We start from the raw sequence: 55376 nt of genomic DNA, 5'->3' as shown, positions 1-55376 counted from the left end.
TGCCGGGCGAGCGGGCCGTGCTCATCCCGCCCGGAACCCGCCACCAGGTGCGGATGCTGGACGTGCGCACGTCCAGCCTGTACATCGAGCCGGAGGCGGTGCCGTGGTGGCCGCACTCCTGCCGGGTGGTCGAGGTGGCGCCGCTGCTGCGCGAACTGCTCCTCGCCGCCGCCGACCTCGACGCCGGTTACACGGCGCGCGACCGCGACAGCGCGCTCATCGCGCTGATCCTCTGCGAGCTGGCGACGCTCACCGAGGTGCCCCTGCACATCGTCCTGCCGCACGAGGCCCCCTTCGACGAGCTGTGCCGCAGCTATCTGGCCGGCCCGGACATCGCGGTGACGAACGCCGTGTGGGCACGGGCCGCCTCGATGAGCGAACGCGCCTTCACACGCCGCTTCCGGCAGCTGACGGGCCTGAGTCCCGCAGCCTGGCGGGCCAGAGCCAGACTGCTCGCCGCCATCCCGCTACTGCGCCACAAGCCCGTCACGCAGGTGTCGGCGCTGCTCGGCTACGCCTCCCCGGCCGCGTTCTCGTACGCCTTCTCCCGCGCCTTCTCCGTACCCCCCTCGTCGATGAAAAACTGAACGACAGCCAGCCCCATCGAACGCCGCCAACACCCGCCCACATCCGTAACGACGGCCTACCGCCCGCCCCGAGGACGGTGTGCCCTGGTCAACTGTGAGTCCCCGATTCGAGGGTGGTGGTCGTGTCGGACAGCGGGTCGATGACGGTGTCGGCGATCCAGCGGGCGACGCCGGCCGGGTAGGGCGCGTCCAGACCGAGCACGATGTGGTTGAACCCGCCTTTGAGGGCTGCGCGGATGGTGCGGCGGGTGCCGTCGGGCCGGTCGTACGAGACGGGCAGGACGATGGATCGAGTGATCTCGGCCGGGTTCCGGCCGATCTCCTCGCACAGCCGGTCCAGCGTGGCGTTGCGCTCGACGGCCTTGTCGATGCTGCCGCCGGGCATGTTCCACCGGTCCGCGTGCCTGGCGGCCACGCGCAGCGTCGGGGTGGCCTGGCCGCCGATCAGGATCGGCGGGTAGGGGTGCTGGAGGGGTTTGGGACTGCAGAACGCGCCCGTCAACTGGTGGTAGTCGCCCTGGAAGTCGAACGGCGCGGTCTCGGTCCATAGTCTGCGGATGATCGTGCACGCTTCGGCGAGGCTCCCGACCGCGTGGGCGGCATCGTGGAAGGGCAGACCGTGAGCCGCGTACTCGCGCCGGGCCAGCGGCACGTCGGGGCGGGAGCCCGCGCCGATGCCGAATTCGAGCCGGCCGCCGGAGACGGCATCGACGGTGGCGGCGATCTTGGCCAGCATGGCCGGTGGCCGGAACCTGTTGCTGGTGACCATCACTCCGAGTCGCAACCGCTCGGTTTGGGCCGCGAGTGCGGACAGCAGTGTCCAGCCCTCGAAGGTGGGTCCGTTCGGGTCGCCACCGAGCGGCATGAGGTGGTCGAACAGCCAGGCGTGCTCGATCTGTTCGATGCCGTCCGCTTCACGCCAGACCCGCAGGATGTCGTCGTAGGCGACCTGCGCCGGGGCCGTCATGATTCCGAAACTGGGCGTGCCGGTCGGCACGGGGGTGCTGGTCACTTCGATTCGACGCTCCCCAGCGGGGCATCGGCCGCGGCCAGTGCCCGACGGGCGGCGGGCCACGCGCCCTGGTCGAGGCCCAGCGCCGTACGCAGATAAGCCAGAGTGGCCTGCTGTACCAGCGCGATACGCTCGGGGCTTTCGTCGGTGGTGCGGGTGTCGTTGGCTCCCTGGATGCCGCCGAGTCCGTGTTCCGCCCCGAACAGGGTCAGCAGATCGGTGGCACCCGGACTGAGCCGGTAGCCGTCGGTGAACCAGTCCGGACCCCGTACCGTCAGCGGGGACTGGTCGTGATCGCCGGCGACCATGAGGCTGGGCGTCTTCAGCTCGGTGAAATCAGGGCTCATGAACGGGAAATACCGGGTGGCGAGCGGGCTCAGGTCGGCGCCGCCGGTGCCGGGCAGGCACAGCAGCACGGCGGCACTGACCCGCGGGTCGGCCATGCTCTCGCCGGGAAGGCCGTCGGCGCCTACGACCCGTGCCCCCGCGAGGGTGCTGGCGGTCTGTGCGCCCCAGGAATGTCCGGCAACCGCGATGCGGTCGTGGTCGACGCGGCCGGCCAACGCGGGCACCGCGGCTTCGATCGTGTCGAGCTGGTCGAGGACGGCGGTGAGGTCGGCGGTGCGGATGCGCCAGATGAGCGGGGAGCGCGGGTCCTCGGGGGCGAGGCCGAGGGAGTCGAGATGGGTGGGCTGGACGACCACGAACCCGCGGGCGGCCCAGTAGCCGACCAGCGGTACGTAGTCGTCCATGGTCAGGCTCATGCCATGGGAGAAGACGACGACGGGGAGGTTTTCGCCGGTTGTCGGCGCCGTGATCCGTACCTGCAGGTCTTGACCGCGGTCGGGAGCGGCCAGCGAGACCGGGTTGACCGATATGACCGGGGTGGTGAAGCCGTTGCCGACGTCGGCGGAGGTGTTGTCGCTCACGAGACGAATGCCTTTCTCGGACGGGCCCAGTGGGCCCCTGCTGCGCGGCGTCTGGCAAAATGAAAATCCGGAGCGCCGCTCCGGATTACGATACGGAGCGGCGCTCCGCTTTGCAAGCAGGAGGTGTGCACGATGTCCACGGCCGACACGCCGTCAGCATCCGCAGGACGTAAGCGAGCCGACGTACGCCGCAACGAGCAGAAGCTCCTGGACGCGGCCGCGGCCGTGTTCGTCCGCCTGGGGATCGACGCTCCCGTCCGGGAGATCGCCGCGGAGTCGGGCCTCGGCATGGGCACGATCTACCGCCACTTCCCCACACGGGCAGAGCTGGTGGTGGCCGTCTTCCGGCATCAGGTCGACGCGCTCGCCGCCGCCATCGACACGGCGCCGACCGCCGACACGCCGTACGAGGCCCTGCGGCAGTGGGTCCACCGATTCGCCGACTTCCTGGTCACCAAACACGGCCTCGCCGAGGCGCTGCACTCGGACCAAGCGGGATTCGAGAGCCTGCACAACGAGTTCGTCGAGCGCCTGATGCCCGTGCTCGACCAGCTGCTGAAGGCGTCCGCCGCCGCTGGATACACGCGCTCCGACGTCCGGGCCTACGACTTCATGCTCGCCATCGGCAACCTGTGCATCGGAGTGGAGAACTTCCCCGACTACCAGGCCCGCCGCATGATCGACCTGCTCCTCGCCGGCCTTGCCCAGACCGCCCCGGCAGCGACCGGCGAGGAACCGGAACAGCGCCGGCGTTGATGCTGGTGGCCCGGAGCGGGGAATGCGGAGGCGCACCGGCTCCCTGACGAGCGCGGTCGGCGTGGGCGCGGTCGTGGTCGCGGTCGCGGTCGCGGTCGCGGTCGTGGTCGCGGTCGCAGAGGGTGCGGGTGAAGTGGCGGCCGTGCCGTGTCGTGTCGTCGCAGGTGCAAACTGGCCGACGGCGAGGGGAGCCGGGGGCTTGTGCGGCACGGGGTCAGGTCCGTGCCGCACAAGCGGTCAGTGGCTGCCGGCTGCCAGCTTGCTCCGGCGGGTGTGGTCGGCTCCGGTGCGCAGGACGCGGGCGCCCACGGTGGTGGTCACGCACAGCAGGGTCAGCAGCACGAAGGCGTGGTCGAGGGCGACGAGGTGGGTCAGCCAGCCGATCACGGCGGGGCCGGCGAGCATGCCGACGTAGCCGAGTCCGGCGACGCGGGAGACGTTCGCGCCGGCGGCCGCGGGGTCGGCGTGCCCGGCCGCACTGAACAGCTGCGGGACGCAGCCCGACAGGCCCAGCCCGAACAGTGCCCAGCCGGTGAACGCGGCCCACATCCAGGGGCCCAGGGCGACGAGTGTGATGCCGACGGCGGCGGTGGCCGCGCCGTAGCACAGGATCGCCATGGAGCCGAACCGGGCGACGAAGCGGTCCGCGAGCAGCCGGCCGAGGGTCATGGCCGCGGCGAAGGTGCCGTACGCGAAGGCTGCCGTGCCGGCGGATGCACCGAGGATGTCCTTGAGGTGCAGGGCGCTCCAGTCGTTGGCGGCGCCCTCGCACAGCATGACCATCAGCGCCAGGGCGGCCAGTAGCCAGACCCGCCCCCTGGTGCCGCGGTGCCTGGCGGCCGGTGCCGCGTCGGGCCCGGTAGCGGAGCCGGAGTCGGCGGCGGGACCCTCGGCGGCGGGGCTCTTGGTGGCGGGCAGCAGGGCGCGTGCCGAGGCCAGGGCGGTCACGACGCCCACGGCTCCCATGGCGGCCATGCCCGCGGCAGGGTTCAGGCCCGCGCCGGCCGCGCCCGCACCGACGAGCGAGGCGAGGACGCCGCCGACGGAGAACGTGGCGTGGAAGCCGGACATGACGGGCCGCCCGTACGCCTTCTCCACGTGCACGGCGTGGGCGTTCATGCTCACGTCCAGGCAGCCGTTGCAGAACCCGAAGACCAGCAGCGCACCGGCCAGCGTCCACGGATCGTGGGCGAGACCGGGCAGGACCAGGACCGCGCCGCACAGGATGCCGCTGGCGGGGACCACGACGCGGGAACCCAGGCGGTCGGTCAGGGGGCCGGCCACCTGCATACCGGTGAAGGCTCCGAGCCCGAGCAGCACCAGCAGGCCGCCGAGGGTGGCGTGGCTGATGCCCACACGGTCCTCGACGGCGGGGATGTGCACCACCCACGTGCCCATCAAGGTGCCGCACAGGACGAAGTAGACGTAGGTCGCCACACGGGCGGCTCGAAGCGAACGTTCCATGCCGCCCACCGTAACGAACACCAGTCGTGTTCGAAAGGCGCTGTAATGAACGAACAGCTTGTTTGCTTCCTGGTGGTGTTCAATCGCCGTATGAGCAACGCAGACCGGCACGGATTGATCGCCAAGGTCGTCAGGGACTCCGGCGGCGCCACGGTCCAGGAACTCGCCGAGCTGACCGGCGCCTCGGAGATGACCATCCGCCGTGACCTCGACACCCTCGCCGCCCAGGGTGTTCTCGAACGCGTCCGCGGCGGGGCACGCACCCTGCTGCTCCGCGGCGAGGAACCGCCCTTCGCGCTGCGCGCCCACGAGGCCATCGACGCCAAACGCCGGATCGCGGCCGAGGTGTCCGCACTCATCGCCGACGGCGAGAGCGTCCTGCTGGACAGCGGCACGACCTGCCTGGAGGTCGCCCGCCTCCTGCGCGAGCGGCCCGTCACCGTGATGCCGCTGTCCCTCCAGGCCATCCACCTGCTCGGCGAGACACCCGGCCCGGCGACGCTGGTCGTGCCCGGCGGGCAACCCCGCGCCGCCGAGGGAGCCCTCACCGGCCCCCTCACCCTCGCCTCTCTGGCCGCCCTGCGCTTCGACACCGCCGTCATCGGCTGCTGCGGACTGAGCGCGGCCGACGGCCTGACCGCCTACGACCTCGACGACGCCGCGGTGAAGAAGGCGGGCATCGCCTCGGCCCGCCGCACCATCGTCGCCACCGACGGCGCCAAACTCGGCCGCACCGCCTACGCCCACGTCGGCCCCGCCACCCTCCTGCACACCCTCGTCACCGACACCACCGCACCCGCCGAAGAGGTCACCGCACTCGAAGGCGCGGGCACCACCGTCAAGACCATCTGACCGGTCCGCCACGCGGGCCCACCGCCGTGCTGCTCTGTTGGACGGCTCGCGCCGCGCGGACTCGCTGGACATGAACGACTGCGCCGCGAGCGGCTCGCGCATCCGGGCCCTCAAAGACAGCCGTTGGGGCAACGGGCAACTCTCATGCTTCGGCACGATCCGCCGGGTCGCCGTGCAGCGCTCTCTCGGCGGTTTGCTCCCAAAGCCACTTGAAATCGAGGGCCGCCGATGACCAGGTCCTGGCCGCCCCGGCGCATCGTCCGTCGTCTGCTTGCCCTGTGTGCTGCCGAGCCACGCGAGCGGGCCAGCCGTCTCCGCATCAGCCGCCGCGTTGCCAGGACTCCGTATGCGCAGGTCACCCGGCGATATTTCGGGTGAACCCAATGGGCGACTATGGGAGTCTCCGTGTATGTCGATTGTTGACGTGTCCCCTGCGGTGTCCATCGCGTACGAGAGTTTCGGCGACCCTGGAGACCCGCCAGTCCTGCTGGTGATGGGTTTCGGCGCGCAGATGCTCGCCTGGCACGAGGACTTTTGTCGAGCGCTGGCAGACCGCGGCCGTTACGTGATCCGGTACGACAACCGGGACTGCGGGCGGTCCACCAAGTTCGACGACCATCCTGTGGACATGGGCAAGTTCATCACCGCGGTCAGCTCGGGAGACATTCCCGCCGCCCTCGCCATGGTTCCCTATCGGCTTCTCGACATGGCGGGCGACGGCCTCGGCCTGCTCACCGCGCTCGGTATCGAACGCGCCCACGTGGTCGGTGCCTCGATGGGAGGGATGATCGCCCAGGTGATGGCCCTCTCCTGCCCGGAGCGGGTACTGACCTTGACGTCGATGATGTCCTCGACGGGCGAGAGCGAATACGGCCAGTCCAGCCCGGAGGCCGAGGCGGTGCTGTTCAGTCCGAAGCCCGCGGACCGCGAGGGATACGTCGCGGCGGCGGAGCGGGAACTGGTGTGGGCCTCCAAGCGATACGGCAACGCCGCGGTGCTGCGTGAGCTGGCCGCCGCGAGCTACGACCGCGCCTACTATCCGGAGGGAATCGGGCGGCAGCTGGGCGCGATGATCCTCAGCGGTTCCCGTGCGGATGCACTGCGTGAGCTGCGGGTCCCGACGCTGGTGATTCACGGCCTGGACGACACGCTGATCGACCCCAGTGGCGGGAAACGTACCGCGGAACTGGTGCCCGGCGCCGAACTCCTGCTGGTCCCCGACATGGGCCACGATCGCCCGCGTGAACTCTGGCCCGAGCTCGTCGATGCCGTGGTGACCCATACCGGTTGACCAAGCATGCTCGGAGCAGCATCGAGGGGAGATGGGCTGCTCCGGTACTGGTGCTGGCGTCGAGTACGCAGGTCCGTCCCAGATCATGGGCGCGGCCAGAGTCGAATCGAGACGAGCCCGTGGGCCGGCCGCCCCTGCTGCCACGGCTCCGGCGGTTGCCCCCGCTGGTTCTGCGGTTCGGGGATCGTGTGCTTGATCTGGCGCCGTCGCAGGTATCGGCGATTGCGGCGCGAGTCATCACACCCTCTCCCCGCGCCGCTCCTGCGAACGGGACTGGGCGACGATCTCGTGTTCGATGTCGGACACATCGCGTGGCGTGTTGAGGGGCCGCCACGGATCGTCCACCGGGTAACCCATCAGTTGCTGCGTCCGGATCAGCCGGGGGAAGGTCGACGTCTCATGGTCGCCTTCGTCCGGGAGCATCCGCCGCACCCGGGGATCGAAGACGAAGACACCGCCGTTGACGCGCAGCGGCGCGGGCGCCCGCGAGGCGAGGGCGGTCACCCGGCCCAGTTCGTCACAGTCGACCCTGCCTCTGGGCAGCCAGGGGCGGGCAAGAGCGACCGTGGCCAGCAGGCCGTGCCGATGGTGGTGGGCGAACATCGCGGTGAGCGGGAACCGGGTCCAGATGTCCCCGTACACCGCCAGCCACGGCTGGTCGGGCCAGGCCAGCGCAGCGGCGGCCAGCTTCAGCCCCCCGCCCCGGCCCAGGGGCCGCCTTTCGACCACCACGTCCGTGCGAACGGGCAGGCGGCAGGCGAGAAGGTAGTCGCTGATCGCCTGTGCCTGGTGGCCTGCGGAGACGACAACCCGCTCCACGCCCGACTCGGCGAGCCAGTCGAGCTGATGCCGCAGGATCGGTGTGCCGTGCACCTCGACCATGGCTTTCGGTCTGGTCAGCGTGAGCGGCTGCATCCTGCTCCCTACGCCGCCGGCCAGGATCACCGCCTGAGGCACGGCGCTCAGGTCGATGCCGTCCCCATCCACATCATCCGTAAGTAGCGACACGGATACGAAGCGTACGGCAGGGGGCGGGCTCCCTCCCAGCAGGGTCCTTCCGAACGCCGCGACAGGCCAGCGCCGTTGAGGGCGCTCAGGCGAGTCGGAGCAGTCGTGTGGCGGTCTGGGCCGGAGCCTCGTCGCTGGTGTAGATCGTCCGTGTCGCGACCAGTTCGGTGCCGGGGTCGTCGAGCCAGTGGGCGAGGAAGTCGTGTCCGTCGATGATCCAGGATCGGCCTTTGTCCGCCGTGCAGCGTCGCCGTAGGACAGCTAGTGAGCTCTCGCGGTGGGCGGAGGGCAGGACGCGGACCACCTCACGGCAGCGAGCCAATGCGGTGCGAACCGTGGCCAGGTGCCGGCGGCCGGTGTAGCTCGCTGCTTGTCACGGGCAGCCCCGCCACCAACTGGTCGCCGTGAGGGGCGGCTACCACGAATCATCCGACTTCCGGCCTCGGCGGCGAGCCGTCAACGCCCCTCACCTCATCGTCCTCGTCCGCGCCGGCGCCCGCTTCGAGCGCGGTCACCTCGTCGAACGCGATGAGGTGACCGCCGCGTGAGCCGACGTGCGCCCGCACAGGCACCTTGGGTCGGTTGCACGCGCGGTGACGTGACCGTGGTGGAAGACTTCCGGCATGGACATGGGGCGTGAGTCGCGGCGGGAAAAGGACGCGATGACGGTGGAGATCGTCTTCGCCCTGATGACCGCCGCCGTGCTGGCCGGGATGATCTTTGCTGTCGCCTGGACTCTTGCCCTGGTCCTCGGTCTCTCCGGTTCGGCGGCGAAGGGCGTGGTGGTAGGCGGTGCCCTGCTCGGCGCGGTGGCCGGAGTGCTTCGTCTGGTGCGGGTGCTGCTTCGATTCGACGGTCAGCGCCGAATGGGCCGCTGACCGCGCGCTTGCCCGCCTCGATGCAGCCTCGAAGGACGGTCGTCCAGGCCCCCTGTTCCGGCACTGACGGGTAGTCATACCCGTGGCCGACCACACCTTCCACCTTCACCCACACCCCTGCCGACGGCCAGCGTGTCATGGGGCGGCGGGGTTGTCTCGAAGGCATCCTGTGGGCACTGGTGATCGCCGGGGCAGCCGATGAGAAGGGTCCGGTGATGCGGGTGTCGTCGCAGAGCGTTACGGTCGTTGCTCTCCTGGCGGATCCGGACGCGCCGACGGAGATCGCGCGGCACATGGCTCGGACACTTCCCGCTCGGCTCGCCAGGAAGGCGGGCCAGGGGCGGCGGTTCGATGTGCGGGTGGTCAGTGAGCCCTTCACCGCGGGGACCGAGGACCTGTCCACGTTGATGTGCCGGATCAGGGACCGCGGGCGTGCGGAGAACTGGGACATCGTCGTGGCCCTCACCGACCTTCCGCTGCACACACACGGGAACAAGCTCGTATTGGACCTGAGTCATGAAGACGGCTTGGCGTTGCTGTCCCTCCCTCCGCTGGGGGGCCTGCGTCTTCAGACGAGAGCCATGCGGGCGGTGGAGGAAACCGTGCTCAGCTTGGCGGGTCCGCGAGCCACCGGGGCCGGGGAAACTCCGCGGCGTCAGCCGCTGGGACGTTTCGTCAGTCGCCTCGCCCCTGTTCATCCGGGCCCGATCGGTGCGGAGGAGGCCGCTGATGTCCGGTACGTCGTCAGCGGGCCGCGCGGTTACCTGAGGGTGCTCGGCGGTATGGTCCGCGCCAACCGGCCGTGGCGGTTGGTGCCGGGTCTGTCGAAAGCCCTGGCGGCCGCACTCGCCACGGGAGCCATCGCCACCGTGAACTCCACCATCTGGAGCCTGTCCGGGGCCCTGAGCACTGTGCGCCTCGTGATCGCCATGGTGGGATCCGTCGCGCTGATGATCAGCTGGCTGATCGTGGATGCGCACCTGTGGCATCGACCGACGGACGCCTCGCCGGAGGAGAAGAAGAGGACGAGCCTCTACAACGCCTCGACGGTCATGACCGTGGGTCTCGGGGTGGTCGTCTGCTACGGAGGCTTGATCGTCGTCAATCTGGTGTCGGCGCTGTTCATTCTCAACGACCGCGTGTTCGCTTCCATGACGCGAACCCCGCTGCACGCCAGGGAGTACTGGACACTGGCCTGGCTCGTCACCTCGATCGCCACCGTGGGCGGGGCGCTGGGGTCCGGCTTCGAGAGCGCGGAGGCGATCCGGGCAGCCGCCTTCTCCAAGCGCGAACAGGAACGTCGGGACATGCTCCACGACGACAACGGGGACCAGCCCACGAAGTGAACCGATACCGGGGTCGATGCCGGTGCCGGTGCCGGTGCCGGTGAACGAGGCATCGCCTGAGCGGCCCGATCGATCGGTGCGTGGCTGTTTCGCGCCGACAGACGACGGGGACCCGCACGGTACGTCGCCGGAGCGCCGCATCTCTGCCTGACGGGCCGGCGGCGATACCACCGTTTCCACCCGATCCGGGTGAGCGGCCCGTAGAGGCGTGCCAGGCCACAACCCCGTCCTGCAGCGTACGGGAGTCGGGCTTCTGTGCCCTCTCGTCATCGCCGTGCTGCGGTCATGACGCGACATCAAGGGAAGTAATCATGAAAGCAGCTGTATACGAAGGACCGCGCACGGTCACGGTGAAGGACGTACCGGACGCGAAGATCGAGCACCCCTGCGACATCATCGTCAAGATAACCACCACCAACATCTGCGGTTCGGACCTGCACATGTACGAGGGCCGCACCTCCTTCGAGTCCGGCCGCACCCTGGGGCACGAGAACCTGGGCCAGGTCGTGGAGGTCGGCTCGGCCGTCCGCAAGGTGCAGGTGGGCGAGTACGTGGTCCTGCCCTTCAACATCGCCTGTGGCTTCTGCAAGCAGTGCGAGCGGGGTCTGACCAACTACTGCCTGACCATGCAACCGCAACCTGATCTCGCCGGAGCCGCCTACGGATTCGCCGACATGGGCCCCTACCAGGGTGGCCAGGCGGAACTGCTGCGGGTGCCCTACGGCGACTTCAACGCGCTGCGTCTGGGGGAGGACGCCGCCGAGCGGCAGTCCGACTACGTGATGCTCGCGGACATCTTCCCCACCGGCTACCACGCCACCGAGATGGCCCACGTCAAACCGGGCGACCAGACCATCGTCTTCGGGGCCGGTCCCGTCGGGCTGATGGCGACCTACTCCGCCCTCCTCAAGGGCGCAGGGCGCGTCTGGACGGCCGACCACCAGCCCGACCGGCTGCGCAAGGCGGAGGAGATCGGGGCCATACCGATCAACACCGCCGAGCAGGACCCGGCGGAGGTCGTCAAGGAGGCCACCCTCGGCCTGGGCGCCGACAACGGCTGTGAATGCGTCGGTTACCAGGCGCACGACCCCCAGGGTCACGAGGACGCCAGCCTGACCCTCAACGGCCTGATCGACACGGTCAGGTTCACCGGCGACATCGGTGTGGTGGGCGTCTTCCTGCCCGAGGACCCCGGCGGCGCGAAGGCCCAGGGCGAGCTGGAAGCTCACGGCAAGGTGCCGATCGACTTCGGCATGATGTGGTTCAAGGGCCAGCACATGGGAACCGGGCAGGCGCCGGTGAAGAGGTACAACCGGGCGCTGCGGGACCTGATCGCCGGCGGGAAGGCGAAGCCGAGCTTCGTCGTCTCCCATGAACTCGGCCTGGACGAAGCCCCCACCGCCTACGAGCACTTCGACGCGCGTGACGAGGGCTGGACGAAGGTCGTCCTGCATCCCGACGGACACGGCAACGGCCACAAGCGGTAAGAGATCCTGGTCCGCCGTCCGTCCGCTTCACCGGGACAGGTCAGCCGGCAAACGGCGCGAGGCCCGGCAGGGCGGACGGCGGACCCGGCCGACGGCGGACCCGCCAAGCCCGTGGCGCGGCACGTCTCGCGTGTGCGCTGCGGCCGAGCGGCAGCCCTCGCCAGCCTCTCACTGAAGGGATGAGCGCGATGACACACGAACTGCGCGGCCGGAAGGTCGCGATCCTGGCGGCCGACGGCGTCGAGCGCGTCGAGCTCGAACAACCGCGTGGCGCCCTGCACGGCGCCGGGGCGGAGACAGAGGTCCTCTCCATCCATCCCGGAGAAATCCAGGCCCGCCAGTGGGACCTGAACCCCGCAGGGACCTTCCCCGTCGACCGGCTCGTCTCGGACGCCTCCGCCGGCGACTACGACGCCCTGCTGCTGCCCGGCGGCACCATGAACCCGGACCAACTCCGCGTCGACAAGGACGCCGTCGGCTTCGTCAGGGCCTTCGTGGACTCGGGGAAGCCCGTGGCCACGATCTGCCACGGCCCGTGGACCCTGGTGGAGGCCGATGTCGTGCGCGGACGCCGACTCACCTCGTGGCCGAGCATCCGCACGGATCTGCGTCACGCGGGAGCCGAGGTCGTCGACGAGGAGGTCGTCATCGACGGCCAGTTCACGTCCAGCCGCTCCCCCGCGGACCTGCCGGCCTTCTGCTCCGCCATCGTCGAGCAGTTCGCCCGGGCCGGCCACCCGGTCTCCGGCGCCTGACCGGGCAGCGAGAGCGGTTCGAAGGCATCGGTGACGAGTTCGGCCCCCAGGTGATCGGCTGTCGACCGGCCCGGCGGACGACGGGAGCCGGCGTCGAGGGCGGTGGCCTGGTCAATGTCCGCCGGCGCACGCCTCCGCCTCCGCCAGGTACCGCGCCACCGGCCCCAGGGTCAGCATCCCGCTGGCCCCGCCTGCCTGTTCGGTGCGGGCGTCGCGCAGGGCCGTCGCCGCGCGGGCGGCGATGGGGCGCTCGCCGAGGCGGGCGGCGGCGTGGGCGGTCAGGCACCAGAGTGCTTCCTGCATGTGGTCGGGTGGCGGTTCGGGCGCCATGGTCAGGGCCGTACGGGCCTCTTCGTCACGGTGCTGGGCGAGCAGCACCAAGGGGCGCGCCCAGGGGCGGTACGGGCCCCAGTCGAGGGCGGGATCGGTGGGCGCGGGACGTCCGTGCAGGAGGCGCAGGCCCAGGAGGGCGAGGGCGAACAGGCCGCGGTGCAGACCCGGCATGCCCGCGGTCTCGGCGAGGGCGTGTTCGGCGGCGCGGTAGTGCGCCGCGGCCGTGGCGGCGGTCGGCCCGCCCGGTTCGGTGCTGCGCGCGGCCGTGACGCGGGCCCGGAACCAGTCGGTGAGCACGGGGACGTCGGAGGCTTCGGTGCTGACGGCGAGCTGCTCGGCGGCCTCGGCGTGTGCGGCCGCGGTGTCGAGGTCGCCGAGGGCTGAGGCGGACTGGAGGCGGATGAGGCGGCCGAGCACGACGAAATCCGGCAGGTCGTGGCGGGTGGCCAGATCGAGGATCTCCGCGCCGATCGCGTCCCGTGCCGCCGCGCGTCCGGGCCGGGTGAAGGACTGGAGGAACACGCCGTTGAGGGCGAACGCCAGCAGGGCCGGATCGCCCAGGTCCCGAGCGAGCGCCTCGGCCTCGCGTGCCGCCTGCCCGGCGCGCCTCTGCTCGATGGCGGACAGATCGGCGCTGCGGCTTTCGACCGCCACGGTGGCCAGCAGGCGGGCGCGCAGTTCGGGAGGGCCGCCGGTGCCGAGCGCGGTGAGTGTGCGTTCGGCCGCCGCGACGACGGCGCGGGACTGCTCGGGGTCGTCGGCCCGGCTCCACAGGGCGGGCACGTCGTAGGCGCCGATGACGCGGGCGGTCAGGGTGGTGTCTCCGGTGCGCTCCGCCGCCTGGACGGCGGCGAGGCGGTCGCGTCGCGAGTGGATGAGGGCGTCACCACCCGCCAGGGCGAGAGTCCGGGCCAGTTCGACGGTGGTGCGCGGGCCGAGTCGTACGCCTGCGGTCCACACGGAGGCCGTGGGCTGGAGGGTCGCGGCTCCGCGGAGGATGTCCGTCTCCAGGCGCCGGAGGTCGGCGCCGGGGTCGAGCCCGAGCCGGTCCACGAGCATGGTGCGGGCGCGGCGCAGGGTGGCCAGTGCGTCCGCCTGGCGGCCGGCCCGGTACAGCGCGCGGGCCAGCAGCCCCCAGGCCGGTTCACGCCAGGGGTGTTCGGTGACGTGGGCGCCGAGTTCGGCGACCAGCTCGGCTCCGGAACCGGAGTCGAGCAGCAGACGGGCGCGCAGTTCCACCCCCTCCAGCCTCAGCTCCTCCAGTCGGGCCCGTTCGCGCTGGGCCCACGCGGAGCCGGTCACGTCGGCGTAGGCCGGGCCGCGCCAGGTCGCGAGGGCCGCGTCGAGGTCGGTCAGCGCGTCGGGGGTGCGCCGGGCGCGGGCCAGGGCGTCCTCGAACCGGTGGACGTCCACGCTGTCGCGCGGCAGGCGCAGCGCGTAGCCGGGTCCTTCCGTGACGAGGACGCGCGGCGGGGTGCGGGGCGGCCGGCCGGGTTCGACGGCGCGGCGCAGCGCGGCGACGAACGTACGCAACGCGCCCACGGCCCGCACCGGGGGCTCGGCCCACAGGTCCGCCACGAGGGTGTCGGTGGCGACCATCCGTCCCCCGGCGGCGACAAGCCGGGCGAGGACCTCGCGGTGGCGGGGTCCGCCCAGGTCGACCGGGGTGCCGTCGTCGTGCAGAGCCCGGACGGCACCGAGGACGTCGATTCGCATGCCCTCCATCTTCCGTGCCGCGGGCCCGCGGCGTCGAAGCGTACTGATCGGCTGCTGATCGCCGTCGCCCACGCTGACTCCGTCACTGCCCGGACCAAGGCGTTCGCCGGTCCCCCGACCCCAGGAACGGACCCTTCATGACTCTCACCATCCCCGGTTTCGACTACGTCCGTCTGCCCGGCGCCGGCGGAGTGGAGCTGGCGGCGGCCGTCGGCGGCCAGGGCAGCCCGGTCGTGCTGCTGCACGGCTTCCCCCAGACCCACCTGATGTGGCGGCACGTCGCCGAGCGGCTCGCCGGCGAGCACACGGTGATCTGCCCCGACCTGCGCGGCTACGGCGCCAGTGACAAACCGGCGGCCACCGGCCCCGAGGTGTACTCCAAGCGCACCATGGCCGCCGATGTCGTCGCCCTGGCGGCGGCGCTCGGCCATGAGCGCATCGCCCTGGTCGGCCACGACCGGGGCGCCCTGGTCGCGTTCCGGGCGGGGCTGGACCATCCCGAGACGCTCACGCACCTGGGCATCCTCGACGTCGTACCGACCCTGGACATGTGGAACGTCCTGCACGGCGTCCCGGCGGCGGTCGGCTACCACCTGTTCCTCATGGCGCAGCCGCCGGGCCTGCCGGAGACGATGATCACCAACAGCGCGGACGCGTTCTTCGGTTCCTTCCTCGACGCCTGGTCCGGTGATCCGGCCGCCGTGCCGGAACCGGTCCGGTCCGCGTACGTGCGGGCCAGTGCCGCGGCCGTGCCGTCGATCGTCGCGGACTACCGGGCCTCGGCGGGCATCGACGTCACACACGACCAGGCGGACCAGGACGCCGGCTCCCAGCTGGCGATGCCCGTGACGGTCGTCCAGCAGGACTGGGGCGCCCGACTGGGCTACGACGCCGCGTCGGTCTGGCACGCCTGGGCGCCGGATCTGGACCACCGGCTGACCACTGCGGGGCACTTCATGGCCGAGGAGGCGCCCGACGAGATCACGGAGGTGATCCGCGACCTGCTGCTCCGCTGAGCCCTGGCCGGGACCACGGACGAGAACCCCGAGGCGCAGCCTTCGTTCAGGTCGCCTGCGCGGCCAGCCCGCGCAGGGCCCGTACGGCAGGTGATCCGGGGTCGGCCGTCATCAGGACGACCTCCTGGTCGTCCTCGGGCACGAGCAGGACGTCGCAGTTCAACCGCAGCGCACCGGCCTCCGGATGGTCCAGGGTCTTGGTGCGGTGTCCGGGGGCGTGGACCGGACGCGTCTCCCAGATCTGCCGGAACTCCTCGCTGCCGGCGTGCAGTTCGGCCAGCAGCGCGGCCAGCCGCGGGTCATGCGGGTAGCGGTCCGCGGCCCGGCGCAGCCGCGCCACCGCGATGTGCCCGAATTCCTCGGCGCTGGAGCTCTCGTACGTCCGTCCCTGGCCCAGGAAGCGGCGGCGGGCCAGGTTCGTCGTCCCGCCTCCGGGGTCGGTGCCGAGCAGTGCGCGGGCCAGGGGGTTCCAGGCGACGACGTCGTAGGCCGCGTCCGTGACGATGGCACCGGTGTCCGGCAGCCGCTCCAGCATCCGGGCCACGTGCGGGCGCACCCGCCGCTCGGCGCTGATGCCGGGCGGCGCGGTCGAACCCGCCAGCCGGAACAGATGGCTGCGCTCGGCCGGCGTGAGCCGCAGCGCGCGGGCCAGCGCGTCCAGGATCCGGGCGGATGGCCGCGGCCCCCTGGCCTGCTCCAGCCGCGTGTAGTAGTCGACCGACATGTGGGCGAGTTCCGCCACCTCTTCGCGGCGCAGGCCCGGTGTGCGGCGGTCGGTGCCCGTCGCCGCCAGGCCGATCTCCTGCGGACGCAGGGCCGCCCGGCGATCCCGCAGGTAGTGGGCCAGCTCTTGCCGCGCCATGTCGCCTCCTCCCCCGCCTGATCTCCTGCCTGGTACAGGCTGTCCCTGGCAGGGCGCCCACGACCAGGGAAGCGTGGTTGCCATGAACGAACGCACAGCTCTGGTCACCGGTGCCAACAAGGGCATCGGAAAGCATATCGCCCGGCTCCTCGCGGCCGAGGGTTTCACCGTGTACGTGGGCTCCCGCGACCCCGAGCGCGGGCAGCGGGCCGTCGAGGAGATCGGGGCCGGGGCCCGCCTGCTGGTCCTCGACGTGACGGATCCCGACGGCATCGGACAGGCCGCGGCTCAGGTGGACCGCTTGGACGTGCTGGTCAACAACGCCGGCATCTCGCCGTCACTCGCCTCGCCGACCGACACCGGCGTCGAGGAGTACCGGCGCACCTACGAGACCAATGTGTTCGGGGTGGTGGCGGTGACCAATGCCTTCCTGCCCGTCCTGCGCCGGTCGCCGCGCCCGCGCGTCGTCAACGTCTCCAGTGGCACGGCGTCGCTGGCCTGGAGCACCGCCCCCAACCCCCAGTTCAGTCCGGGAAGCGGCGCCGCCGCCTACCGGTCGTCCAAGGCCGCCCTCAACGCGCTCACCGTCCTCTACGCCCAGGCGCTGGCCGAGGACGGCTTCAAGGTCAACGCGCTCGCCCCCGGCCTGCGGGCCACCGATCTCAATGCCCGGGCCGCCGCGGCGGGCGGCGACCCGGCCGAGGCCGCACGGGGTGCGCTCCGCCTGGCGCTGCTGCCGGACGACGGCCCCACCGGCGGCTTCTTCTCCTGGGACGGAACACCCGTGCCCTGGTGATCGGTCAGGGGCGGCCTCTCGTGGCAGCGGGCGAGCTCGTGCGCGGACCGCTGCTCCCGGGGGCTGCCTGGTTCAGTGCTGGAGGGTGGCGAGCCAGTCGGTCAGCAGGCGGTTGATCTCGTCGGGGCGCTCCTGCTGGATCCAGTGGCCGCAGCCGTCCAGGAGGTGGGAGGCCGAGAGGCCGGGGAGGGTGGTGGGGTAGGCGTCGATGGCGTCGGACATCCAGGTGGTGGAGGCGTCCAGCGCGCCTCCGGCGAACAGGGACGGCTGCTTGATCGGGGCTCCGCGGTAGGGGGCGAGGTCTTCCCAGTCGCGGTCCATGGTGCGGTAGCGGTTGAGGGCGCCGGTGATCCCCGTGCGCTCGAACTCCCCGGCGTAGACGTCGAGGTCGTCCTGGCTCAGCCAGGCCGGGAGGACTGCCGTGGGGAAGCGGTCGCGCAGCCGGCCGCCGCCGCGGGTGACGAAGTGCGGGTCGGGCTCGTCACAGGTGGGCATGGTGTCGGCGGACAGGGCTGCGTAGAAGCCCGCGAGCCAGCCCCTGACGTCGGGCTCGATCTCCGCCTCGGCTCGGCCGGGCTCCTGGAAGTAGGAGACGTAGAACTCCTGCTCGGGGCCGCCGAGCCGGCCGAAGACGTCGGTGGGGCGGGGGCCGCCGGGCGGCGCGTAGGGGACGCTCAGCAGGCCGACGGCGCGGAAGACCTCGGGGTGGAGCAGGGCGGAGGTGGCGGCGATCTGGGAGCCCCAGTCGTGGCCGACGACCACCGCGGACTCCTCGCCGAGCGCGCGCACCACCGCGACGTTGTCCGCGACGAGTTCGGTCAGCCGGTAGGCGTCCGCGGCGGCGGGCTTGGAGGAACGGCCGTAGCCGCGCACGTCGATCGCCACCGCCCGGTAGCCGGCCGCGGCGAGGACGGGCAGCTGATGGCGCCAGGAGTGCCAGGACTCCGGGAAACCGTGCACGAGCAGCACCAGCGGCCCGCTGCCCTGTTCGACCAGGTGGAGGCGTCCGGCCGGGGCGTCGACGGTGCGATGGCGGGCTTCGGCGGTCGGCTCGGGACGCATGGGGCTTCTCCTCGGTTCGCGGTGGCGCGGCTGCCCATCGATCATGCGGCGCGGCACCGGTCCGGCGCGATCAGCCTTGCCATACTGGCAACCTTGCAGGACGAAGAGGTGGAGGGGCGCGGCGGACAAGGAGCGTGCGGTGGCGATCGACGACGTGGAGGGCGCCCTGGCCGCGATGGGGCCCCGCTTGCGGGCCGTGCGCGACCGCCACGGGGCGACCCTCGCCGGTGTCAGCCGCGCGACCGGCATCTCGACCAGCGTGCTGTCCCGGATCGAGACCGGCCGGCGCAGGCCCACCCTGGAGATGCTGCTGCGGCTGTCGAAGGAGTACGGCGTCTCGCTGGACGAGCTGGCCGGCACGGCCCCCGCCCCCGCGGCCCAACCACCCGCTGCGGCGCCGCTGAGCTTCGGCGACGGCAAGGCGGTGCTGCCCCTGACCCGTTACGTCGGCGGCCTGCACGCCCACAAGCACGTCCTGCCCGCCCTCGACGGCACGCCCACGCGGCCACGCCAGGTCTCCCATGACGGGTACGAGTGGCTGTGTGTCCTGTACGGACGGCTGTGGCTGGCACTCGGCGACCACGACCTCGTCCTGACCGCCGGGGACGTCGCCGAGTTCGACACCCGTACCCCGCACGGGGTGGTGAACTCCGGTCCCAGCGGTCCGGTCGAGTACCTGATCATGTTCGGACCGCAGGGCGAGCGCCAGCGGCTGCGCACCCGGCTGGCCGTTCCTCGCGAGACCGGTGACCGGAAAAGCCGCTGAGTGAGCGGCTGTGACAAGCCAGGTGCCTTGCTCATACGAGGGCACGGTTCGGCCAAGTAGCAAGCCGCCGACGGTCGTTGCGCCGTCAGGCGGTCGTCGCGGCGGCCACCAGCATGTCCTGGGAGGCCTGCCACAGGCGGGCCGCGTTCCGAGGGTCCACGGCGTGGGCGGCCACGCCCCGGCGCACACCGGGCGAGTGCGGGCCGGCCTCGTTGCAGTCCTCGAAGTACCGGCCGGTCACGCCCTCGACCAGGGGGGAGGCCGCGAGGAGCACCGAGGTTGCCGCGCCCTGCTCGATGGTCTTCCAGGACACGTCGGTGCTGGTGGGGTCGAAGGAAGCCGGGCCGTTGGAGATGTCCCCGAGGTGGCGGCCGAGCCGGGTGCTGGTGATGCGGCCCGGATTGAGGGCGTTGACGGCGATCAGGTCGGACGCCCAGCGGCGGGCCGCCTCGACCGCGAACAGGACGTTGGCGGTCTTGGACTGGCTGTAGGCCGCCCACGGGTCGTAGGGGCGCTGCTCGAAGTTGATGTCGTCGAAGAGGACGTCGCCGTTGACGTGGCCGACCGAGCTGACGGCGACCACGCGTGCGCCACGGGCTGCTGACAGGGCGCCGTGCAGGCCGGTCGCGAGAGCGAAGTGGCCGAGGTGGTTGGTGGCGAACTGCATTTCCCAGCCCTCCTTCGTCCGCTGGAGCGGCGACGCCATCACGCCGGCGTTGAGGACCAGGATGTGCAGCGGCCCTCGCCATGCCGCCACGAAGGCGCGCACCGAGGACTGGTCGGCGAGGTCGAGCAGCGCGGCGCGCACCGTTCCCGGACCACTCGCCGGGGCGATCTCCTCGGCGGTCTGTTCGCCCGCCGCCAGGTCACGGACGCCGATGGTCACCTCGGCGCCGGCGGCGGCCAGGACACGCGCGGTCTCGCGCCCGATGCCGGAGCCTGCTCCGGTGACGATGGCGCGCCGGCCCCTGAGGTCGATACCGGCGAGCACCTCGGCGGCGGTCGTCTGCGCGCCGAACGGGGTCGTGACGAGGTGGTCGTTCATGCGGCTCTCCCGGAAGGCCGGTGGAATGGGGGATCGAGTGCACGGCCGATGGCGCGGAGGCAGGGGGGCGTCGTAGGCTCTATCCGGAACTGGTTCCGGTTCGGTTCCGAGAGTAAGCGGAACTGGTTCCGCTTGCAAGCCTGCCAGGAAGGGAGCCGGGAATGACCGGCCGCGAGGGGGACGCAGTACGGCCCCGCAGGGCCCTGCGCGCCGACGCGCAGCGCAACGAGGACCGGCTGCTGGAAGCAGCGGCGGTCGCGTTCGTCCGGGACGGCGCGGGCGCCTCGGTCAAGGACATCGCCCGTGCGGCCGGCGTCGGCGTCGGCACGCTCTACCGCCGGTTCCCGTCCAAGGAACTGCTGATCGAGGCGGTCTACCGACAGGAAGTGCAGCGGCTGTGCGAGGCGGCACCGCACCTCACGGCCGCACAGCCACCGGTGGACGCGCTGCGGACCTGGATGGAGCGCTTCATCGACTTCATGGCCGCCAAGCAGGGCATGGCCGACGCGCTGGCCGTGGTGTTGACCGACGACACCGAGAAGCTGCACACCCGGTCCCTGCTCGCCGACGCCCTCACCCACCTGCTCACCGCCCTTGAGGGCCGGTCAGGGGCGCGGCCGGGTGTCGATGCCCGGGACGTGCTGATGGCCCTCGGCGGGATCAGCCTCATGGCCGCCAGCGAGGAGCGGCGCGACCTGGCCACCAGACTCATCGACCTGCTTCTGCACGGCATCGTGGCGAACGACGACGGCTCGGGCACCGTCAAGTCCGCTTCGGCTTGACCGAGATGGGCGCCCGCGACTGCCCGCTCCGTACCGCGGCACCGGCTCACGCTGCGATGTCGGGGGCGGGTTGGAGTGCGGGGCCGTCTTGGTCAGCCCGCGCACGGCCCACTTGCTGGCGGTGTAGGGGGCGTAGAAGGCCGTGCCGACGTGGGCCATGGTCGAGGCGATGTTGACGACGGTTCCGCCACCGCCCCTGCGCATCGACGGAGCAACGGCCCTGATGCCGAGGAACTGGCCGGTCACGTTGACGCTGAAGGTGTGCTCCCAGACGCGGAGTTCGGTGTGCTCGATGGGGGCCGCCGGGTTCTGGACTCCCGCGTTGTTCACCAGGATGGCGACCGGTCCGAAGTGGCCTTCGACTTCTCGCACCAGTGCCGCCCAGTCGTCCTCGCTGGTGACATCCAGGCGGATGGACAGAGCCCGCCGGCCGAGCCGAGCGGCGAGATCGCGGCCGGCGTCGTCGTCGCGGCCGGCGATGACGACGTTCGCCCCCTCGGCGTGGTAGCCCCGCGCATGACTGCTGCCCATCCCCCCGCTGCCGCCGGTGACGACGACGGTCTGGCCCGCATCGCCGAGGCGGCCGGAGTGTCGAGGGCGACGCTGTTCAAGCAGTTCACCACCAAGGCGGCCCTCTTCGAGGCGATCGTCACCGAATACTGGAAGGTCGACGACAAGGAGGCGCCCCTCCCCCGGCCGGGGAACCTCCGCGCCGGGCTTGAGGCCATCGGACGCCGGTACGTGGCCCTTCTCACCCAGCCCGGCATGGCCGCCCTCTTCCGCATCGTCATCGCCGAGGTGCCGCGCTTCCCCGACCTCGGCGAGACCCAGTTCAAGCTCGGCAAGATGCCCTACTTCGAATCGGTCCGCCGCCACCTGCAAGCGGAGAACGCCGCGGGTACGGCCCGGATCGACGATGCGGAGATGGCGGCGACCCAATTCCTCGGGATGATCTCCAACTACGTGTTCTGGCCGCGGATGCTGCTCGCACGCTGGGAGCCCGACGACACCGCCGTCGCCGACGCGGTCGACCAAGCGGTGCTGACCATGCTCGCCCGGCACGGCGCCTCGCACACAGTGCCGGAGGACGGTCTTTGCGCGCCTGGCGAAACCGTCCCGTCCGGCGGGACGTCACCCTAGTCTCCTGGCATGCGGTCACCGACCATTTCCGTACAGGCCCAGCCGCGGGACGCCGCCTCCTGGACCGCGCTGGCCCGGCGCGTCGAGGCAGGGGGGTACGACGCGCTGCTCGCCGCCGACCATCCGGGCACCGCCGCCTCCCCCTTCGTCGCGCTGGCCGCCGCGGCAGCGGTCACCGAATGCCTCGGCCTGGGCTCCTACGTCTCCCACGCGGGGGTGCGCGAGCCGCTGCTGCTGGCGTCGGACGTCGCGACCCTGGACCTCGTCTCGGGCGGACGCGCGCGCCTGGCCCTGGGCGCGGGCCACACCCCGGCCGAGTGGGAGATGCTGGGCGGCCGGCGGCCGGACGTGGCCGGGCGCGTCCGGCGCTTCCAGGTCGTGGCCGAAGCCTGCCGCGCGCTCCTCGCGGGCGAGACCGTCACCCTCGACGGCCCCGAGGTGCGCGCCCGCCAGGCCCGGCTCACCGGTCCGCGCCCGGTCCGGGGCGATGTGCCCTTCACCTTCGGGGGCGGCAACACCACGCTGCTGCGCTGGGCGGGGGCGCACGCGGACGTCGTGGCCCTGAGCGGGCTGGGCCGCACCCTGCCCGACGGCCACATGCACGAGCCGCGCTGGAACGCCGCGGACATCGACCGCCAGATCGACCTGATCGAGCAGGGCGCCGCCGGCCGGTCCACCGCCCCGGCGCGCGAAGCACTGGTCCAGATGGTGGAGGTCACCGACGACGCCGAGGCCGCGGCCCACCGCCTGGCCGGGCAGCTGAACTGCTCCCCGGCCGATGTGCTCGCCTCGCCCTATGCGTGGGTGGGCACGGCACGGGAGATCGCGGCCGCGCTGGACGAGCACCGACGCCGTTGGGGGATCACCCGCTACGTCGTCCGCGAGCCGCACCTGGACGCGGTGGACCGCCTGCGCGCCTGTTTCCCCTCCCCCTCGTAGAACTGGGCCGCTACAGCTGGATCTCGATCTGTTCGATGTCGGTGAATTCCACGCCCAGGCCGTGGGCGCGGGTGTCGTTGGCGCGGAAGTACATCTGGGCGAGGCCGTCGGCCGCGATCTGCTGGAGCTGGTGTTCGGTGGCGCCCTGCTCGCGGGCGGTGAACAGCCGGGCGGCGAACTCGGGCGGCAGGGCCTGGATGATGTCGCGGATACGGGCGTCGTCGGTGGTGCCCGGCGCCGCGGTGAATCCGAACCGGGCGCGGGTGGAGACGACCAGGCCGTCGGTGGTGGCCGCCCTTCTGCGGGCCCTGGCGCGTACCTGGGGCTGCCAGCGCTTGTGGACCTCACGCTCTATGCGGTCGCGCAGCTCGCGGCGGGGTCGTTTGAGCTGGCCGGCCACGTACCGTTCCACGGTGCGCTGGGAGATCCCCAGAAGCCGGGCGACGGCTCTGGTGCCCTTGAGCTGCTTGACGAGGTACTTCATCTGCGCCTGGGCGCTCTGCGGGGGGCGGCGGGTGAATGCCGACTCCAGCGCGCGGTCCAGGCCGTCTCCGATCGAGTCCACCATGGGTTACTCGCCTTCCCCGGCGGTCGGGTCGGTCTTGACGAGGTTGGCGATGTTGAAGACGCCGCCGTGCTCCTCGAATTGCTGCTCTGCCCACAGCACGGTCCGGGTGCCCTGGTGCTTGACCATGCCGGGTGAGACGCCGAGCCGGAACGAGCCCGGCGCGGGCTTGCCTTCGGCCGTGTGCGGCAGGAAGTCCAGCGGGGAGGGGCCGGGTGAAGGGTAGACGAGGGCGTCGGTGCCGATCGCGACGGGATAGACGCCGGCCGCGGCCGCGGTCTTCATCATCTTGCGGTGCATGCTGATGCGGACGCCGGCCAGGACGGCCGCCCGGATGTCGGGACGCCAGGTGGGGCGTTCCAGGGCGGGCCACGGCTCGTAGTACGGCACCTGGCCGCGGTTGCGCTGCCGCAGTTTGCCGATCCCGCCCTTCGCCGTGGCCTTGATGGCCTTCAGGACGAGGAGCAGGGCCGGGTCGGCGTCCCTGGAGCGGGCCATGGCGTCCAGGAACTCGCTTCCGCCCATGTCGGTGGTGACGCCGAGGTCCGCCATCGTCGTGACGTAGGCGTCGCGCAGCCGCTTGTACCAGGGGTCAAGGTAGCGCCCGGTCCGGGTGCGCACGTACGCCTCGATCGGGGCGACGTCGAAGCCCAGTTCCTGTGCGTAGGCGACGGTCGGGGTGGCGTACCAGGCCGGACCGTCGGGGCGGTCGCCGGTCGGTGTGAACGGCGAGGGGAGCCGGTCGGCGTCGACAGAGCGGCCGTTGACCTGGACGCGGGAGAGGTCGACGTGGGAGAGGTCGACCAGCCACGAGCCGGGCAGCGCCGGGTCGAACCGGGGGCTGCCGGTCAGGTGGGTGGGGCCGTTCAGGCCGACGGTGAGGCCGTTCGCGGCGGCGGCGAAGGCCATGTTGACGTCGATGGCGACCAGGTACGGCCGCATGCACTCGTCATCGGTCAGCTGCCGGCACCAGTTGTAGGGCTCCTCCATCAGCATCTCGGCCGGGGTGCGCTGGTGGTGCCGGGCGTACCTTCCCCTCAACTTCGGGTGCTCGTCGGGGATTTCGCACTCCACCACGTCGTAGAGCCGGGTGAGCGCGTCGTCGTTCGGCGCCGGTTTGAACTCTCCGGTGGCCTCGTCCCGCTCCGCGCGGGTGGGGGGGCGCAGCGCCGTCATCAGCTCCAGGCCGGTGACCGCCGTGGTGCCGCGCGGCGTCATCACCCGGTCCGCGTACGTGCCGAGGAAGCGGGCCAGTTCCGCGGCGTGCATGGTGGGCAACCGGGGGTCGTTCTTGTTGTCCCACTCGTCGATGGGCAGCGCGCCCCAGGCCGGGATGCACAGCTGCACGCAGCGGCGCCGGGAGCCCTCCGGCTCGCGGAAGACACGCGCCCACGCGCCGAATCCGCGCCGGGTGAGCTGCTGCCCTGCCCTGGCGATCTGCTTGATCACCTTGTGGTCGGCCGGCAGCCGTCCGGCGCGCCGGTCCTCAGGCGACAGTTCGGCGGGCAGGCCGTAGCGCTCCAGCGCGGCGGAGGTGAGGACGAGGACCGGGTCGGCGTCCTTGCCGTGCCGGTGCAGCCGGGCCTGGCCGAGCTTGGCCTCGGTCAGCGTCCAGTCGACCAGCGCGGGCAGGGACTTGGCGGGCACGTCCAGGACCAGGCCGCCGACGCAGTACGCGGCGACCTGGCCGTCGTCGTCGACGTCGACCACGGCCAGCGGGCCGTTCTCGAACCGGCCGTCGGCGGCTGCCGTGGTGGCGGGCCCCTTCACCGACCCCTTCGCCGCCTTCTGCACGCCGGGGCGCTGGGAGGAGGTGGCCGGCCTCGCGGCGGACGCCGGTCGTACGGCCGAGGTCGGGGTCGTCGTCACGGGCGCCGGGGCGGGAGCGGGGGCCGGGACGGGCGCGGCCGGGGCGGGAACGGAGACCGGCGCGGGGAATGACTCCGGCTCCGGGGCGGGTGCCTCGTCGGGGGTCGGGAAGCGCTCGGCCAGCTTCTCCAGCAGGCGGGCGTAGGCGGCGCGTTGCGGCGGGCGGGGTTCGTTCCTGCCGGATTCCCAGCTCGCGACCGTTTCCCGGCGGGTCTTCAGTGCGGACGCCACCTGGGCCTGGCTGAGCCCGGCGGCCTCTCGCAGGCGCTTGCGCTCGGCGGGGCTCGGGAGCGCGTCCTGGGCGACTTGCTCAAGCAGCGCATCCACCGCGCTGAACAGTTGGTCCTCAGTGGCCACAGGGCTCACCTCCGAGAGACACCCTATCCAAAGCGCTCATTGAATCGGACGAGGTGTCGCCTGTGGATCGCACATGGAGGTGCGGGGGGTGGGGGCGAGTGATTACGGCGTAATCACTCAGGGCGGAGGAGAGCGGGTGGGCGGGAGCCGGTGTCGGGTGATTACGGCGTAATCACCCGAGCACTCCCCCGGCAGGCATCGGGATCCTGAGTTGGCGTCAGACGAAGAAGGCGTTCATGCCGGGAACGTCGGACAGGTAGGTCTCGATTTCGGCGATCTTGCCGTCCTGCAGGCGGCAGACGGTGGACAGGTACTCGTCGAGGATCGCATCCGGGCGCTGGGCGGTGTTGTGCAGCGACAGGGCCATGTTCTCGCGGCTGACCAGGATGTGCAGCAGCTCGAAGGACAGCCCGTACGAGGCGATCTTCTGAGCGCGCTCGACCACGGCGTCCGCGCCGACGGCGGTGCCGCTGATGGTGTTGTCGCCCGGCAGGGTCCACGTGGCGTCGTCGTGGAGCAGGGACCGGATGGCCGACCAGTCGGCGGAGGTGAGTGCGGCGTGGAAGCGCCGGCCGAGGTCGTGGGCGGTGGTGGTCATGGCAGTCCCCTTCGGAGTGCGAGCGATAGCCCGGCTGAGCGCGGCCAGCTAAAGCAGAGTGATTTGCTTTAACGCAGACTAGTGCGCCTTGCCCGCTAAAAGCAATCTGATCTGCGTTAGTCTCGGATACGTGAATGCCGAACCCCCCGCCAAGCGTCCCGGCGGCCGCAGCGCCCGCGTCCAGGCGGCCGTCCACCAAGCCGTCATCGACCTGGCCGGTGAACGCGCCGTGACCCAGCTGACGATCCCCGCAGTGGCCGAACGCGCCGGGGTCAACGCCACCACCATCTACCGGCGCTGGGGCACGCTGCAGGCCCTGCTCGCCGAGGTGGCCGCCCTGCGCGGATCCGCCGCCCCGCCTTCCTCCAGCGGCGACCTCCGCACAGACCTGGAGGCCTACGCGATCCGGACACTGGCCGATCTGACCCGGCCCGGCGGGATCGCGTTCTTCCGGGCAGAGGTCTCCCCCGACATCGACGAGCGCCGCAGCGGCCTGCGGGAGTGTCTGCGGCGCGCCACGGCCGGCCTCGACACGATCCTCGAAGCCTCCCGCGATCGGGGCGAGACACCTCCCCCACTGGAGCGGCTGCTCGATCAGATCGTCGCCCCGCTCTACTTCCGCACCGTCTTCTCCGTGCCCGACACCGACGAGACGTACGCCCGCGCCCTGGTGGCCGACCTGTTCAGCGGGACCTGGAAGTCGGCCATCACATCGCACTGAGCGCCGCCAGACGTCTCCGGCAGAGGCAGGACGGTGAAGACGGGCGCCGAGAGCCGGCGCCGGGTGATTACGGCGTAATCACCCGACCGGTGAGAGCGCCGGGGGACCCGGTGGCGCGCCATGCCGAGGGCGCCTCGGTTGCGGCGCTTCCTCCGGTGTGGTGCGTGATGATTACGCCGTAATCACTCCGCTCCGCAGCCAAGGATGGGCGGAGAGGGCGGACCGGTGATTACGGCGTAATCACCTCGCGCCGGAGCTGACGCGGTAACAAAGAGGCTTAACTAACGTGTCGGTGAGGTAGATGATCACGCGCGTTAGTATGGTGTCTTCATGAGTTCGCCAGCCAACGATCGCGAGAAGGTCGTCTCCAAACTGCCGGGCTGGCTCCGGCAGAGCCTCAAAGTCAGAGCCGCTCAGTACGGCGTCGAAATCCAGGTCGCAGTCGAGCAGGGCATCACGGACTGGTGCCGACTGGCCTCCACCGCCGCAACCATCGATACCTCCGGCGCCGACTCCTTCTCCACCTTCCTGCCTTCCGGGCAGTGGGAGGAGTTCAGGCAGATCGCGACGGACCGACGAGTCTCGCTCATCCAGGGGCTTGCCCAGTCCGTCCAGCTCTGGCTCGACGCCAATCCCGCGCCGGAAGTCGAACGGCCCGAGATCACCCGCCGGATCATCGTCTGCAACCAGAAGGGCGGGGTCGGCAAGACCGCGATCACCGCAGGGCTGGGAGAGGCGCTGGCCGAGGACTCCGAAGCCTTGCACCCCGTACGGGTCGCCAAGGCGCTCACCAAGGCCCTGCGGGACAGTGAGACCCAGTCAGGCGACATGCCGCCGCTGGACGACCCGCTCGACATCGAGAACCTTCCCGGTCCGGGCCTGAAGGTGCTGCTCGTCGACTTCGACCCGCAGTGTCACCTCACCAATCAACTGGGCGCCACGCCGCTGCCCATGAACGGCGACAGCCTCACCAACCACATGGCGGGGGACCCCAAGGGCGACCTCCGCGACCTCATCGTCTCCATCGACGAGGACAACTTCGGCGGCAGGCTTCACCTTCTGCCCGCCTGCAACGACGCCTTCCTCCTCGACGTACGCCTGTCCGCCGTACGCGCCCGCGAGGCCGCGCTCGAACGGGCTCTCGCGCCACTGGAAGCTGATTACGACGTAATCATCGTCGACTGCCCGCCCAGCCTCGGCCTGAGCATGGATGCCGCCGCCTACTACGGCCGACGCCGTGACGGGGAGAAGCCCGGCCAGTCCGGCGCGTTGATCGTCGTCCAGGCCGAGGACAGTTCCGCGGATGCCTACGAGCTGCTCACCACCCAGATCGACGACCTTCGCGGCGACCTCAAGGTCGACATCGACTACCTCGGCATCGTCGTGAACCTCTACGACTCCCGCCGCGGCTACATCGCCACCTCGTCGCTCCAGGGGTGGGTGGACATAAAGGATCCGCGCGTCGTCGGCCTCATCGGTGACCTGAAGGAGCAGAAGGAAGCCGTCCGGGTGAAGAAGCCCCTCCTGTCCTACGCGCCCAAATCGCAGCAGGCCGTGGGGATGCGGGCCCTGGCGAAGGAGGTCCTGTGAGCAAGGCCGACCAGCTGGGCAGTGGCCGTTTCGGCGGGGGAGTGCGCCCCATCAGCGCCCGCCGCCAGGCCGTGGCCGCCGCGACCGGGGTTCCCACCGAAGGCGTCGCAGCCCCCACGGAGCTTCCCGTCCACCGCATCAGCCCCAACCCCGACAACCCGCGCTCCGCTCTCGGGGATCTCACCGATCTTGTCGGCAGCCTGAAGACCCACGGGCAGAAGCAGGCGATCACGGTCATGAACCGTGATGCCTACGTCAAAGCCAACCCCGGGCAAGAAGCCGCCCTTGAGCCGGACACCACTCATGTCGTCGTGGACGGCAGCAGCCGCCTCGCCGCCGCCCGCGAAGCCGGACTCGCCACCATCAAGGTGATGGTCAGCGACGACCAGGGAGCCACCTCCGAGGAACTCCTCGAATCCGCTCTGGTCGCCAACATCCACCGTCAGGACCTGGAGGAGATCGACGAAGCGCGCGCTCTCCAGAGGCTGCTGGCCATCCACGGGAGTCAGCGAGCCCTGGCCAAGCGCCTGCACCGCTCGCAGGGCTGGGTGTCACAGCGTCTCGCCCTGCTCAATCTGACACCCGAGCTCCAGGCCCTCGTCGGGGAGGAGCCCATCGACCTGCTGCGCGCGGTCGGCAACAAGCCGGCCGACGAGCAGGAGGCGGCCTTGCGGGAGCTGAAGGCGGACCGGCTCCGCCGGGAGGAGGAGAGGTCTCGCGCGGCGAAGACTCAGCGCGAGCAACCCGCCGGGGGAGTGGCAGAGGGCGTCTCGGAGCCTCGCGGTGGTGATTACGGCGTAATCACCGAGGCGCCGCAGAGGGCACGGGCGGAGGGCACGTCCGACAGTGTGCGGGGCGCGGACTCCGTTCCAGCCTCAGCCTCAGCCCCAGCTCCAGCTCCAGCCCCAGCACAGGCTCCGGCACAGGCTCCGGCATCGGCATCGGCATCGGCATCGGCGGAGCCGGGCGTCACCGATCGGTCGGTGGTTCCCAAGCCGGCGGGCAGGGAAGACGCTGGGGCTGCCGACGGGGCCGAGGAGGCTCCTCCCACGACGGTGCCGGTCCAGGCCACAGCCGCCGATACGACGGCTGGTGCGGGGGGATCACAGCCGAAGAGGTTCCCCTACGAGAACGGCACGGACGCGGCGTACTTCCTGATCCACAAGATGCCGCCGCAGGAGTTCGACAAGATGCTGGATCTGCTGATCAAGCACAGGGACAGCCAGGCGGTCCACGCTGGATGAATGCTTACGGGCCCGCGGGCACCCTCGGCGACACCCCGACGCGGAGCTGGGCGCCGGGGTGATTGCCGGATGGTGAAGGAACACGTCCTGCGGACCGCACCTCATGTACGTCACGTCAATGAGGTGCGGTCCGCAGGACGTCATGTCGCGCGTCGGAGAGGGATGACGACGTGCTCGCCGAGACGCTTGGGGTCGAGCCGGTAGTACCTGATGTGGCCGATCCTCCCGGTCTCCTCAAGCCAGCCGGCTTCGATGACCTGCTTGCGGGTGCGGGAGAAGACGGGGGCTGCCATCCCGACCAGCTCCGCCAGGTTGGCGGCGGTCTCGAGGACCGCTCCGGAGCGGTCGGTCGGGTGGAGCGCGTAGAGCATGACGACGAGTCGCTGATTCGCTGTCATGCCTGCGGTCTTTTCGAGCAACTCGAGGTTCTGCTGCTTGTCGTCGCTGCTGTTCACTGGGCCTCCCACCGTGCAGGGATTTGGTCATCGAATCCGGGAATGTCCGGCGGGTTGCACGTCTTCACTGCTTCACGTTGTTCGAGCCCCGTTCCATGGAACGCGATGTAGGGGCTGATCCGGTAGAAGTTGTAGTTCCCGACGCGACCTCGGACAACCAGGATGCGATGCTTTACCAGCTTCCTGTTGATCTTGCCGACGGCGTCGGCGGACATACCTACCCGCTTGGCGATGTCCGCACCGGTGGCCCGCAGCGGTTCCATCCCCTCGGGGGAGACTCCGATCCACCACAGGACGAGGAACTTCTGACTGGGTGTGAACGCCTTGGACTCGGTGATCGCCTCTACCCGTGCCTTGTCTACCTGTGTATGACGACCGGAGAAGGCGTACGGCGCATAGGGGACCGGCTCGCCTGTATCGGCGTCGACCAGCCTGCGTACTGCTCCCAATGAGCCCTCCGAGCGAGAGGTTGACTACCGGTTCACGAGGGGTGGCTGCGAGGCCGACCAGATGAACCTAACGTACATGAACGCGACGTCAATCAAGTCCGCCTGAGGGACGTGTCGTCTGCCTCCACGCTCATGTCGTACGACGCCAGAAACCCCGGCTTTCGGGCTCTCCTCATGTACTCCACGTCAATCTAGGACGTTCCTAGGAACCGGGTATCGGGTCACAGGATCTGGGCACTCAGTTCCTGGGAACGCCCTCCACGATCGTGAGAACTGCCTGCCAGTTCTCACGATCGTGGTCGTCAAGGGTGTCTATGCAGGTCAAACCGCGTTTGGCGGCCGCGCTCTCTTACTTGGGCAAGCAGCACCGCCGTCGGGGTCTCTGCCAACCCACTCAGGGCCTGCGTCTGCGACCACTCGACACGACGTCAGGAACTACCCGTCCCCCGCTCGACGCATCACCGCTCCCGCCTACGACGCCCAGCCGGTTCACAACCACTCCGCTCGCACCCCAGCTCTCAGCGCCGTGCGCCACCCCCTTCCGGAACGCCGGAACCGAGCAACCGCCCACCCCGGCCCGCCGCTTCCTGGCGCGCACGGTCTGCGCCCCGACGAAACGGCTCCGCGCCAGGAAGCGGCGGGGGAGCGGGGTCCAGGGGCCGGCGAAGGCCCCTGGTACCACGCGCCCGCACCACGTGCAGTCCCCACGTACGACCTCGGCCTCCCCTACGGGCAGTACCAGTCCACGAGGGCGGGGTTCTGACCCGCGGAGGGGCCCCACAGGACCCGGCAGAAGACTTCTGCGGTGAGCGACTGAAGGCCAGCGACTCAACCAGGCGTTGACAGCTGGTGAGACTCACCTCAGTCGCTCGGAGAAAGCCCAGGCCAGAGGCACTCTCGAAGTCAATGAGCGACTGAAGCGACTGAAGTTTCGGGGATATCACTCAGTTCATGAGTGCCTGCGTTCGTCGCCATATGCAGAAGCCTTCAGTCGCTTCAGTCGCTGATCCTCAGGTACACGGACTCTGACCTGCGGATTGATCAGCGACCGAGGCAGCGACCGAACGTCAAAACGCAAGGGGTCGGTCGCTCGGAGAGGGTCGTGGGTCGCTGCGGTGGTTGCCACCAGTGACCGCAGCGGGGGCTGGGAAAGACAGGAAGCGTGGCTGAGACCGGGGAGGGGTTGCTGTGGCACACGCGCGCCTGAGACGGCGTCGAGCGGCATCGTCGTGGCGGGCTTTCGGTGGTGCGGGACCAGACGGGACTGAGGCTGTGCTTCGGTCCCGTTTCAGTCCCGCAGACAAAATGCCTGGTCAGAGGCTTGTCTCGGCACGAAACGGGACTGACGGGACTGACAGTGCTAGTTATACCGATCAGGCGCGCGCGTATGCGCGCGTACGTATGTAAGTAGTACTACGCGTGTTTTGTAGCTCATATATAGGAGGTTGAGTCCCGTCAGTCCCGTCAGGGCAGCGTTGAGCCTTCTGAGCTGCGGTTTTGTGGACGGGACTGAAACGGGACTGAAAGGATGCCGGGTCCGCCGCGCTCTCTCGCCCACCGCGAGGTTCATGCTGTGCGGGGCTGACGGGACTGAATGTTCGACACGCGGATGCTGAGGGTGCTGCCAGGACGAGGTGTGCGCTAGCCTCTGATCGCAAACGGAAGCTTCAGTCCCGTCAGCCCCGTCGGTCCCGCCCGAGAGACGGATGGCGACGCGATGGACAGGGTGTCCGTGGGGTTGCTGCCCCAGACGAAGAAGAACAGCTAGGACAAGGACTCGCTAGTGCCCGGCCAGTGTGCGGCAGGCCCGTCAGAACCCCGCGGTGTCCTCCGCGTCGGAGGTTGTGACGAGCACCGCAGCCGTGCTGATCTCCCGTCATCCGCAGGGCTCTTTGGGCCGGGCCTGGACGAGGGACGCTCATGAGCGGTGCCGAGCCGGCGCACCTGGGCACGGCGGCCGCCGAGCAGACCAGGCAGACGAGTCTCGATCTCGGTCTGCCTGGAGACCAGGCGATGGTGCCCGCACAGGCGGGAAGCGACGGAGGCCGACGAGGAGCCCCGACGGGCCTGTTGCCGGACGAGCTGACCGACCGGGGCAACGCCAAGCTGTTCGCGCGCCTGTACAGCGATCGCTTCCGCCATGTGGAGGGCTTGGGCTGGTACTCGTGGGATCAGTACCGGTGGAAGCGCACGGGTGGCGAGAAGGGCGCGATGTGGGCGGCCGGTGACATGGCCGAGCAGATGCCGCGCACCGACCCGCACGGCACCTTCAGCAATCGGGAGCTGGCCGCGCACCGGCGTCGCACCCAGTCCACCGCGGGCGTGAAGGCCCTCCTCCAGCAGGCACAGGCCGCGCCGGGACTCAGTCTCGATCCGGACTCCATGGACGGCGACATCTACGCTTTGTGCACGCCGGGGGGAGTCGTCGACCTGCGCACCGGTGAGTTGCGCAAACCCGACCCGCTGGCGGACATGCACTCGCGTGCCACCACGGTCGGACCGGAGGACATGCCGCTGCCCCGATGGCACAGCTTCCTGCGCGACACCTTCGGCGACGACGCCAAGGGGCGGGAGACGATCGCGTTCCTGCACCTGCTGCTGGGCTACTCCGTCACCGGGGACGTGGGCGCGCAGATCCTGCCGTTCCTCTACGGGTCCGGTGCCAACGGCAAGTCCGTGTTGCTCGAGGTGATGATGCAGATCCTCGGGGACTACGCCAACGCGGCGCCGCCCGGCTTCCTGATGGAGAAGGGAAAGTTCACCGAGCACAGCACCGAGCTGACCGAGCTGCACGGCCGGCGCATCGTCGTGTGCTCCGAGCTCAAGCCCAACGACAAGTTCAACGAGGCCCGCGTCAAGCTCCTGACGGGTGGCGACACCATCACCGCCCGCCGCATGCGCCAGGACTTCTTCACCTTCCGGCCGACCCACAAGCTGTGGCTCCTGGGCAACCACCGGCCCGAAGTCGGCACCGGCGGCTACGCGTTCTGGCGCCGCATGAGGATCATCCCGTTCGAGCGGAAGGTCCCCGATGAGCTCAAGATCGACAACCTCGCTCAGGAACTCGTCCGTGACGAAGGCCCCGGCATCCTGCACTGGCTCATCCAGGGCGCCCAGCACTACCTGGCCACCAGGGACCCGCTGCACGGACCGGCCAGCGTACGGCTGGCCACCGAGGCCTACGAGAAGACCGAGGACCACATCGGCCGGTTCATCGCCGAGCGCTGCACCAAGGGCGAGGGCGGCCAGCCCAATCCCGAGTTGCGGGTCGAGCAGAAGCTCCTCTACGCGTCGTACGGACGCTGGTGCTCGGAAGAGGGGATCCGCCCGGCCACGAGTCGTGCCTTTGCCAGCCGGATCCGCCAGGAGCTCGGCCTGGCCTCCCCGGCAGAGATGATCAAAAACAACGACCGCAAGCTCTATCCCGGCCTGGCCCTCCTGGCCGACGCCGCGACGGAGCCCGGCCCATGACGGCACGGGTGGAGTCCGGCGGCAACCCGGTCAGGACTCTTGCGATAATGGCCCGGACCAGACGACCAGCGGTGAGCGTGCCGCACGAACCGGCCAGAGGCCGGCCCACGGGACAGGAGGGTCCGCGGCCATGAGCTCGATGCTGCAAGACAGCCAGCTCACCGACGAGAGCGAAGTGGTCTGGCTGGAGGACCCCGAAGACCTCGACTACGTCCGGCAGGCCCTGGACAAGGTCCCCACCCGCAAGGGCAAGCCCCGCTACTCGCGTGACGGCCGCCTCATCGGCTACACCAACCTCCATCCGGGCGCCGCCAGCGACCCCGACTCCGGTCTCTTCGCCCGCCGTGCGTTCTTCCTGCTGCCCCACGACCGTGACAAGGAGCCTCAGGGCCCGTACTCGGTAGGAGCTCCGGGCGAGGCGGTCGACCCTCGCACCATCGAGCCGGGCAAGGTCGGAGCCAAGACTCTGCGGTCGCAGAAGGGCCGCACCGCGGAGATAGCGGCGGCCTCGGGATGAACGGCATGGACATGGGCGCGCACGCGCCACGGGACTGACGGGACCGGCCCGTCGGGAAGGTCGTAGGCGGCCCGAGGACTACAGGCCGAGCCGCTCGCGGAGGATGCCGATTTCTCAGTCCCGTCAGTCCCGTGGCTGCGGGCGGCGCGCTTCGGCGACTGGACGGCGTCGGCACGCCGCTCTCCGTGTGGTTCTCGGTGAGCGGCGTGCCGTGTGGTGCGGAGAGGGCAGGATTCGAACCTGCGTGGACCCCTGAGGATCCGACCTTGAGGCGTGCTCGCTGGTCCCCGATCAGCCACTCCGGGCACCTCTCCTCGCTCCCGACCTCCGTGGTTTCCGAGGTCGTTCACGTGAAAGAGAGTGGCACGGGCTCCTGACACGGGGCTGACATTCCCCCGTGCCTCACCATGGGCGAGCTCCGCGAGTGAGGTCAGCCGCGTTCGGCCATGGCCTCGATGCCCGCCACCAGCAGGTCCAGGGCGTAGGCGAAGTCGAGGTCGAGCATCTCGTTGACCGTGTCCCCGCCGCGGGCCGCCACGAGGTGCCGGGACTCCTCCACGGCCTCGGCGGCCACCGGAGTCTCGGCCACCATGGCCAGGGCCTGCTCGTGGTATTCGTCGGCGTTCAGCCCGGAGTCCGCGATCCGGGTGGAGATGTGCGCCTCGGTCATGCCGTAGCCGTAGACGAACTGGAAGACCGCCGAGATGGCCCCCATCACCCCGCGCGGGGGCAGCCCCGCCCGGCGGACCACCCGGAGGATCACGCGGGAGAAAGCCAGTGCGTTCGGACCGATGTTGAGGAAGCGGCCCACGAGGGGCGACAGCCAGGTGTGGCGCACGAGCAGCGCCCGGTACTCGGCGGCCAGCATGCGCAGTTGGTCGCGCCAGTCCTCGTCCGCGGCATCCGGGTCGGGCAGCCGCAACTCGCCGAACGCGGCGTCCAGGACGAGTTCGAGCAGGTCGTCCTTGGTGTCGACGTACCAGTACAGGGACATCGCGGTGACGTTCAGCTCCGCTGCCAGCCGCCGCATGGACAGCTTCTCCAGCCCGTCGTGGTCCAGCATCTGCACGGTCACATCGGTGATCCGCTGCCGGTCGAGGCCGGAGGGCTGGGCGCTGCGTCCGCCGCGCCCGGACTTGCCCCCCTGCAACCACACACTGGCCCGCACCGACCGCGTACCTTGCTCCACCACCGGTGCTCCTCCTCTTGCGACCACGGCCGAGTTCTCCCACCTTAGAGGCGTGTGACTGTCATGCGGTCACCCGTTCGGCCCGCCGCAACAGCCCCGCCGCCAGGAATCCTCCGGCCAGCACGGCAACCGCTCCGACCAGCTGGCCGGCGTTCAGGCCGGAGGCCAGCGACTTGCCCGAGGCGACGGAGGCGCTGAGCACGGCACCCAGTACGGCCACGCCGAGACCGTTGCCGAACTCGGCGAGGGTGCCGTTGACTCCGGCCCCGATACCGGCCTTCTCCGGCGGGATGGAGCTCATGATGGCGTGTGCCATGGCCGGGTTGGCGATCGCCGCTCCCATGCCGATCAGCACCAGGCCCAGCAGGGTTCCGACGTACCCTCCGGAGTCGAGTTCGGCGATCGCGACGAGCCCCGCGGCCATCAGCACCATGCCGAGCACGATGGACAGCGGTGTGCCCAGCTTGCCGGAGAGCTTGGCGGACAGTCCGGTGAAGTTGAGCAGGATCACCGTCACCGCGAGCGGAGCGGTCCGCAGTCCCGCTTCCAGCGGGCCGTATCCGAGCACGAACTGGAGGTGCTGGGTCAGCAGGAACATCGCCCCGCCCATGCCGAACATCAGCAGCAGGGCTCCGGCGACCGCGCCGGTGAACCGCCGGTTCCGGAAGAAGTGCAGGTCGAGCATCGGCTCGGCGACCTTGTTCTCCCACCAGGCGAAGGTGCCGAGCACCAGCACCGCCACCGCGGCCGCGCCGAGCACGCGCGGCGAGGTCCAGCCGTGGCCAGGACCGGAGATGATCGCGAAGACCAGCGAGGCCATGCCGATGGTCGACAGCAGCGCGCCGAGCAGGTCGGGGCGGTCGCTGCCGGGGCTCTTGGACTCCGGTACGAGCACGACCACCGCGATCAGGGCCAGCACCGCGACCGGGATGTTGATGAGGAAGATCGCTCCCCACCAGAAGTGGTTCAGGATGAATCCGCCGATGAGCGGGCCGCCGCCGAAGCCGAGTGCGTTGATCGCGCTCCAGATGCCGATCGCCTTCGGCTGCTCCTCGGCCGTGAAGATCTGCATCACGACGGCCAGCGTGGTGGTCAGCAGCAGCGCCCCGCCCACGCCCATGCCGGCCCGCGCGGCGATCAACTGGGTGGTGGAATGCGCGAGTCCGGCCACGAGCGAGCCGATGCCGAACAGGGCGAGACCGATCATCAGCATTTTCTTGCGGCCGTAGCGGTCGGCGGCGCTGCCCGCGGTGAGCAGCAGGCCGGACTGCACCAGGGAGTAGGCGTTGATCATCCACTGGATGTCCGAGGTGGCCGCGTGCAGCTCGCGGGTCAGCGAGGGGATGGCCACGTTCAGAACGGTGTTGTCCAGCAGGACGGTGAGCTGGGCCAGACAGATGACGCCGAGGATCACCCAGCGCTGGGGATGACCTTGGGAAGTAGACATGCTGTACACCGTAGAAGGATCCTTCTACGGTGTACAGCACATTTTCGGTCAGGGCCAGAGCAGGGTGCCGGCCGCCAGGCAGACCGCGGCCACGACGACCACCATGGCGGCGAAGGTCAGCCGGGGGCTGTCCGCCAGCGGGGCCCAGGTACGGAGCGGGTCCTCTACCAGGCGCTTCGACGCGTACGACAGCAGCAGCGCCGCCGCCACGATGCCCAGGTGCACGGGGAGGGTCTGGGCGCTGCCCGGCATGGCGAGGGGCACCAGCATGAGCAGCGGCCAGTGCCACAGGTACAGCGAGTAGCTGATGCCGCCGAGCACCTGGACGGGCTTCGACGAGGTGAGCACGGTGTGCCACTGCCGCGGTGAGCGGAGCCCCGCGGCGATGACCAGGGCCGCGCCCAGGGCCGGGACCAGGGCGGCGGAGCCGGGGAAGGGCGTCCTGCCGGTGAAGAGGAACGCCGAGCCCAGGATCGCGGCGAAACCGAGCAGCGAGGCCGCGTTGGCCGCGGTCGTACGCAGGGCGAGCCTCGACTCGGCCAGCACGATCAGCGCGCCGAGCACGAACTCCCAGACGCGCACCGGGGTGATGAAGTACGCCGGGACCGGGTCGGTGGCCGTGAGGTGGACGCAGTAGAGCAGTGAGACGACCCCCAGGCCCGCGACGCTCGCCAGACGCGCCCAGGGCGCCCGCAGCTTGAACAGCAGCAGGAGCAGCAGCGGCCAGCACAGGTAGAACTGCTCCTCGACCGAAAGGGACCAGTAACTCGCCACCGCGGTGACCTTGGTGACGTCGATGGGGTGTGCGCCGAGCAGCCAGTTCTGGGCGTACAGGGCGCTGGCCATGATCTGGTGCGCGTTGTCGGCCCAGCTCTCGCGCGGGGCGAGGACGCGCACGGCGACGACGACGCAGAGCAGTACCAGGCAGGCGGCGGGGAGCAGACGGCGTATCCGGCGTGCGTAGAAGTGCGCGATCCGGATGCGGCCGGTGGTCTCGATCTCGCGGACCAGCCGGCTGCTGATGAGGTAGCCGGAGATGACGAAGAAGACGTCGACACCGACGAAGCCGCCGGAGAGCAGGGTCGGCCATACGTGGGTGAGGACGACGAGCGAGACGGCCAGGGCGCGCAGGGCCTGGATGTCGGGGCGGAAGCCGGTTGCCGCGGCGGTGGTGCGGCTCGGTCTGGAAAGTATCGTATCCGGGCTGGACATGGCGCTCCTGGGGCACTGGGCGTAGGTGGTCGCGCCGGGCGGACGAGAGGTCTCGTGGGCTGCGCGCCCACCGGCACGTCGTGCGTGAGGGCCGAGGGCGAGAGGAACGCTGCCGGGCCGTTCGTCACTATGGGCGTGGCGGCTAGAGAACCGTTCGAGGGCGCGCTCATCCGCACGGCGGGTGCCCCGGCGGGACGTGCCGGTGGCGAAGCGGTCTTTCGGAATCCGGTCCACCGCCGGTCCAGAGTCGCTCAAGTCGCCTCGGGTACGGGGGCGGTGGTACGGCGGCCGAAACCGTGGCGGAAAGGCGGCCCCGCCGCCGTGTGGAGCTCCGGCCGGTCCGCCGCTCCCCGGACGCGGAATGGAATGCTCCCGCACCCGGTCCACCTGTGGTCGATGCTTCGCTAGTGTGTTCCTGTTGTTGAGTCGCTTCGGTCGCTGACGGGGGAAAGACATGGCCGATGAGCTGAGGATTTCGCACAGCGACTCACGGCCTGTTCCCGCCGCGGCGGGCGCCTCGCGGTCCCTCGCCGCCGACCGGCGGTGCGCCGGTCGCGGCCGGCCGGTCCATCCACTGGCTCGGGGACGCGAGACGCCCGCAGGCACCAGCGCGAACTGCCGTGAGTTGCGGCCCACTTCTCGGGCATGCCGCTGCCTTGCCGCCGTCCGGCGGGCGGGGCACCGGGCTTCGGGAGGGCACCGCCGGACGTACTTCTCCGGCTCGGGCGGCGGCCGGGCGCCGGCCCGGCGGATCGGCATACGGGTGCGGGGCGGCCACATCGCCGCGCCGGGCACCGTGGCAGAGGGCACCGGGGCGGCCGTCCGCGTGTCCGGGTCCGAAGCGGCCGGGTTCGGCGGCTCGGGGGGCCGCGGCGGTCTCGGCGCGGAGCGTACCCGCCCGCCGGCTCCCGGAGGCCGGCGATGACCCGTGAGCGCGGCAACGCCGTCTTCGACGCGGGGGCGGCCGCGCCGCGGACACTGGCCCGGCCCGTGACCGCGGTGCGTTCGGTGGGCGGGGACGGTCTTCAGGCGGGGGAGGCCACCGCCGACGGATTGTTGCCGGACACGTTGAGCGATCGGGGCAATGCCAAGTTGTTCGTGAGTCTCTACGCGGACGACTACCGGCACGTTCCCGGTCTGGGCTGGTTCCGGTGGGACGGCACGCGGTGGCAGGTGGACGAGGACGACACCGTCCTGTGGGCTGCCGGGGATCTGGCCGAGTTGCTCGCCAGCACCGATCCGCGGGGCGTCCACAGTGCGGCGGCGTTGCAGCGGCACCGGCGGCGCGCGCTGAGCACGAGCGGGATGAACGCGATGCTGACGCAGGCGAAGTCCGCGCCCGGCATGGTGCTCAACGCGGCGTTACTGGACGCCGATCCCTACGCGCTGTGCACCCCGGCGGGCATCGTCGACCTGCGCACGGGGCAGACCCGTACGTCTCATCCGGACCGGGATTTCCATTCCTGTTCCACGGCTGTGGCTCCGGAGGCGGTGCCGACGCCTCGGTGGGTCCGGTTCCTGACCGACACCTTCGGAGAGGGCGCCGAGGGCCAGGAGATGATCGGCTTCCTCCAGTTGCTGCTGGGGTATTCGATCACGGGTGACGTGGGCGCGCAGGTGATGCCGTTCCTCTTCGGTTCGGGCAAGAATGGCAAGTCGGTGCTGCTGGATGTGCTGATGAAGCTCCTCGGTGACTACGCCGATGCCGCGCCTCCGGGATTCCTGATGGCCCGGCCGTACGAGGGGCATCCCACGGATCTGGCCGAGTTGCACGGCCGTCGGGTGGTCGTGTGCAGCGAGGTGAAGCCGGGGGACCGGTTCGACGAGGCCCGTGTGAAGCTGCTGACGGGCGGGGACCGGATCAAGGCGCGGCGGATGCGGCAGGACTTCTTCAGTTTCCGGCCCACCCACAAGCTGTGGCTGCTGGGCAACCACCGGCCCGAAGTGGGCACCGGCGGCTTCGCGTTCTGGCGCCGGCTGCGCCTCATCCCGTTCGAACGCGTCGTTCCCGACGACCGGAAAGTCGACAACCTCGCCGACATCCTCGTCACCGAGGAAGGCCCCGGCATCCTCAACTGGCTGATCGTGGGCGCACGGCGCTACCTGAGCGGGGAGAAGGACCTCACGGGGCCGGAGCGGGTCCGGATCGCCACCACCGCCTACGCGGAGACCGAGGACCACACCGGCCGGTTCCTCGGCGAGTCCTGCACGATCGAGCCGGGTCTGAGAGCGGAACAGACCCAGCTGTACGCGGCCTACCGGGCCTGGTGCCAGAACGAGGAGGCCCCGGCCGTCTCCTCCCGCGCCTTCGCGGCGCGGGTCCGTGAGCTGGTCGGCCTGGCATCGCCCAAGGAGATGATCCTGTCCAACCAGCGCAAGTACTATCCGGGCATCGGACTGGTCGCCGCCGAGGAGACGGCGTAGGCGCTCCCAACCGGCTTGGCACGCCCGCGCGTCGGCCGCGTCCGAGCGGGCTCGGCGGGCGTCGCGGACGTGAAGGCGGCGGACGGCAGACCGCAGTCGGCCGCCAGGTCGGCGGCCCGCCTGAGGAACGCGGTGCCGGTGGTGTCGCCGAGGGCGTCGAGGGCGTCGGCCGACGCGGCCAGGCCACGGGCCAGCTCGACGCGGTCCTTGCAGCGCCGTGCCTCGCCGACGGCAGCGGCGAGGGTGCGCACGCGCTGGTCGGGGGTGTCGGTGGCGGCGAGCAGGCGCAGGGTGACAGCCCGGTGCCGGGGGCCGGCGGCGGGGACGGCGAGTTCCTCGGTGAGCAGGGCGCGGGCCTGGCCCGGCCGGCCGCAGCACAGCAGCGTTTCGGCGATGTCGATGCGCCAGGGCACGTACGGCAGCCAGCCGCAGCCGCGCCGGCGGGCCAGGCGGGCGGCGGCCAGGAACGTGCCGAGGGCTTCCTGGCGGCGGTGCGTGGCGAGCTGGAGCCGGCCACGCGCGCGCAGCAACGGCAGGCAGGACCGGCCGGAATCAGCCTCGGCCCGGTCGAGACGGGCGGCGGCTTCGCCGAACCGGCCCAGGGTGATGAGGACCTCCGCGTGTACGGCGGTGGGCCACAGGTGCAGCGAGGCGCAGCGGTTCCCCATGGCGTCCCGTGCCGCGGCGGCTTCGTGCCCGGCGGCGGCGAGGTCGCCGAGCTGGAGCAGGGCTTCGGCACGCAGGGTGCGGAACGCGGCCGCCCACGCGGGGGTCTGGGCCTGCGGGTGGAGCCGTGCGCACCAGGCGGCGGCCCCGTCGGGGACGCCGTTGTGCAGCAGGACGCGGGCCGCGTGGAGCAGGGCAGGGTACGCGGCCGGGGCCACGGTGGTGGAGCGCAGCAGCCGTTCGGCAGGGCGGGCGTCGCCGGGCCGGACGGTGGGGTGACCGGTGTGCCAGTGGGGCGACGCGCAGCGGTCGCGGTGCGCGGGCCGGGCGGATCGGGGAGTGCTGCCTTCGGGGCCGTCGGACCGCTGCGGCCGGAAGGCGCGTCGGGTCATCGAGGTGGACTCCATTGGGTCAGTGAACCCGACGGCTGCGGCAGGGAACAGGAACCTCAAGCCGCTCTTGAACGGTTCTCTCGCCGCGTGGGGGAGGGCGGGGCAGCGACCGGGCGTGGCTCGGTCGCTCCGTGAAAGGGCCAGGCCACGGCGGGATTCCGGGGAGCGGCAGCTACTGAAGCTACTCAGGGGCCGGCACAGGGGGCCGAACACGCGGCATGCCGGTGCGTACGGGCGGCATGTTGCGGAAGTTTGAGTCGCTTCGGTCGCTGTTCGGCCGCTCGCGGGCGCCTGACCTGATGTTTTACCGGTCCGTTGGCCGAGCGACCGAACGTCGGGCGGTCACTGTGGGCCGGGAACGGTCGCTGACGTCTCGCACGGCTTGACGCGGCCTGCCGGGCCTGGTGTCAGAATGAGGAGGTCCCGGCTGTCTCGTCCCGGTCCTCCGCGGCCCGGTTCGTGAACGGGTCGGACTGTATCGCCCGAGGAGATGGTCCTGTCCAACCAGCGCGAGTACCACGCGGGCAGCGGACTGGTCGCCGACGAGGAGACAGCATGAGCGCCCTCATCACAGAAGCCGAGCTCGTCCACGAGGCCGCATTCGTCTGGCTGGAGGACACGGACGCACTCGACTATGTGCGCCAGAGTCTCGACCGGCTGCCGACGCGGCGTGGCAAACCCGCCTACCACCGCGACGGACGCATGGTCGGCTATGCGCTGCTCGGCCCGGAGGCCAAGCCCTCCCGCTCGTCGGGCACCTTCCGCCGGCGCGTGTTCTGGCTGCTCCCGCACGACCGCGACACCGCCCCCGAGGGGCTGTACTGCACCGGGGCCCCCGCCGAGGCGGTCGATCCCCGCACACTCAGGCCGGGCGGCAAGGGCCGTAAGACCGAGCGCTCCGAAGGCGGCCCGCAGTCGCCGGAGATGCGGAAGCGGGGCATCACGCTGCCGCTGTGAGCGCGGGCGGCGACGGCTTTCCGGCCGGGCCGGACGGTGGTGCCGGGGGACGGGCGCCGGGCGTGCTTCCTGTCCGAGGCCGTCACGGCCGGTGCGCGCCGAGGGACGCCGCCGGTTCCGCCCTGTCCGGGACCGTACGCGCGAGGGGGCCGCCGGCATCGCGGCGGGCGGCATGTCCGGTGTGACTCCAGTGGGACTCCAGTCCGGGCAGCCAGCGTTGAGCCGGGAAACAGCGGGAAATGCCCGCGGCACGACCGTGATGTCACCTCTCAGGTCGGCGGACACCGGGACGGCGACTCCGTTCCGGCCCTGTGGAAAGACCGTTTCTGAAAGGAATTCCTGGCCGTGTCTCGAGCACCGGAGCAATTCGGAACATGGGTGCGCCGATTCCACCCGGCGCCGGACAGCGCTGTCCGACTCGTGTGTCTGCCGCACGCCGGAGGGTCTTCGAGCTTCTACTTTCCGCTGTCCAGGGCGCTCTCGCCCGCGGTGGAGGTGCTGGCGGTGCAGTATCCGGGCCGGCAGGACCGGCGCCTGGAGCCGCACATCGACAGCCTGCCCGAACTCGCCGACCGGATCTCCGAGGTGATACGCCCCCTCGACGACCGGCCCCTGGCGCTGTTCGGGCACAGCATGGGCGCCGTCCTCGCCTACGAGGTCGCGCTGCGGATGCGCGACGCGGGCCTGCCCGCGCCGGTACGGATCTTCGTCTCCGGTCGCCGGGCCCCGTCCCGCGACCGCGACGAACGGCTCCACCTGGCGTCGGACGCGGATCTCCTGGCGGAGGTGCGCGGGCTGGGCGGTCCGCACGCGGCGCTGCTCGGCGACCCGGAGATCATGGACATGGTCATGCCGGCGCTCCGCAGCGACTACCGTGCCGTGGAGAAGTACCGCTGGGAATCCGGGCGCGTCCTGGACTGCCCGGTCACGGTGCTGACCGGGGACAGCGATCCGCGGCTCTCCATCGAGGAGGCGGCGGCGTGGGAAGACCACACCACCGGCCTGACGGAGCTTCAGGTGTTTCCGGGAGGCCACTTCTACCTCGTCGAGGAGAACGCTCGCGTGAGCGCGCTGATCGAGGACCGGCTGGCCCGCCGGGACGCCGGCGCGCGTCACGAAACCGCGGCTCGCCGGTGACCGGGGCGCACACCGCACCCGTACCGGCCGCCGGCCGGCTTCCGATACGCGGGTGCCCGCTCCGGCCGCGGTAGTCGCGCTCGTTGCGCCCTTCCGGGTACGCGGCTGCCGGCCGCCCGGCAGCTCACGCACCGTGCACACCGGCCCGCCCACAGACCAGGGCCGGGGGCGCCCCCCGTCGCCTCCGGCCCTGCCCCGGCTGACCCTGAGGGGCGCGGGCCGGCGTACCGGCGAGGGCGCGAAGCCCACCGTCATCTCCGTTGCCCGTTCCCGTGCCGGCACTCAGTCCTGGACCACGGGGCCCGAGATCCGGGCGGTGAAGACCTCGTCGTCGTCCTGCCGCCCGGTGATCAGGGCGTGGAACGTTCCCGATCCCGTGACCGCCAGCCCGGACGCCTCGATCCAGCACGGGCTGGTGAACTCCACGTACCGCTTGAACTCGGTGGAGACCGTGGCGGGGATCAGCGTGGAGCCCGGTGGGAGCAGGGCGCAGGCGGCCTGCCGGGCGGATTCGAGGAGGACCATTCCGGGCACGTGGTCGCCCTCGTGGTCGAAGAGGATGGGGTGGCTCGTGTCCGCGTTGAGCCGCCAGCGGTTGGGCGCCCCGCCCGGCGCGAGCACCACGTCCCTGGGCGCCGTCCTGCCGAAGTCGGACGGCGGGAGGGGGGCGGGCTGGTGCGATGCGGCCTGGTGGGCGGCGGTGGCGGGCGCGGAGCCGCGCAGCCGCCGGTACATCGCCTCGGTGATGCACGTGAAGCGTCCGCCGCCGTTCGCGACGAGGTGACCGTCCCGCTCGATGGTGATGACCAGGCGGAACTCGACGAGCTTGCCCCGCCTGCGCACGACGTCGACGCAGGTCGCCTCCACGTCGAGATCGGTGGGTGTCCGTCCGACGTCCAGGTGCTCGACGCGGCTGACGAAGGACATGTCCCACATGATGAAGTGGTGGCCCAGCGGCACGTCGAACTCCGCGTGCGCGAGGTGCAGACCGACCTGGCGCATCGTCTCCGCTATCTGCATCGGGTCGTGCCGCCGGCCGTCGGGGCTGAGGAAGAAGGTGTGCGCGCGCGGCCACTGACCGGTGAGGAGGAACCGCGTCTCGTGGATCCTGGTGCACCTGGTCAGGAAGACCTCGGCCAGTGAGGCCCGGTGCACGTACTCCCGCGGCACTGTCGTGGTGAGTGGGGTCAGCCAGGACGTGTCGCCCGGCGACAGTCGCGTGTCGCAGTCCGACCGGATGCTGTCGCCGTCTTGCTTGCGAAATGCGTGCACATTCATGGACCTCTCCCCGCCTGAGGTGAACGAAAGCGTGCAGCCAAAGATACATACTATCCGGTTTGATTTTCAATGGGTTGGTGGCGGAGGGCTCCCGACCGACCGTCGTTCCCGGCACCTCCGGGCAGCTGAACGGCGCTTCGGCTCCGGTTAATTCATGGGTGAACATCTGAAAACCGGCCTTATCGGCCGTTGTTAAAAACCAGCTACCCGGTTTAGTGTCCTGGGGCTGGCAGTCGCTCGTCGGCCCTATGAACGACCCACAGGAGGCAGTGATGCTTCGTCAGGAAGCGCCCTACGTCATCGATTCGGCCGGCCGTGACCTGCCGGGGGAGGCGGCACGGCTGCGGGAGCGCGGCCCGGTCGTACGGGTGGTGCTGCCGGGGGGTGTCTCGGCGTGGGCGGTGACGGACCTCGACCTGATCAAGCAGCTGCTGACCGACTCGCGCGCCTCGAAGGACGCCTACCGGCACTGGCCGGCCTGGGCCGGCGGGGAGGTGGACGAGTCCTGGCAGATGTCCATGTGGGTGTCGGTGCGCAACATGCTGACCGCGTACGGCGAGGAACACGCCCGGCTGCGCCGCCTGGTGGCCGGCGCGTTCACCGCGCGCCGCACCGCCGACCTGCGGCCGCGGGTGGAGCGGATCACCGCGCGGCTGCTGGACGGCCTGGCCGCGGTGCCCCCCGGTACGGCCGTCGACGTGCGCAACGAGTTCGCCCGCCCCCTGTCGGTGCTCGTCATGGGCGAGACGCTGGGGCTGCCGGAGGACCTCCACGCCGACCTCCAGCGCATGGTCGACGTGCTGTTCAAGACGACAGCCGAGCCCGAGGAGGCCCGTGCCAACCAGTACGAGCTGTACGCACTGCTGACGGAACTGGTGGCCGCCCGGCGCAGCGCCCCCGGCACCGACCTCACCAGCGAACTGATAGCGGCGCGGGACGAGGACGGGGGAGAGGGGCTGAGCGAGAAGGAACTCGTCGACACCCTGCTGCTGCTCATCGGCGCGGGTACGGAGACCACCGTCAATCTCATCGACCAGGCCGTGCACGGGCTGATCACCCACCCCGCCCAACTGGCGCTGGTCCTCGGCGGCGAGGCCACCTGGGACAGCGTCATCGACGAAACGCTGCGCCATCAACCCGTCGTCGCCAATGTCCCGTTCCGTTTCGCGGTCGAGGACATCGAGGTCGGCGGGGTCACGATCCCGAAGGGCGATCCCATCCTGCTCTCCCTGGCCGCGGCAGCCCGCTGCCCGCACCGGCACGGCGCGGACGCCGACCAGTTCGACGTGGCCCGGCCGAGCCGCCGGGACCACGTCCCCTTCGGTTACGGCGTCCACCACTGCGTCGGCCGGCCGCTGGCCCGGCTGGAGGCCTCGATCGCCCTGGAGTCGCTGTTCGCGCGCTATCCCCGGATGGCGGCGGCGGTGCCGGAGGCGGAACTCGCGGTGCGCGAGTCCTTCATCTCCAGCGGGCATGTCGCACTGCCGGTCGTGCTGGTGCCCGGAGCCGCGGCATGACGGCACGGCATCTGCGGCTGGTTGCGGTGAACATCGACGGGGTGCTCCTGAACGACACGTTCAGCCCGGTCATCCACCGCTTCGTGGTCGGCCGGGGCGGCCGCTACACCGCCGAACTGGAACGCGCTCTGTTCTCCCAGCCGCAGCGGACCGCGGCAGCCGCCGCGGCGGCCGGCTGTGGCTGGCAGGCGAGCCCCGAGGAACTGCTGGCGGCCTATTTCGCGGAGCGGGAGGCCTACCTCCGGGACCACCCGGTCCGGGTCCTCGACGGCGCGCAGCGGCTGCTCGCCCGGCTCCGGGACCTGGGCGTGACGGTGGTCTGCTATGGAGGGCTCGACCGGTCGCACTTCGACCGGCACCTGGGCGGCCTCGCCGGGTACTTCGACGCACCCGGCTATGTGTGCACCGACGGCTTCCGGCCCGGTGTCAAGGAGATCACCCGCGATATCGTCGGGGTCCGTTTCGACCAGGCGCTGTTCATCGACGACGTGGCCCGCGTCGCCGAGACCGCGCGCTCGCTCGGCGCGGCCTTCATCGGGCACCCGAGCCCCTTCGCACACGGCTTCCAGGCGGAGGCGATGCGCCAGGCGGGGGTACGGCACGTGGTGCGCTCCCTCGACGCGATCGACGAGCGGCTGCTGCACGCCCTCGACGCGGAGGCTGCCGCCGCGCACCGCGCGGGTCCCGGCGCCGGGGGAACCGGAGCGGGGTTCGACCACCCCGTCACCGGCGGCTGACGGGCGCGGCCTGCGGGTCCGGTCGCCGGAGAGTATCCGGAATCACGCCGTCCGCGCTGTTTGCCGACCCCTTCCGCGGGACAGGTGCCCGGCGAAGTCCGGGCTTTCCCCCTACTTCCGGTAAGGGGGCCGGTCCGCGGGTCTGTAAGATTCGTCGCAGGCGGTTTCTTTTTCCTTCCCCTCGGGGTGGGCCGAACCCAACAGGTACGCAGGAGGTGTTCCGTGGCACAGCAGGAACGGGCGATCCGGACCCGCCGCGCGGTTCTCGAAGCGGCAGCCACGGTATTCGCCGAGCACGGGTACGCCGCCGCGACCGTGGCGGACATTCTCAAGGTGGCCGGCCTGACCAAGGGCGCCCTGTACTTCCACTTTCCCTCCAAGGAAGCGCTTGCCCGCGGCATCCTGGAGGCCCAGGTGCCGCAGCAGCTCGTTCCGCAGCAGCTCAAGCTCCAGGAATGGGTGGACGCGGGCATGACGCTGGCGCACCAGCTGCCGCGGGACCCCGTGCTGCGCGCGGGCGCCCGGCTCTCGGCGGAGCACACCGGGAGCGAGCAGCACGGCAGCGCCTTCCCCACCTGGATCGCCTTCTCGGCCTCGCTCCTTGAGCAGGCGAAGCGGAACGGGGAGGTCCTGGGCCACATCGAGCCGGCCGAGACCGCCGAATGCGTCCTCGGCTCCTTCCACGGCATCCAGCTCCTCTCCCAGTTGCAGACGAACTGGGCGGACATCGAGCAGCGTGCCTCCGCGCTGTTCCGGCACGTCCTCCCGGCCGTGGCGGTGCCCTCGGTGCTGGTGCGGCTGGACACCGCCCCGGACCGGGGGGCCCGCGTCGTCGCCGAGCTGGAGGCGATGGCGGCGCAGCCGGACGGGCTGGCCTCGCTGTCGAGCTGAACCGCCGGCCGCCGGTTCCCCGGACCGGGGAACCGGAACCGGGGAACCGGTTCACCGGCGGCGCGCCCGGCGGATCAGGGCCCCGATCAGTCCTTGTCCAGGATCTTTGCCGAGGCCCTCGCCCACCTCCTTGCGGAGGTCCTACAGGCCCCCGCCGCCCGAGGCGTCCAGGCACTGACCGGTGATCCACCGGGAGTCGTCCGAGGCGAGGAAGGCGACGATGTCGGCGATGTCCGCGGTCTCTCCCATGCGCCGGAAGACCGAGAGGGCCGCGTGCGCGGCCTCGCCCTCGGGGGTCGCCCAGCGCCCGGCGTTCATGTCCGTCTTCACGAATCCGGGCGCCACGGCGTTCACCGTGATGCCGCGCCGGCCCAGGTCCTTGGCCAGCGCGCGCGTCATGGCCTCGACGGCCGCCTTCGCCATGCAGTAGGCGATGGACTCGGGAAGGGCCACCCTGGTCGCGGCGGAACTGATGTTGACGATCCGTCCGCCGTCGCGCAGCCGGCCCAGCGCGTGCTGGACGAGGAAAAGCGGCGCCTTGGCGTGCAGGGCCATCAGCTCGTCGAAGTCCGGCGGCGTCACATCGGACACCGAGCCCCGTGTGTTGGTCCCCGCGTTGTTGACCAGGATGTCGAGGGCCGGTTCCGCGCCCTGCTCCCTCAGCGCCGCGTCGAATCGCTCGTACAGGTGCCGCGCGTCGTCGGGCACGCCGAGCGGGGCGTGCACCATGACGGCGCGACCACCGCTGTCCGTGATCATCGCGACGGTCTCGCGTGCCGCGGTCTCGTCGGCCCGGTAGTGGACGGCGACCAGCGCGCCGTCCGCCGCCAGGCGGCGGGCGATGCCCCGGCCTATGCCCCGTCCCGCCCCTGTGACCAGGGCCGTCTTGCCTGCCAGCGTACCCATGTCGTTCCCCCTGATGGTGTCCTTGCGCCGCTTCTTGTCGAGCGGTGCCCGAGCCATTCTCGATCTTCCGGCACCAGCGTGGTCGCAAAGGTGAGGAGGCCACCATGGGCAATGGTCCAGGGCACCCGCGGGCGGTGCTGCGGGTGGAGCGGGGGCAGGCCACCAGTGAGGAACTCGCCGCGGTCACCGTGACGTTGCTGTCCCGGCTGGCAGACCTCGCCGGCCGCCGGTCCGCGCGCCGGTCCGAACGCCCGGGGACCGCCCCCAGGTCCGGCTGGGACACGGGCCGGGTGTACCGGGCGCCCCACAGCTGGCGCTGAACCCGCACGGCCCGTACATCCGGGGCGGCCGTGCCGCGTGCTCACTTTAAACCGCATGGACGGTTTGCTAGCCTCGCGAGGTCGGTGTCCGCGCACGGGTACGGACGGACGGAAGGAACTGGCGTGTCGATGGTGGAGCGGGCGTGGTCCGGAACGTCCACCGATGCCCGGTCCCAGGGGGCGGAACCCGGACGCCGACGCGCGGGACGGAGCGGTCACCGGCGGGGACGACGGCCGGACAGGCCGCCGCCGCGGCGCGCGTACCGCGAGGCCACCGGCGCGCGCACCCCTCCCGTACGCGAGACCGCCGTGACGGGCGCCGCGGGCGCCGCCGGCGTCGTCTTCCGGCGCCGGAGCGCCGGGGCGGCGGAGCAGCCCGCGGACCTGCCGTCCCGCACGCACGGCGATCCGCCCCGATGACCCACACCCACCGCACGCACCACCACAGCGCCCGAGCCACGTCGTCGCTCGCCGGCCGCAGGAGAACTCGAATGGCCATGCAGGAACGTGCGGTTCGCACGAGAACGTCGTTGCTCCGGGCCGCCGCCGCGGTGTTCGCGGAAGAGGGGTACGTGCCGTCGTCCCTCGCGGCGATCAGCAAACGGGCCGGTGTCAGCAACGGCGCGCTGCACTTCCACTTCGAGAACAAGAAGGCGCTCGCCCGAGCGGTGGAGGACCAGGCCGCCGACGCGGTCCGCAGGCTCGTCCAGCCCGCGCACGGCGCCGAGACGGGTGCGCTCCAGGCCGTCGTCGACGCGACCTACGGACTGCTGGGCAGCTTCCTGGACGACATCGTCGTACGCGCCGGTTTCGAGCTGGGTTCGCAGCACGCGCTCGGCCCCGAGGCCCGGATGCTGCACATCTGGCACGAGTGGGTCGACCAGACGCTGCACCGGGCCAAGGCGGAGGGCCAGTTGGCTTCCGGTGTCTCGCCGGGCGACGCCGCGAAGGCGGTCGTGGCGGTGACCGTGGGCCTCCGGGTGCTCGCCGTGGGCGATCCGCGGTGGCTCGCGGAGCGGCGGATCGCCGCGTTCTGGGAACTGCTCCTCGCCTCGATCGCCGCCGAGCCCGGCCGGATCCGGGTCCGGCCCCGAGCCCGCGAGCAGGCGCACCGAGGCCGGTCGGGCGCGAGGCGGCCGACGGCGGCCGCGCCCCGGCAGGATCCAGCCCGACAGTGAGGAACCCCCCGTGGAAATAAGGAAGTTGCTGCGCAGCATGGTCCGCATCCGGTGCATCGAGGAAGAGATCGCCGACGTCTACCGCGACGAACAGCAGATGCGCACCCCCGTCCATCTGTCCATCGGCCAGGAGGCCGTGGCCGTCGGGGTGTGCGCCGCACTGCGCACCGAGGACGTCGTCTACAGCGGCCACCGCTGCCACGCCCACTACCTCGCCAAGGGAGGCGGTCTTGGCGCCATGGTGGCCGAGCTGTACGGCCGGGAGACCGGCTGTGCCGCGGGCCGCGGCGGCTCGGTGCACCTCGTCGACGAGGCCGCCGGGTTCGGTGCCTCCTCCGCGATCCTCGGCGAGATGATCTCCGTGGCCACCGGAGCGGCCTGGGCGTTCGCCCGGCAGGAGGCGCCCAGGGTGGCCGTCACCTTCTTCGGCGACGGCGCCTCCGAGGAGGGCGTCTTCCACGAATCGCTGAACTTCGCCGCGCTGCACCGGCTCCCGGTGGTCTACGTGTGCGAGAACAACCAGTACTCGCTCTCCTCGCCACTGGCCGCGCGCCAGCCCCCCGGCACGAGCATCAGCGGGCGGGCCCGCGGCTACGGCATCCCGGCGGCCCGCGTCGACGGCAACGACGTCGCGGCGGTGCACGCCGCCGCGGTGACGGCCGTCGAGCACTGCCGCTCGGGCACCGGCCCCTATTTCCTGGAACTGGACACCTACCGGTGGCGCGAGCACGTCGGCCCCGGCTGGGACCACGAGTGCGGCGGCCGCCGCCCGGACGAGGTGCTGTCCTGGACGAAACGCTGTCCCATCCGCCGGGCCGCCGACGCCCTGCGGGGTGCCGACCCGGACGTGGACGAGCGGATCACCGCCTGGGAGCGGGAGTTCCGCGCGGAGACGCACGCCGCGATCGCGGCGGCCGAGGCAGCCCCATTTCCCCGTGTCGAGGACCTGCTCGTCGGCACCTACGGCGACCGCGGCACACACGCCGACTGACGGGCGCCGGTCCGAAGGAGGAAGCGCAGCAATGAGGTCCCTCACCTACAGCCAGGCCATCAGCGAGGCCACGGTCCAGTGCATGGAGGCCGACCCGGCCGTCGTCCTGGCCGGCCAGAGCGTCGACGACTACAAAGGGGTGTACGGCACCACCGGCGAGGCATTCGCCCGCTTCGGCAGCGCCAGAGTGATCGACATACCCAACGGGGAGAACGCCTTCGCCGGCATCGCGATCGGCGCGGCCACCATGGGCCTGCGCCCGCTGGTCGTCCACACGCGCGACGACTTCATGTTCCTGGCCATGGACGCCCTCATCAACCTGGCCGCCAAGTGGCGCTACATGTACGGCGGCAAGCGGGGCGTGCCCGTCGTCTCCCGTGGCGTCGTCGGCCGCGGCTGGGGGCAGGGCGCCACCCATTCGCAGAGTCTGCAGTCCCTCTTCGGGCACTTCCCCGGCCTGCACGTCGCCACCCCGGCCAGCCCGGCGGACGCCAAGGGCCTGCTGGTCACGGCCCTCCAGGGCGACACACCGGTCGTCCTGCTGGAGAACCGCGGACTGTACGACCTCCGGGGCGAGGTGCCGTCCGAGCCCGTCGCCGTGCCGTTCGGCAAGGGCCGGGTCGTCCGCGCGGGCGACGACGTGACGATCGTCGCCGCGTCCCTCATGGTGCACGAGGCCGAACGAGCCGCCGGCGTCCTCGCGGCTCGGGGCATCAGCGCCGAGGTCGTGGACGTCCGCAGCATCCGGCCGCTGGACGACGCCCTGATCTGCGCCTCCGTCGCGAAGACGGGGCACCTCGTCGTGGCGGACACCAGCTGGGCGCGCTACGGCTTCACCGCCGAGGTGGCCGCGGTCGTGGCGGAGAACGTGCCCGGCGCCCTGAAGGCGCCCGTGCGCCGGGTGACACCGCCGGACTGTCCCGCGCCCGTGTCCTGGCCCCTGGAGAACGCGTTCAACCCCGGCGCGGAGACCGTGGTCCGGGCCTGCCTGGAGGTCCTGGGGGTGGCCGGCGGTGACGTGCCGCGGATACGGAACGTCATGGCCGGATTCGCCGGCCCCTACTGACCCCCCGTGCGGTGCCGCCGAGGCCGGCCCGGCTGAGAGTCGCATGCGGAGCGCTTCAGGAACGCTGGAGGAATCCGGCGCCTCGCGTACCCGCCGCTACCGTGCTGAGCAGGGCGAATCTGTTTCGCTGCCAGAGTTGTGCACGTGAGGAGGGGGAGGGGCCTCGCCCCGGATGCCGATGTCCGACGGCCGTGCCATTGCCGAACGCCGCCCCGACGCGCCGATGACCGTGGTCATCGGTCCCGAGCGGACGCCGTCCGGTGCCCCGCCCGTGCTGGAGATCCGGGGCCCGCTGGCGGCCGGCCGGGTGGCGGCCGTGCTCGACCACGTCGCGACGCGTCTGCCCGGCGGCCGGCCCTGGCGGCACAGCCTGCGACGGCTCGGGCCCGACCATCACCTGCTGCACATCGAGCCGCCCGCCGGCGACTCGTACGAGTGCCCCGACGCCTTCCCGGCCGGGCTGGTCGCGGACCTGCTCACCGCCCGCGACCGGCCGGCCGTCCCGCTCGCGCCGGCCCAGCTCGACCTGGTCCGGCGGGCCGGGGACGCCCCGGACCACCACCGCTTCCGCGCGCTGAACACCGCCGAGCCGCTCGACCCGGCCGCCGTGGACGCCGCCCTTCGGGCCGTGGTCCGGGCGCACCCGCTGCTCGGCGCCCGGATCGACGTCACGGCGGGTGGCGGCATGCGCACGGTGCCGCTCGGATACGCGGCCGGGCGCACGGACAGCCGCGACATTCCGCGCGCCCGCGAGCGGGAGGCCGTCGCCGACGCGGCCCGGCTGCTGGACCCGGCGACCGGGGCCACGCTGCGCGCCCTGCTGCTGCGCAAGCGGCGCAGGCTCGTGCTGATCGCCCACGAACTCGTCGCCGACGAGGCATCGCTGGACATCCTCATGGCCGATCTGCGGGCCGCGCTGGCCCGGCCCGAGGAGGAACTCCCGGCCGAGGAGGTGCGGTACCCGGACTGGGCCGCAGCGCAGCCCGCGGTGGCCTCCGACGCCCGCGAGACCGAGCACTGGCGCACCGTCGCCGAGGGGCGCGCCGCCACCCGCGCACTGCGCCCCCGCGCCCCGCTGCCGGACTCTGGACCGCGCCGCCATCCCGGCTTCGTCCTGGGCCGTGCGGCCACCCGGCGGCTGACCGGCGCCCTGCCGCGCCGTTTCGGCCTCACCCCGGCCCAACTGCTCACCGGCGCCATGGGGTTGGCCCTGATCCGCTGGCGGGGCACCGAGTGCGCCTCCTTCGACGTGTGCGTCGACGGGCGCCAGGGCGGACCGGCGCTCGCCCGGACGGTGGGGGTGCTCGCCGAGACCGAGCCGGTGCTGCTGGCGGGCGGCCGCGGCGAGAGCGCGCACCAGTTCGTCGGCAGGGTCGCCGCGAGCCTCGGCGCCGTGGGACGCGGCGCGTTCGGCGCGTGCCGGGAGCACGCCCCCGACGCGGCGCTCCGGCTCGCCCTGCGCGAACCCGTACCGGTCCTGGTGCGCTTCACCCCGGACACGCGGGTCCGCTCGGCCGGACGGCCGCCGGGCACCGCCGCCGGGTACGCGCTGGACGCCGGTGCGCGCCTTCGCGGCGGCCGGCTGTGCGTCGGGCTCGACTGGCTGCCCGCCGCCCGCGACGGCGTCACCGAGGAGTCCGCCGCCCGGCTCCTGGACCTCCTGCACGGCGTCCTCGGGGAGCTGGCCGGGAGCACCGGCACCGTGCCCGCCACGACCACCACCGTCGCCGCCAGCCCGCTGCAGCGCGAGATCCTGGCCGACGCCGACGCGCACCCCGGCAGCGGACGGCAGATCGAACAGCTCGGCTGGGTCTGGCACGGGCCGCTGGACGTCACCCGGTTCACGGCCGCCTGGCAGTCCGTCTTCGACCGGGAAGCCGTCCTGCGGGCCGCCTTCGACCACGGCCCCGACCCCGCGATCACCATCCACGACCGGGTCGTGCCGCAGGTGGCGCGGCTGCCGTACCGGGGCGCGGACCACTCCGACGACCTCGCCCGCGACCGGCTCCGCGGGCTCGATCCGCGCTCTCCGGGGCCGGTGCGGATCACGCTGTTCGACGGTCCGGGGGACGGCGGTGCGGCCCCGCGCTCCACACGGGTGCTGCTGACCTACCATCTGGCGCTGCTGGACACCTGGAGCGTGCGCCTGCTCGTGGCGGAGTTCTGCCGCGCCTATCTCGCGGACGGCGCGCTGCCGGGCGGCGACCGGCGTCCCGACGTACGCGACTACGCCCGCTGGATCGAGGCACGGGACCTCGCTCCCGCGCGGGACTTCTGGCTGCGGTCCGCGCCCCGCCCCACGACGGCGGCGGGGGGGGGGGGGGGGGGGGGGGGGGGTGGGAGAGGGGGGGGGGGGGGGGGGGGGGGGAGGGGGGGGGGGGGGGGGATGGGGCTTGGGGGGAAAGAGCCA

At 71.4% G+C, this 55376-nt stretch carries 49 protein-coding genes and 4 pseudogenes (1 of these 53 only partly in view); 30 read left to right on the top strand and 23 right to left on the bottom strand.

Annotation, left to right across the window (positions count from 1 at the left end):
• A protein-coding gene (locus ACZ7EC_RS31470; protein ID WP_471068174.1) for an AraC family transcriptional regulator crosses the window boundary here: on the top strand, nucleotides 1–587 show its 3' portion. The gene continues 172 nt to the left of window position 1, outside the view; 587 of the gene's 759 nt are visible here — the last part of the coding sequence; its start codon lies beyond the left edge, outside the window; it ends in the stop codon at nucleotides 585–587.
• 88 nt (nucleotides 588–675) lie between these two features.
• On the opposite strand, the gene ACZ7EC_RS31465 is transcribed toward ACZ7EC_RS31470, so the two are convergent.
• Nucleotides 676–1554, bottom strand: coding sequence for an LLM class flavin-dependent oxidoreductase (locus tag ACZ7EC_RS31465; protein ID WP_471068243.1), 879 nt, complete (start codon nucleotides 1552–1554; stop codon nucleotides 676–678).
• Between the two features lie 41 nt (nucleotides 1555–1595).
• On the bottom strand, nucleotides 1596–2528 hold the full coding sequence (locus ACZ7EC_RS31460) for an alpha/beta hydrolase family protein (RefSeq protein ID WP_471068171.1): 933 nt from the start codon (nucleotides 2526–2528) through the stop codon (nucleotides 1596–1598).
• 132 nt (nucleotides 2529–2660) lie between these two features.
• Here ACZ7EC_RS31460 and ACZ7EC_RS31455 point away from each other — a divergent pair, with 132 nt between their 5' ends.
• Entirely contained in the window at nucleotides 2661–3284 is a 624-nt protein-coding gene (locus tag ACZ7EC_RS31455; RefSeq protein ID WP_471068169.1) for a TetR/AcrR family transcriptional regulator, read from the top strand.
• A gap of 237 nt (nucleotides 3285–3521) precedes the next feature.
• On the opposite strand, the gene ACZ7EC_RS31450 is transcribed toward ACZ7EC_RS31455, so the two are convergent.
• Nucleotides 3522–4748: an MFS transporter gene (locus ACZ7EC_RS31450; protein ID WP_471068166.1), complete on the bottom strand. Its 1227-nt coding sequence runs from the start codon at nucleotides 4746–4748 to the stop codon at nucleotides 3522–3524.
• Between the two features lie 90 nt (nucleotides 4749–4838).
• Here ACZ7EC_RS31450 and ACZ7EC_RS31445 point away from each other — a divergent pair, with 90 nt between their 5' ends.
• Both ACZ7EC_RS31445 and ACZ7EC_RS31440 read left to right on the top strand, forming a co-directional pair.
• Nucleotides 4839–5600, top strand: coding sequence for a DeoR/GlpR family DNA-binding transcription regulator (locus tag ACZ7EC_RS31445; protein ID WP_471068163.1), 762 nt, complete (start codon nucleotides 4839–4841; stop codon nucleotides 5598–5600).
• A gap of 409 nt (nucleotides 5601–6009) precedes the next feature.
• Complete coding sequence (locus tag ACZ7EC_RS31440; protein ID WP_471068160.1) at nucleotides 6010–6891, top strand: alpha/beta fold hydrolase; 882 nt, start codon at nucleotides 6010–6012, stop codon at nucleotides 6889–6891.
• Nucleotides 6892–6988: 97 nt separating this feature from the next.
• Here the strand turns inward: ACZ7EC_RS31440 and ACZ7EC_RS31435 are convergent.
• The 3 genes and pseudogenes from ACZ7EC_RS31435 to ACZ7EC_RS31425 all read right to left on the bottom strand — a co-directional run.
• Nucleotides 6989–7124: pseudogene (locus tag ACZ7EC_RS31435) on the bottom strand (IS5/IS1182 family transposase); the annotation flags it as partial.
• 4 nt (nucleotides 7125–7128) lie between these two features.
• Nucleotides 7129–7836: a nucleotidyltransferase family protein gene (locus ACZ7EC_RS31430; RefSeq protein WP_471068240.1), complete on the bottom strand. Its 708-nt coding sequence runs from the start codon at nucleotides 7834–7836 to the stop codon at nucleotides 7129–7131.
• A 148-nt stretch (nucleotides 7837–7984) separates the two neighbouring features.
• Nucleotides 7985–8221: a hypothetical protein gene (locus ACZ7EC_RS31425; RefSeq protein ID WP_471068157.1), complete on the bottom strand. Its 237-nt coding sequence runs from the start codon at nucleotides 8219–8221 to the stop codon at nucleotides 7985–7987.
• A 301-nt stretch (nucleotides 8222–8522) separates the two neighbouring features.
• Between ACZ7EC_RS31425 and ACZ7EC_RS31420 the strand changes: the two genes are divergently transcribed.
• The 4 genes from ACZ7EC_RS31420 (at nucleotide 8523) to ACZ7EC_RS31405 (ending at nucleotide 12365) form a co-directional block, all read left to right on the top strand.
• Complete coding sequence (locus ACZ7EC_RS31420) at nucleotides 8523–8777, top strand: DUF6332 family protein (RefSeq protein ID WP_471068154.1); 255 nt, start codon at nucleotides 8523–8525, stop codon at nucleotides 8775–8777.
• Nucleotides 8778–8992: 215 nt separating this feature from the next.
• Nucleotides 8993–10123, top strand: a complete 1131-nt coding sequence (locus ACZ7EC_RS31415) for a hypothetical protein (protein ID WP_471068237.1) — start codon at nucleotides 8993–8995, stop codon at nucleotides 10121–10123.
• A 311-nt stretch (nucleotides 10124–10434) separates the two neighbouring features.
• On the top strand, nucleotides 10435–11610 hold the full coding sequence (locus ACZ7EC_RS31410; RefSeq protein ID WP_471068152.1) for a glutathione-independent formaldehyde dehydrogenase: 1176 nt from the start codon (nucleotides 10435–10437) through the stop codon (nucleotides 11608–11610).
• A 188-nt stretch (nucleotides 11611–11798) separates the two neighbouring features.
• Nucleotides 11799–12365, top strand: coding sequence for a type 1 glutamine amidotransferase domain-containing protein (locus tag ACZ7EC_RS31405; protein ID WP_471068234.1), 567 nt, complete (start codon nucleotides 11799–11801; stop codon nucleotides 12363–12365).
• Between the two features lie 111 nt (nucleotides 12366–12476).
• Here ACZ7EC_RS31405 and ACZ7EC_RS31400 read toward each other — a convergent pair whose 3' ends face one another.
• Complete coding sequence (locus tag ACZ7EC_RS31400; protein WP_471068149.1) at nucleotides 12477–14414, bottom strand: BTAD domain-containing putative transcriptional regulator; 1938 nt, start codon at nucleotides 14412–14414, stop codon at nucleotides 12477–12479.
• 137 nt (nucleotides 14415–14551) lie between these two features.
• On the opposite strand from ACZ7EC_RS31400, the gene ACZ7EC_RS31395 reads away from it, so the two are divergent.
• Nucleotides 14552–15430, top strand: a complete 879-nt coding sequence (locus ACZ7EC_RS31395) for an alpha/beta fold hydrolase (RefSeq protein ID WP_471068146.1) — start codon at nucleotides 14552–14554, stop codon at nucleotides 15428–15430.
• 46 nt (nucleotides 15431–15476) lie between these two features.
• Here the strand turns inward: ACZ7EC_RS31395 and ACZ7EC_RS31390 are convergent, their stop codons facing one another.
• Nucleotides 15477–16292 (bottom strand): helix-turn-helix transcriptional regulator, encoded by an 816-nt coding sequence (locus ACZ7EC_RS31390; protein WP_471068143.1) that lies wholly within the window; start codon nucleotides 16290–16292, stop codon nucleotides 15477–15479.
• Between the two features lie 82 nt (nucleotides 16293–16374).
• Here ACZ7EC_RS31390 and ACZ7EC_RS31385 point away from each other — a divergent pair, with 82 nt between their 5' ends.
• Nucleotides 16375–17088 (top strand): SDR family oxidoreductase, encoded by a 714-nt coding sequence (locus tag ACZ7EC_RS31385; protein ID WP_471068140.1) that lies wholly within the window; start codon nucleotides 16375–16377, stop codon nucleotides 17086–17088.
• Between the two features lie 72 nt (nucleotides 17089–17160).
• Here ACZ7EC_RS31385 and ACZ7EC_RS31380 read toward each other — a convergent pair whose 3' ends face one another.
• Nucleotides 17161–18150 carry an alpha/beta fold hydrolase gene (locus tag ACZ7EC_RS31380; protein WP_471068137.1) on the bottom strand — a complete coding sequence of 330 codons (990 nt, stop codon included), beginning with the start codon at nucleotides 18148–18150 and terminating at the stop codon, nucleotides 17161–17163.
• A gap of 139 nt (nucleotides 18151–18289) precedes the next feature.
• On the opposite strand from ACZ7EC_RS31380, the gene ACZ7EC_RS31375 reads away from it, so the two are divergent.
• Nucleotides 18290–18916, top strand: a complete 627-nt coding sequence (locus ACZ7EC_RS31375; RefSeq protein ID WP_471068133.1) for a helix-turn-helix domain-containing protein — start codon at nucleotides 18290–18292, stop codon at nucleotides 18914–18916.
• Nucleotides 18917–19001: 85 nt separating this feature from the next.
• Here the strand turns inward: ACZ7EC_RS31375 and ACZ7EC_RS31370 are convergent, their stop codons facing one another.
• Nucleotides 19002–19961, bottom strand: a complete 960-nt coding sequence (locus ACZ7EC_RS31370) for an SDR family NAD(P)-dependent oxidoreductase (protein WP_471068131.1) — start codon at nucleotides 19959–19961, stop codon at nucleotides 19002–19004.
• Nucleotides 19962–20122: 161 nt separating this feature from the next.
• On the opposite strand from ACZ7EC_RS31370, the gene ACZ7EC_RS31365 reads away from it, so the two are divergent.
• On the top strand, nucleotides 20123–20743 hold the full coding sequence (locus ACZ7EC_RS31365) for a TetR/AcrR family transcriptional regulator (RefSeq protein WP_471068128.1): 621 nt from the start codon (nucleotides 20123–20125) through the stop codon (nucleotides 20741–20743).
• A 141-nt stretch (nucleotides 20744–20884) separates the two neighbouring features.
• Here ACZ7EC_RS31365 and ACZ7EC_RS31360 read toward each other — a convergent pair.
• A pseudogene (locus tag ACZ7EC_RS31360) lies at nucleotides 20885–21274 on the bottom strand (SDR family NAD(P)-dependent oxidoreductase); the annotation flags it as partial.
• A gap of 18 nt (nucleotides 21275–21292) precedes the next feature.
• Here ACZ7EC_RS31360 and ACZ7EC_RS31355 point away from each other — a divergent pair.
• Together ACZ7EC_RS31355 and ACZ7EC_RS31350 are read left to right on the top strand one after the other, a co-directional pair.
• Nucleotides 21293–21883 (top strand): annotated as a pseudogene (locus ACZ7EC_RS31355) (TetR/AcrR family transcriptional regulator); the annotation flags it as partial.
• 9 nt (nucleotides 21884–21892) lie between these two features.
• On the top strand, nucleotides 21893–22822 hold the full coding sequence (locus ACZ7EC_RS31350) for an LLM class flavin-dependent oxidoreductase (RefSeq protein WP_471068124.1): 930 nt from the start codon (nucleotides 21893–21895) through the stop codon (nucleotides 22820–22822).
• A gap of 10 nt (nucleotides 22823–22832) precedes the next feature.
• Here ACZ7EC_RS31350 and tpg read toward each other — a convergent pair whose 3' ends face one another.
• The 3 genes from tpg to ACZ7EC_RS31335 form a co-directional block, all read right to left on the bottom strand.
• The gene (tpg, locus tag ACZ7EC_RS31345; RefSeq protein WP_470565083.1) at nucleotides 22833–23390 is read right to left on the bottom strand and encodes a telomere-protecting terminal protein Tpg; all 558 of its coding nucleotides are present in this window, start codon (nucleotides 23388–23390) and stop codon (nucleotides 22833–22835) included.
• A 3-nt stretch (nucleotides 23391–23393) separates the two neighbouring features.
• Nucleotides 23394–25613 (bottom strand): telomere-associated protein Tap, encoded by a 2220-nt coding sequence (tap, locus tag ACZ7EC_RS31340; protein WP_471068121.1) that lies wholly within the window; start codon nucleotides 25611–25613, stop codon nucleotides 23394–23396.
• Between the two features lie 217 nt (nucleotides 25614–25830).
• Nucleotides 25831–26211, bottom strand: coding sequence for a nuclear transport factor 2 family protein (locus ACZ7EC_RS31335; RefSeq protein ID WP_471068118.1), 381 nt, complete (start codon nucleotides 26209–26211; stop codon nucleotides 25831–25833).
• Between the two features lie 130 nt (nucleotides 26212–26341).
• Between ACZ7EC_RS31335 and ACZ7EC_RS31330 the strand changes: the two genes are divergently transcribed.
• The 3 genes from ACZ7EC_RS31330 (at nucleotide 26342) to ACZ7EC_RS31320 (ending at nucleotide 29766) form a co-directional block, all read left to right on the top strand.
• Entirely contained in the window at nucleotides 26342–26932 is a 591-nt protein-coding gene (locus tag ACZ7EC_RS31330) for a TetR/AcrR family transcriptional regulator (RefSeq protein ID WP_471068115.1), read from the top strand.
• Nucleotides 26933–27262: 330 nt separating this feature from the next.
• Entirely contained in the window at nucleotides 27263–28522 is a 1260-nt protein-coding gene (locus ACZ7EC_RS31325; protein WP_011113179.1) for a ParA family protein, read from the top strand.
• Nucleotides 28519–29766: a ParB/RepB/Spo0J family partition protein gene (locus ACZ7EC_RS31320; protein WP_471068112.1), complete on the top strand. Its 1248-nt coding sequence runs from the start codon at nucleotides 28519–28521 to the stop codon at nucleotides 29764–29766. The genes ACZ7EC_RS31325 and ACZ7EC_RS31320 overlap by 4 nt, the downstream gene beginning before the upstream one ends.
• Nucleotides 29767–29906: 140 nt before the next feature.
• Here ACZ7EC_RS31320 and ACZ7EC_RS31315 read toward each other — a convergent pair whose 3' ends face one another.
• Nucleotides 29907–30164 carry a hypothetical protein gene (locus tag ACZ7EC_RS31315; RefSeq protein ID WP_051850404.1) on the bottom strand — a complete coding sequence of 86 codons (258 nt, stop codon included), beginning with the start codon at nucleotides 30162–30164 and terminating at the stop codon, nucleotides 29907–29909.
• Between the two features lie 53 nt (nucleotides 30165–30217).
• A complete protein-coding gene (locus ACZ7EC_RS31310; protein WP_011113176.1) occupies nucleotides 30218–30670 on the bottom strand; it encodes a helix-turn-helix domain-containing protein in 453 nt (150 codons plus the stop codon).
• Nucleotides 30671–32590: 1920 nt separating this feature from the next.
• Between ACZ7EC_RS31310 and ACZ7EC_RS31305 the strand changes: the two genes are divergently transcribed.
• Together ACZ7EC_RS31305 and ACZ7EC_RS31300 are read left to right on the top strand one after the other, a co-directional pair.
• The gene (locus tag ACZ7EC_RS31305) at nucleotides 32591–34141 is read left to right on the top strand and encodes a DNA primase family protein (protein WP_471068110.1); all 1551 of its coding nucleotides are present in this window, start codon (nucleotides 32591–32593) and stop codon (nucleotides 34139–34141) included.
• Nucleotides 34142–34271: 130 nt separating this feature from the next.
• The gene (locus ACZ7EC_RS31300) at nucleotides 34272–34658 is read left to right on the top strand and encodes a DUF6009 family protein (protein WP_011113174.1); all 387 of its coding nucleotides are present in this window, start codon (nucleotides 34272–34274) and stop codon (nucleotides 34656–34658) included.
• A gap of 219 nt (nucleotides 34659–34877) precedes the next feature.
• Here the strand turns inward: ACZ7EC_RS31300 and ACZ7EC_RS31295 are convergent.
• From ACZ7EC_RS31295 to ACZ7EC_RS31280, 4 genes and pseudogenes are all read right to left on the bottom strand, one after another.
• Nucleotides 34878–34972 (bottom strand): annotated as a pseudogene (locus ACZ7EC_RS31295).
• A 116-nt stretch (nucleotides 34973–35088) separates the two neighbouring features.
• Entirely contained in the window at nucleotides 35089–35850 is a 762-nt protein-coding gene (locus ACZ7EC_RS31290; RefSeq protein ID WP_471068106.1) for a TetR/AcrR family transcriptional regulator, read from the bottom strand.
• Nucleotides 35851–35908: 58 nt separating this feature from the next.
• Nucleotides 35909–37294 carry an MFS transporter gene (locus ACZ7EC_RS31285; protein ID WP_471068103.1) on the bottom strand — a complete coding sequence of 462 codons (1386 nt, stop codon included), beginning with the start codon at nucleotides 37292–37294 and terminating at the stop codon, nucleotides 35909–35911.
• A gap of 48 nt (nucleotides 37295–37342) precedes the next feature.
• The gene (locus ACZ7EC_RS31280; RefSeq protein WP_471068101.1) at nucleotides 37343–38506 is read right to left on the bottom strand and encodes an acyltransferase family protein; all 1164 of its coding nucleotides are present in this window, start codon (nucleotides 38504–38506) and stop codon (nucleotides 37343–37345) included.
• A 921-nt stretch (nucleotides 38507–39427) separates the two neighbouring features.
• On the opposite strand from ACZ7EC_RS31280, the gene ACZ7EC_RS31275 reads away from it, so the two are divergent.
• On the top strand, nucleotides 39428–40930 hold the full coding sequence (locus ACZ7EC_RS31275; protein WP_037659243.1) for a DNA primase family protein: 1503 nt from the start codon (nucleotides 39428–39430) through the stop codon (nucleotides 40928–40930).
• On the opposite strand, the gene ACZ7EC_RS31270 is transcribed toward ACZ7EC_RS31275, so the two are convergent.
• Nucleotides 40888–41988, bottom strand: a complete 1101-nt coding sequence (locus ACZ7EC_RS31270; protein WP_471068097.1) for a hypothetical protein — start codon at nucleotides 41986–41988, stop codon at nucleotides 40888–40890. The two genes, ACZ7EC_RS31275 and ACZ7EC_RS31270, sit on opposite strands and share 43 nt — an antisense overlap.
• Before the next feature lie 555 nt (nucleotides 41989–42543).
• Between ACZ7EC_RS31270 and ACZ7EC_RS31265 the strand changes: the two genes are divergently transcribed.
• Together ACZ7EC_RS31265 and ACZ7EC_RS31260 are read left to right on the top strand one after the other, a co-directional pair.
• Nucleotides 42544–42945, top strand: a complete 402-nt coding sequence (locus ACZ7EC_RS31265; RefSeq protein ID WP_359381005.1) for a DUF6009 family protein — start codon at nucleotides 42544–42546, stop codon at nucleotides 42943–42945.
• 345 nt (nucleotides 42946–43290) lie between these two features.
• Nucleotides 43291–44082, top strand: coding sequence for a thioesterase II family protein (locus ACZ7EC_RS31260; RefSeq protein ID WP_471068094.1), 792 nt, complete (start codon nucleotides 43291–43293; stop codon nucleotides 44080–44082).
• Nucleotides 44083–44364: 282 nt separating this feature from the next.
• On the opposite strand, the gene ACZ7EC_RS31255 is transcribed toward ACZ7EC_RS31260, so the two are convergent.
• On the bottom strand, nucleotides 44365–45360 hold the full coding sequence (locus tag ACZ7EC_RS31255) for a ScbA/BarX family gamma-butyrolactone biosynthesis protein (protein WP_471068091.1): 996 nt from the start codon (nucleotides 45358–45360) through the stop codon (nucleotides 44365–44367).
• 272 nt (nucleotides 45361–45632) lie between these two features.
• On the opposite strand from ACZ7EC_RS31255, the gene ACZ7EC_RS31250 reads away from it, so the two are divergent.
• The 3 genes from ACZ7EC_RS31250 to ACZ7EC_RS31240 all read left to right on the top strand — a co-directional run bounded on the left by ACZ7EC_RS31250 (nucleotide 45633) and on the right by ACZ7EC_RS31240 (nucleotide 48505).
• Entirely contained in the window at nucleotides 45633–46877 is a 1245-nt protein-coding gene (locus tag ACZ7EC_RS31250) for a cytochrome P450 family protein (protein WP_471068088.1), read from the top strand.
• The gene (locus ACZ7EC_RS31245; protein WP_471068085.1) at nucleotides 46874–47614 is read left to right on the top strand and encodes an HAD family hydrolase; all 741 of its coding nucleotides are present in this window, start codon (nucleotides 46874–46876) and stop codon (nucleotides 47612–47614) included. Before ACZ7EC_RS31250 ends, ACZ7EC_RS31245 begins: the two co-directional genes overlap by 4 nt.
• 222 nt (nucleotides 47615–47836) lie before the next feature.
• Nucleotides 47837–48505: a ScbR family autoregulator-binding transcription factor gene (locus ACZ7EC_RS31240; protein ID WP_011113163.1), complete on the top strand. Its 669-nt coding sequence runs from the start codon at nucleotides 47837–47839 to the stop codon at nucleotides 48503–48505.
• Nucleotides 48506–48646: 141 nt separating this feature from the next.
• Here ACZ7EC_RS31240 and ACZ7EC_RS31235 read toward each other — a convergent pair whose 3' ends face one another.
• A complete protein-coding gene (locus ACZ7EC_RS31235; RefSeq protein WP_037659236.1) occupies nucleotides 48647–49411 on the bottom strand; it encodes an SDR family oxidoreductase in 765 nt (254 codons plus the stop codon).
• A gap of 104 nt (nucleotides 49412–49515) precedes the next feature.
• Here ACZ7EC_RS31235 and ACZ7EC_RS31230 point away from each other — a divergent pair, with 104 nt between their 5' ends.
• From ACZ7EC_RS31230 to ACZ7EC_RS31210, 5 genes are all read left to right on the top strand, one after another.
• Nucleotides 49516–49731 (top strand): acyl-CoA carboxylase subunit epsilon, encoded by a 216-nt coding sequence (locus ACZ7EC_RS31230; RefSeq protein WP_182790351.1) that lies wholly within the window; start codon nucleotides 49516–49518, stop codon nucleotides 49729–49731.
• 491 nt (nucleotides 49732–50222) lie between these two features.
• Nucleotides 50223–50909, top strand: a complete 687-nt coding sequence (locus ACZ7EC_RS31225) for a ScbR family autoregulator-binding transcription factor (RefSeq protein WP_471068081.1) — start codon at nucleotides 50223–50225, stop codon at nucleotides 50907–50909.
• A gap of 10 nt (nucleotides 50910–50919) precedes the next feature.
• Complete coding sequence (locus tag ACZ7EC_RS31220) at nucleotides 50920–51900, top strand: thiamine pyrophosphate-dependent dehydrogenase E1 component subunit alpha (protein ID WP_471068078.1); 981 nt, start codon at nucleotides 50920–50922, stop codon at nucleotides 51898–51900.
• Between the two features lie 31 nt (nucleotides 51901–51931).
• Complete coding sequence (locus ACZ7EC_RS31215; protein ID WP_471068075.1) at nucleotides 51932–52966, top strand: alpha-ketoacid dehydrogenase subunit beta; 1035 nt, start codon at nucleotides 51932–51934, stop codon at nucleotides 52964–52966.
• A 172-nt stretch (nucleotides 52967–53138) separates the two neighbouring features.
• Nucleotides 53139–55376: condensation domain-containing protein (locus tag ACZ7EC_RS31210; RefSeq protein WP_471068072.1), on the top strand; the 2238-nt coding region annotated here is incomplete at its 3' end.

It is taken from the genome of Streptomyces sp. NPDC037203 (genome assembly GCF_055605065.1).
The sequence above is the reverse complement of the archived record's forward strand: the minus strand, read 5'-3'. Positions and strand labels throughout refer to the sequence as shown.

What these genes read in the sequence shown, in the direction of transcription:
- ACZ7EC_RS31380 (WP_471068137.1), bottom strand. Translation starts at nt 18,150, where the DNA reads ATGCGTCCCGAGCCGACCGCCGAAGCCCGCCATCGCACCGTCGACGCC.
- ACZ7EC_RS31300 (WP_011113174.1), top strand. Translation starts at nt 34,272, where the DNA reads ATGAGCTCGATGCTGCAAGACAGCCAGCTCACCGACGAGAGCGAAGTG.
- ACZ7EC_RS31335 (WP_471068118.1), bottom strand. Translation starts at nt 26,211, where the DNA reads ATGACCACCACCGCCCACGACCTCGGCCGGCGCTTCCACGCCGCACTC.
- ACZ7EC_RS31325 (WP_011113179.1), top strand. Translation starts at nt 27,263, where the DNA reads ATGAGTTCGCCAGCCAACGATCGCGAGAAGGTCGTCTCCAAACTGCCG.
- ACZ7EC_RS31265 (WP_359381005.1), top strand. Translation starts at nt 42,544, where the DNA reads ATGAGCGCCCTCATCACAGAAGCCGAGCTCGTCCACGAGGCCGCATTC.
- ACZ7EC_RS31280 (WP_471068101.1), bottom strand. Translation starts at nt 38,506, where the DNA reads ATGTCCAGCCCGGATACGATACTTTCCAGACCGAGCCGCACCACCGCC.
- ACZ7EC_RS31415 (WP_471068237.1), top strand. Translation starts at nt 8,993, where the DNA reads ATGCGGGTGTCGTCGCAGAGCGTTACGGTCGTTGCTCTCCTGGCGGAT.
- ACZ7EC_RS31365 (WP_471068128.1), top strand. Translation starts at nt 20,123, where the DNA reads ATGACCGGCCGCGAGGGGGACGCAGTACGGCCCCGCAGGGCCCTGCGC.
- ACZ7EC_RS31225 (WP_471068081.1), top strand. Translation starts at nt 50,223, where the DNA reads ATGGCCATGCAGGAACGTGCGGTTCGCACGAGAACGTCGTTGCTCCGG.
- ACZ7EC_RS31350 (WP_471068124.1), top strand. Translation starts at nt 21,893, where the DNA reads ATGCGGTCACCGACCATTTCCGTACAGGCCCAGCCGCGGGACGCCGCC.
- ACZ7EC_RS31235 (WP_037659236.1), bottom strand. Translation starts at nt 49,411, where the DNA reads ATGGGTACGCTGGCAGGCAAGACGGCCCTGGTCACAGGGGCGGGACGG.
- ACZ7EC_RS31305 (WP_471068110.1), top strand. Translation starts at nt 32,591, where the DNA reads ATGAGCGGTGCCGAGCCGGCGCACCTGGGCACGGCGGCCGCCGAGCAG.
- ACZ7EC_RS31445 (WP_471068163.1), top strand. Translation starts at nt 4,839, where the DNA reads ATGAGCAACGCAGACCGGCACGGATTGATCGCCAAGGTCGTCAGGGAC.
- ACZ7EC_RS31255 (WP_471068091.1), bottom strand. Translation starts at nt 45,360, where the DNA reads ATGAATGTGCACGCATTTCGCAAGCAAGACGGCGACAGCATCCGGTCG.
- ACZ7EC_RS31285 (WP_471068103.1), bottom strand. Translation starts at nt 37,294, where the DNA reads ATGTCTACTTCCCAAGGTCATCCCCAGCGCTGGGTGATCCTCGGCGTC.
- ACZ7EC_RS31440 (WP_471068160.1), top strand. Translation starts at nt 6,010, where the DNA reads ATGTCGATTGTTGACGTGTCCCCTGCGGTGTCCATCGCGTACGAGAGT.
- ACZ7EC_RS31400 (WP_471068149.1), bottom strand. Translation starts at nt 14,414, where the DNA reads ATGCGAATCGACGTCCTCGGTGCCGTCCGGGCTCTGCACGACGACGGC.
- ACZ7EC_RS31270 (WP_471068097.1), bottom strand. Translation starts at nt 41,988, where the DNA reads ATGACCCGACGCGCCTTCCGGCCGCAGCGGTCCGACGGCCCCGAAGGC.
- ACZ7EC_RS31390 (WP_471068143.1), bottom strand. Translation starts at nt 16,292, where the DNA reads ATGGCGCGGCAAGAGCTGGCCCACTACCTGCGGGATCGCCGGGCGGCC.
- ACZ7EC_RS31410 (WP_471068152.1), top strand. Translation starts at nt 10,435, where the DNA reads ATGAAAGCAGCTGTATACGAAGGACCGCGCACGGTCACGGTGAAGGAC.
- ACZ7EC_RS31420 (WP_471068154.1), top strand. Translation starts at nt 8,523, where the DNA reads ATGGACATGGGGCGTGAGTCGCGGCGGGAAAAGGACGCGATGACGGTG.
- ACZ7EC_RS31245 (WP_471068085.1), top strand. Translation starts at nt 46,874, where the DNA reads ATGACGGCACGGCATCTGCGGCTGGTTGCGGTGAACATCGACGGGGTG.
- ACZ7EC_RS31465 (WP_471068243.1), bottom strand. Translation starts at nt 1,554, where the DNA reads ATGACGGCCCCGGCGCAGGTCGCCTACGACGACATCCTGCGGGTCTGG.
- ACZ7EC_RS31250 (WP_471068088.1), top strand. Translation starts at nt 45,633, where the DNA reads ATGCTTCGTCAGGAAGCGCCCTACGTCATCGATTCGGCCGGCCGTGAC.
- ACZ7EC_RS31215 (WP_471068075.1), top strand. Translation starts at nt 51,932, where the DNA reads ATGAGGTCCCTCACCTACAGCCAGGCCATCAGCGAGGCCACGGTCCAG.
- ACZ7EC_RS31275 (WP_037659243.1), top strand. Translation starts at nt 39,428, where the DNA reads ATGACCCGTGAGCGCGGCAACGCCGTCTTCGACGCGGGGGCGGCCGCG.
- ACZ7EC_RS31455 (WP_471068169.1), top strand. Translation starts at nt 2,661, where the DNA reads ATGTCCACGGCCGACACGCCGTCAGCATCCGCAGGACGTAAGCGAGCC.
- ACZ7EC_RS31230 (WP_182790351.1), top strand. Translation starts at nt 49,516, where the DNA reads ATGGGCAATGGTCCAGGGCACCCGCGGGCGGTGCTGCGGGTGGAGCGG.
- ACZ7EC_RS31385 (WP_471068140.1), top strand. Translation starts at nt 16,375, where the DNA reads ATGAACGAACGCACAGCTCTGGTCACCGGTGCCAACAAGGGCATCGGA.
- tpg (WP_470565083.1), bottom strand. Translation starts at nt 23,390, where the DNA reads ATGGTGGACTCGATCGGAGACGGCCTGGACCGCGCGCTGGAGTCGGCA.
- ACZ7EC_RS31405 (WP_471068234.1), top strand. Translation starts at nt 11,799, where the DNA reads ATGACACACGAACTGCGCGGCCGGAAGGTCGCGATCCTGGCGGCCGAC.
- ACZ7EC_RS31395 (WP_471068146.1), top strand. Translation starts at nt 14,552, where the DNA reads ATGACTCTCACCATCCCCGGTTTCGACTACGTCCGTCTGCCCGGCGCC.
- ACZ7EC_RS31315 (WP_051850404.1), bottom strand. Translation starts at nt 30,164, where the DNA reads ATGACAGCGAATCAGCGACTCGTCGTCATGCTCTACGCGCTCCACCCG.
- ACZ7EC_RS31370 (WP_471068131.1), bottom strand. Translation starts at nt 19,961, where the DNA reads ATGAACGACCACCTCGTCACGACCCCGTTCGGCGCGCAGACGACCGCC.
- ACZ7EC_RS31450 (WP_471068166.1), bottom strand. Translation starts at nt 4,748, where the DNA reads ATGGAACGTTCGCTTCGAGCCGCCCGTGTGGCGACCTACGTCTACTTC.